General features: G+C 65.0%; 53 protein-coding genes and 1 pseudogene (1 of these 54 cut by a window edge). 27 read left to right on the top strand and 27 right to left on the bottom strand.

Annotated features, from left to right (window positions below; all coding sequences use genetic code 11):
• The 3 genes in view from C8N44_RS11005 to C8N44_RS10995 are tightly spaced (each overlapping or abutting the next) and all read right to left on the bottom strand, a layout consistent with a single transcriptional unit that may run on beyond the window.
• Window positions 1-169, bottom strand: partial view of a c-type cytochrome gene (locus C8N44_RS11005; RefSeq protein ID WP_107976425.1) — the start only. Its footprint begins 1049 nt before the window's first position; only the first 169 of its 1218 coding nucleotides appear in the window; the start codon lies at window positions 167-169; its stop codon lies beyond the left edge, outside the window.
• Window positions 166-1935 (bottom strand): GMC family oxidoreductase, encoded by a 1770-nt coding sequence (locus C8N44_RS11000; RefSeq protein ID WP_107976423.1) that lies wholly within the window; start codon window positions 1933-1935, stop codon window positions 166-168. The genes C8N44_RS11005 and C8N44_RS11000 overlap by 4 nt, the downstream gene beginning before the upstream one ends.
• Complete coding sequence (locus C8N44_RS10995; protein WP_107976421.1) at window positions 1932-2636, bottom strand: gluconate 2-dehydrogenase subunit 3 family protein; 705 nt, start codon at window positions 2634-2636, stop codon at window positions 1932-1934. The genes C8N44_RS11000 and C8N44_RS10995 overlap by 4 nt, the downstream gene beginning before the upstream one ends.
• A gap of 201 nt (window positions 2637-2837) precedes the next feature.
• Between C8N44_RS10995 and C8N44_RS10990 the strand changes: the two genes are divergently transcribed.
• From C8N44_RS10990 to cyoD, 4 genes are read left to right on the top strand one after another with little or no spacing between them, the layout of a single operon-like run.
• On the top strand, window positions 2838-3836 hold the full coding sequence (locus C8N44_RS10990; protein ID WP_107976419.1) for a cytochrome c oxidase subunit II: 999 nt from the start codon (window positions 2838-2840) through the stop codon (window positions 3834-3836).
• Window positions 3833-5911 (top strand): cbb3-type cytochrome c oxidase subunit I, encoded by a 2079-nt coding sequence (locus C8N44_RS10985; protein WP_107976417.1) that lies wholly within the window; start codon window positions 3833-3835, stop codon window positions 5909-5911. The genes C8N44_RS10990 and C8N44_RS10985 overlap by 4 nt, the downstream gene beginning before the upstream one ends.
• Window positions 5908-6528: a cytochrome c oxidase subunit 3 gene (locus tag C8N44_RS10980; protein WP_107976415.1), complete on the top strand. Its 621-nt coding sequence runs from the start codon at window positions 5908-5910 to the stop codon at window positions 6526-6528. Before C8N44_RS10985 ends, C8N44_RS10980 begins: the two co-directional genes overlap by 4 nt.
• Window positions 6525-6839, top strand: a complete 315-nt coding sequence (cyoD, locus tag C8N44_RS10975) for a cytochrome o ubiquinol oxidase subunit IV (protein ID WP_107976413.1) — start codon at window positions 6525-6527, stop codon at window positions 6837-6839. Before C8N44_RS10980 ends, cyoD begins: the two co-directional genes overlap by 4 nt.
• 568 nt (window positions 6840-7407) lie before the next feature.
• Here cyoD and C8N44_RS10970 read toward each other — a convergent pair.
• The gene (locus C8N44_RS10970; protein ID WP_107976411.1) at window positions 7408-8262 is read right to left on the bottom strand and encodes an SDR family oxidoreductase; all 855 of its coding nucleotides are present in this window, start codon (window positions 8260-8262) and stop codon (window positions 7408-7410) included.
• A 157-nt stretch (window positions 8263-8419) separates the two neighbouring features.
• Between C8N44_RS10970 and C8N44_RS10965 the strand changes: the two genes are divergently transcribed.
• The gene (locus tag C8N44_RS10965) at window positions 8420-9460 is read left to right on the top strand and encodes an aldo/keto reductase (protein ID WP_107976409.1); all 1041 of its coding nucleotides are present in this window, start codon (window positions 8420-8422) and stop codon (window positions 9458-9460) included.
• Between the two features lie 59 nt (window positions 9461-9519).
• Here C8N44_RS10965 and C8N44_RS10960 read toward each other — a convergent pair whose 3' ends face one another.
• From C8N44_RS10960 to C8N44_RS10940, 5 genes are all read right to left on the bottom strand, one after another.
• Window positions 9520-10467: a YihY/virulence factor BrkB family protein gene (locus tag C8N44_RS10960; protein ID WP_107976407.1), complete on the bottom strand. Its 948-nt coding sequence runs from the start codon at window positions 10465-10467 to the stop codon at window positions 9520-9522.
• Between the two features lie 202 nt (window positions 10468-10669).
• Entirely contained in the window at window positions 10670-11098 is a 429-nt protein-coding gene (locus C8N44_RS10955) for a phasin family protein (protein ID WP_107976405.1), read from the bottom strand.
• 227 nt (window positions 11099-11325) lie between these two features.
• Window positions 11326-13365, bottom strand: a complete 2040-nt coding sequence (locus tag C8N44_RS10950) for an NADH:flavin oxidoreductase (RefSeq protein WP_107976403.1) — start codon at window positions 13363-13365, stop codon at window positions 11326-11328.
• Window positions 13366-13390: 25 nt separating this feature from the next.
• Window positions 13391-14458 (bottom strand): FAD-binding oxidoreductase, encoded by a 1068-nt coding sequence (locus C8N44_RS10945; RefSeq protein ID WP_107976400.1) that lies wholly within the window; start codon window positions 14456-14458, stop codon window positions 13391-13393.
• Between the two features lie 4 nt (window positions 14459-14462).
• Window positions 14463-15692 (bottom strand): aromatic ring-hydroxylating oxygenase subunit alpha, encoded by a 1230-nt coding sequence (locus tag C8N44_RS10940; RefSeq protein WP_107976398.1) that lies wholly within the window; start codon window positions 15690-15692, stop codon window positions 14463-14465.
• Between the two features lie 145 nt (window positions 15693-15837).
• Here C8N44_RS10940 and C8N44_RS10935 point away from each other — a divergent pair, with 145 nt between their 5' ends.
• Window positions 15838-16758: a LysR substrate-binding domain-containing protein gene (locus tag C8N44_RS10935; protein ID WP_107976396.1), complete on the top strand. Its 921-nt coding sequence runs from the start codon at window positions 15838-15840 to the stop codon at window positions 16756-16758.
• A 404-nt stretch (window positions 16759-17162) separates the two neighbouring features.
• On the opposite strand, the gene C8N44_RS10930 is transcribed toward C8N44_RS10935, so the two are convergent.
• The 15 genes from C8N44_RS10930 to C8N44_RS10860 form a co-directional block, all read right to left on the bottom strand.
• Window positions 17163-17783: a PqiC family protein gene (locus tag C8N44_RS10930; protein WP_107976394.1), complete on the bottom strand. Its 621-nt coding sequence runs from the start codon at window positions 17781-17783 to the stop codon at window positions 17163-17165.
• A gap of 1 nt (window position 17784) precedes the next feature.
• Complete coding sequence (locus tag C8N44_RS10925; protein WP_107976392.1) at window positions 17785-19584, bottom strand: PqiB family protein; 1800 nt, start codon at window positions 19582-19584, stop codon at window positions 17785-17787.
• Entirely contained in the window at window positions 19581-20213 is a 633-nt protein-coding gene (locus tag C8N44_RS10920) for a paraquat-inducible protein A (RefSeq protein ID WP_107976390.1), read from the bottom strand. Before C8N44_RS10920 ends, C8N44_RS10925 begins: the two co-directional genes overlap by 4 nt.
• A complete protein-coding gene (locus C8N44_RS10915) occupies window positions 20183-20824 on the bottom strand; it encodes a paraquat-inducible protein A (protein ID WP_107976388.1) in 642 nt (213 codons plus the stop codon). The genes C8N44_RS10920 and C8N44_RS10915 overlap by 31 nt, the downstream gene beginning before the upstream one ends.
• A 306-nt stretch (window positions 20825-21130) precedes the next feature.
• Window positions 21131-21721 carry a histidine kinase gene (locus tag C8N44_RS10910; protein WP_107976386.1) on the bottom strand — a complete coding sequence of 197 codons (591 nt, stop codon included), beginning with the start codon at window positions 21719-21721 and terminating at the stop codon, window positions 21131-21133.
• A 36-nt stretch (window positions 21722-21757) separates the two neighbouring features.
• Window positions 21758-22777, bottom strand: a complete 1020-nt coding sequence (locus C8N44_RS10905; RefSeq protein ID WP_107976384.1) for a transporter substrate-binding domain-containing protein — start codon at window positions 22775-22777, stop codon at window positions 21758-21760.
• A gap of 284 nt (window positions 22778-23061) precedes the next feature.
• Window positions 23062-24075 carry an ACR3 family arsenite efflux transporter gene (arsB, locus tag C8N44_RS10900; protein WP_170121082.1) on the bottom strand — a complete coding sequence of 338 codons (1014 nt, stop codon included), beginning with the start codon at window positions 24073-24075 and terminating at the stop codon, window positions 23062-23064.
• A gap of 266 nt (window positions 24076-24341) precedes the next feature.
• Window positions 24342-26819 (bottom strand): beta-glucosidase, encoded by a 2478-nt coding sequence (locus C8N44_RS10895; RefSeq protein WP_107976380.1) that lies wholly within the window; start codon window positions 26817-26819, stop codon window positions 24342-24344.
• Between the two features lie 98 nt (window positions 26820-26917).
• A complete protein-coding gene (gene mnhG, locus C8N44_RS10890; RefSeq protein ID WP_107976378.1) occupies window positions 26918-27319 on the bottom strand; it encodes a monovalent cation/H(+) antiporter subunit G in 402 nt (133 codons plus the stop codon).
• Complete coding sequence (locus C8N44_RS10885) at window positions 27316-27603, bottom strand: K+/H+ antiporter subunit F (protein ID WP_107976376.1); 288 nt, start codon at window positions 27601-27603, stop codon at window positions 27316-27318. The genes mnhG and C8N44_RS10885 overlap by 4 nt, the downstream gene beginning before the upstream one ends.
• Complete coding sequence (locus C8N44_RS10880) at window positions 27600-28100, bottom strand: Na+/H+ antiporter subunit E (RefSeq protein ID WP_107976374.1); 501 nt, start codon at window positions 28098-28100, stop codon at window positions 27600-27602. The genes C8N44_RS10885 and C8N44_RS10880 overlap by 4 nt, the downstream gene beginning before the upstream one ends.
• A gap of 1 nt (window position 28101) precedes the next feature.
• Entirely contained in the window at window positions 28102-29646 is a 1545-nt protein-coding gene (locus C8N44_RS10875; protein WP_107976372.1) for a monovalent cation/H+ antiporter subunit D, read from the bottom strand.
• Entirely contained in the window at window positions 29643-29999 is a 357-nt protein-coding gene (locus C8N44_RS10870; protein WP_107976370.1) for a Na+/H+ antiporter subunit C, read from the bottom strand. Before C8N44_RS10870 ends, C8N44_RS10875 begins: the two co-directional genes overlap by 4 nt.
• A gap of 1 nt (window position 30000) precedes the next feature.
• Window positions 30001-32883: a monovalent cation/H+ antiporter subunit A gene (locus tag C8N44_RS10865; protein ID WP_107976368.1), complete on the bottom strand. Its 2883-nt coding sequence runs from the start codon at window positions 32881-32883 to the stop codon at window positions 30001-30003.
• Window positions 32884-33202: 319 nt separating this feature from the next.
• Window positions 33203-34216, bottom strand: a complete 1014-nt coding sequence (locus C8N44_RS10860; protein WP_107976366.1) for a LacI family DNA-binding transcriptional regulator — start codon at window positions 34214-34216, stop codon at window positions 33203-33205.
• 148 nt (window positions 34217-34364) lie between these two features.
• On the opposite strand from C8N44_RS10860, the gene C8N44_RS10855 reads away from it, so the two are divergent.
• From C8N44_RS10855 to C8N44_RS10805, 11 genes are all read left to right on the top strand, one after another.
• Complete coding sequence (locus C8N44_RS10855; protein WP_107976364.1) at window positions 34365-35423, top strand: sugar phosphate isomerase/epimerase family protein; 1059 nt, start codon at window positions 34365-34367, stop codon at window positions 35421-35423.
• Between the two features lie 2 nt (window positions 35424-35425).
• Window positions 35426-36580: a Gfo/Idh/MocA family protein gene (locus tag C8N44_RS10850; protein WP_244641064.1), complete on the top strand. Its 1155-nt coding sequence runs from the start codon at window positions 35426-35428 to the stop codon at window positions 36578-36580.
• Entirely contained in the window at window positions 36577-38079 is a 1503-nt protein-coding gene (locus tag C8N44_RS10845; RefSeq protein ID WP_107976361.1) for a sugar ABC transporter ATP-binding protein, read from the top strand. The genes C8N44_RS10850 and C8N44_RS10845 overlap by 4 nt, the downstream gene beginning before the upstream one ends.
• Window positions 38076-39077 (top strand): ABC transporter permease, encoded by a 1002-nt coding sequence (locus tag C8N44_RS10840; protein ID WP_107976359.1) that lies wholly within the window; start codon window positions 38076-38078, stop codon window positions 39075-39077. Before C8N44_RS10845 ends, C8N44_RS10840 begins: the two co-directional genes overlap by 4 nt.
• A 27-nt stretch (window positions 39078-39104) precedes the next feature.
• Window positions 39105-40040, top strand: coding sequence for an ABC transporter substrate-binding protein (locus tag C8N44_RS10835; RefSeq protein WP_107976357.1), 936 nt, complete (start codon window positions 39105-39107; stop codon window positions 40038-40040).
• 136 nt (window positions 40041-40176) lie between these two features.
• Window positions 40177-41025, top strand: a complete 849-nt coding sequence (locus C8N44_RS10830; RefSeq protein ID WP_107976355.1) for a sugar phosphate isomerase/epimerase family protein — start codon at window positions 40177-40179, stop codon at window positions 41023-41025.
• A gap of 126 nt (window positions 41026-41151) precedes the next feature.
• Complete coding sequence (locus C8N44_RS10825) at window positions 41152-42030, top strand: hydroxypyruvate isomerase family protein (RefSeq protein ID WP_107976353.1); 879 nt, start codon at window positions 41152-41154, stop codon at window positions 42028-42030.
• 34 nt (window positions 42031-42064) lie between these two features.
• Window positions 42065-43753: a GMC oxidoreductase gene (locus C8N44_RS10820; RefSeq protein WP_107976351.1), complete on the top strand. Its 1689-nt coding sequence runs from the start codon at window positions 42065-42067 to the stop codon at window positions 43751-43753.
• On the top strand, window positions 43753-44316 hold the full coding sequence (locus tag C8N44_RS10815) for a gluconate 2-dehydrogenase subunit 3 family protein (RefSeq protein ID WP_107976350.1): 564 nt from the start codon (window positions 43753-43755) through the stop codon (window positions 44314-44316). The genes C8N44_RS10820 and C8N44_RS10815 overlap by 1 nt, the downstream gene beginning before the upstream one ends.
• Before the next feature lie 57 nt (window positions 44317-44373).
• Window positions 44374-45120 (top strand): 3-keto-disaccharide hydrolase, encoded by a 747-nt coding sequence (locus C8N44_RS10810; RefSeq protein WP_107976347.1) that lies wholly within the window; start codon window positions 44374-44376, stop codon window positions 45118-45120.
• A gap of 124 nt (window positions 45121-45244) precedes the next feature.
• Window positions 45245-45550: a hypothetical protein gene (locus C8N44_RS10805; RefSeq protein WP_107976345.1), complete on the top strand. Its 306-nt coding sequence runs from the start codon at window positions 45245-45247 to the stop codon at window positions 45548-45550.
• Between the two features lie 84 nt (window positions 45551-45634).
• Here C8N44_RS10805 and C8N44_RS10800 read toward each other — a convergent pair whose 3' ends face one another.
• On the bottom strand, window positions 45635-46732 hold the full coding sequence (locus tag C8N44_RS10800) for a transglutaminase-like domain-containing protein (protein ID WP_107976343.1): 1098 nt from the start codon (window positions 46730-46732) through the stop codon (window positions 45635-45637).
• 197 nt (window positions 46733-46929) lie between these two features.
• Here C8N44_RS10800 and C8N44_RS10795 point away from each other — a divergent pair, with 197 nt between their 5' ends.
• From C8N44_RS10795 to C8N44_RS10760, 8 genes are all read left to right on the top strand, one after another.
• The gene (locus C8N44_RS10795; protein ID WP_107976341.1) at window positions 46930-47394 is read left to right on the top strand and encodes a MarR family winged helix-turn-helix transcriptional regulator; all 465 of its coding nucleotides are present in this window, start codon (window positions 46930-46932) and stop codon (window positions 47392-47394) included.
• Window positions 47395-47396: 2 nt separating this feature from the next.
• Window positions 47397-48524, top strand: coding sequence for an FUSC family protein (locus tag C8N44_RS10790; protein ID WP_107976339.1), 1128 nt, complete (start codon window positions 47397-47399; stop codon window positions 48522-48524).
• A gap of 82 nt (window positions 48525-48606) precedes the next feature.
• Window positions 48607-49608, top strand: coding sequence for a hydroxyectoine utilization dehydratase EutB (gene eutB, locus C8N44_RS10785; protein ID WP_107976338.1), 1002 nt, complete (start codon window positions 48607-48609; stop codon window positions 49606-49608).
• A gap of 3 nt (window positions 49609-49611) precedes the next feature.
• Window positions 49612-50601 carry a cyclodeaminase gene (locus C8N44_RS10780; protein ID WP_107976336.1) on the top strand — a complete coding sequence of 330 codons (990 nt, stop codon included), beginning with the start codon at window positions 49612-49614 and terminating at the stop codon, window positions 50599-50601.
• Window positions 50602-50609: 8 nt separating this feature from the next.
• A complete protein-coding gene (locus tag C8N44_RS10775) occupies window positions 50610-51086 on the top strand; it encodes an Lrp/AsnC family transcriptional regulator (protein WP_107976334.1) in 477 nt (158 codons plus the stop codon).
• Window positions 51087-51235: 149 nt separating this feature from the next.
• Complete coding sequence (locus tag C8N44_RS10770) at window positions 51236-52711, top strand: NAD-dependent succinate-semialdehyde dehydrogenase (protein WP_107976332.1); 1476 nt, start codon at window positions 51236-51238, stop codon at window positions 52709-52711.
• A 19-nt stretch (window positions 52712-52730) separates the two neighbouring features.
• Entirely contained in the window at window positions 52731-53468 is a 738-nt protein-coding gene (locus C8N44_RS10765) for an NAD(P)H-dependent oxidoreductase (RefSeq protein WP_107976330.1), read from the top strand.
• A 28-nt stretch (window positions 53469-53496) separates the two neighbouring features.
• Complete coding sequence (locus C8N44_RS10760; RefSeq protein ID WP_107976328.1) at window positions 53497-54867, top strand: aspartate aminotransferase family protein; 1371 nt, start codon at window positions 53497-53499, stop codon at window positions 54865-54867.
• Between the two features lie 60 nt (window positions 54868-54927).
• Here C8N44_RS10760 and C8N44_RS10755 read toward each other — a convergent pair whose 3' ends face one another.
• Both C8N44_RS10755 and C8N44_RS23370 read right to left on the bottom strand, forming a co-directional pair.
• Window positions 54928-55545 (bottom strand): trimeric intracellular cation channel family protein, encoded by a 618-nt coding sequence (locus tag C8N44_RS10755; RefSeq protein ID WP_107976326.1) that lies wholly within the window; start codon window positions 55543-55545, stop codon window positions 54928-54930.
• 233 nt (window positions 55546-55778) lie between these two features.
• On the bottom strand, window positions 55779-56057 hold the full coding sequence (locus tag C8N44_RS23370; RefSeq protein WP_158274040.1) for a hypothetical protein: 279 nt from the start codon (window positions 56055-56057) through the stop codon (window positions 55779-55781).
• On the opposite strand from C8N44_RS23370, the gene C8N44_RS10745 reads away from it, so the two are divergent.
• Both C8N44_RS10745 and C8N44_RS10740 read left to right on the top strand, forming a co-directional pair.
• Window positions 56057-56431 (top strand): response regulator, encoded by a 375-nt coding sequence (locus C8N44_RS10745; RefSeq protein WP_107976322.1) that lies wholly within the window; start codon window positions 56057-56059, stop codon window positions 56429-56431. The genes C8N44_RS23370 and C8N44_RS10745 overlap by 1 nt on opposite strands.
• Window positions 56431-56766: pseudogene (locus C8N44_RS10740) on the top strand (Hpt domain-containing protein); the annotation flags it as partial. The gene C8N44_RS10745 and the pseudogene C8N44_RS10740, both read left to right, overlap by 1 nt.
• Window positions 56767-56863: the final 97 nt, after the last annotated feature.

Raw genomic sequence — 56863 nt, 5'->3', positions numbered from 1 at the left:
GCCCACCGGCATAGGGTTCCTCGCCCTCGACCGAGTGGCAGGCGGCACAGTCCCCCACCCGCGTGAGGTAGAGCCCCCGCTGCAGTGTCGACCAGGTATTCGCGTCGGACTGGGCCCAGGCGGCGCCGGCGCAGCCCGACAGGATGATTGCTCCGATGACCTGTCTCATGCCTGCACCAGCGGTCCGGGGTTGCGGAGGTACTGCTCGCGGATGGCCTTGGCCGAATGGTAGGCCAGCGCCGCCACCGTGCCGGTCGGGTTGTAGCCGGGGTTCTGCGGGAAGTTGCCCGCCCCGGTCAGGAACAGGTTCGGCAGATCCCAACTCTGGTTGTACTTGTTGGTGACGCTGTTTCCGGGATTGTCGCCCATGATGTGCCCGCCTGTGTTGTGCGTGGTCTGGTAGGGGGCGATGTCGTAGGGCGTCTTCACGGGGCTCACGCTGACCTCGCGCCCGCCCATGGCGTTGGCGATCTCGGCCACCTTGCCCGTCAGGTAGTTCGACATGCGGATATCGTTCTGCTTGAAGTCGAAGGTCAGCCGCATGAGCGGCCGCCCGTAGGCGTCGGTATAGGTCGGGTCGAGATCGAGATAATTGCCGCGGAAGCTCATCACCGCGCCGTGGGCGCCCACGCCCACCGTATGGTTGTAGCTCTCGCGCACCGCCTTCTTCCAGCCGGCCCCGAACTTGGGCGTGCCCTCGGGCACGGGGTGGCTCTCGATCGGGCGACCGTTGGTCTGCCACTGGGCGATGTAGCCGCCACCGATGAAGCCGAGCCCCGTGTGGTCGAAGTTGTCGCCGTTGAACTCGTCGATCACCTGGCCCAACGCGCCCGCACCGACAAAGGGGTTCACCGCGAAATCGTCGTCGTAAAAGACGCTCGCGCCCGACATGATCTGGTAGGCGTAGTTGCGGCCCACCTGCCCCTCGCCGGTCTCGGGGTTGTAGATCTCGCCGATCCCCGACTGCATCAGCAGGTTCACGTTGTGCGTGATGTAACCCGCGAGGATGACCATCTGCGCGGGCTGGAAGAACTCTTCGCCCTCGGTGTTCAGGTAAGTCACGCCCGTCGCACGCGAATTGGAGCTGTCCTTCTCCACGCGCAGCACCATGGCGCCGGTGCGCAGGGTGAAGTTCTCGCGCCGCATGAGCGCGGGCAGGATCGTCGTCGTGGCCGTCGCCTTGGAGTAGTTGCCGCAGGCGTATTTCTCGCAGAACCCGCAGTAGGTGCACGGCGCAAGCTGCACGCCAAGCGGGTTGGTGTAGCCCTGGCTCATGTTGGCCGAGGGGCCCGGAAAGGGGTTGTAACCCAGCTCGCGCGCAGCATCCCGGAACTTCAGGGGGGCTGCCACCATCTCCATCGGGGGGTTGGGATACTCCGACGACCGCCAGCCCTCGAACGGGTTGCCGCCGTCCTGGATCTCGCCGTTCAGGTTCCCGGCCTTGCCCGAGATCCCGCAGATCTTCTCGAAGTAGTCGTAATGCGGCTCAAGCTCGTCGTAGGTGACGCCCCAATCCTGGATGGTCATGTCGTCCTGGATTGCGTCCTCGCCATAGCGCTCTACGTTGTGGCTGCGCGCCTGGAAGTCCGAAGGAAGGAAGCGCCAGGTCTGGCCGTTCCAGTGCACGCCCGAACCGCCCACGTTTGTGCCGGGCAGGAATGACCCGAGCATCCGCATCGGCAGCGCCTGCTGATCCGAGGTGTTGCGGAAGGTCAGCGTCTCGCGGCTCAGGTCCTCGAATAGCTCGTCGCGATAGCGATAGCGCACCTCGTCCTGGGCATTGTTCACCGCGTAGTCGGTCGAGGTGTCGCGCCAAACGCCGCGCTCCAGCGCCAGCACGTCCATGCCCGCTTCGGTCAGCTGCTCGGCCATGATCGCCCCGGTCCAGCCGAAGCCGACGATGACCACCTCGCGTTCGGGAAGGATCCGGCTCATGGCACCATCCTCCCGCCGACCGAGACCGGCTCCAGCTTCACGGGGTTGCCGCCGTGGTTGATCCACGGCCTGTAATCGTAGCGCGCGCCGGGGAATCCGATCATCTTCCAAGCCTCCATGTCGCGGTTGCCGCCGTGAACGGGGTCACCGAAGTACCCCTCCAGCGTGTTCTGCCAGAGCGTGTCGAAGAACGTCTTGGCGTCGGTATGCTCCAGCTCGTCCTCGCCCTCCGAAAGCCCCATCAGCAGCCTGTCCTGCTCCTCGGGTTCGAGCTCGGTGAAATCGGCAAGGTCGTTGCGGGCAAGACCGGCGCGGATGTCCGCGATCGCCTGCCGGTAGAGCAGCGCCGGTGCCTGCGCCTGGTAGCCCTGCGTCGGCAGCCCGTCCCTGAACGGGCCCTTCATGTAGTAGATGTCGCCACGCCCGTAGGCGCCGGCAAGCTGGTGGTCGATGAAATCCACGACCCCGAGCTCGGAGGCGGAAGGGTAGTCGTCAGCGGGGATCAATCGGTCCACCGCGGCCGTCACGAAGGCGCGCTCTTCCTCGGTAAAGAAGGTCACATCCGGATCAAAGGCTGTTGGTGGAACCGCTTCGCCCGGCTGCCAGGGCATCCCGCCCTGGTATTCTCGGGCCAATGCTGGCGCGGCGAGCGCTGCGCTCGACACACCCAGGAGGAAACCCCTCCGGGTCAACTGGCTCATGGCTGGCTCACTTTCGTAGTCACTCCCGCCGAAGAGCAAGCAACCGCCGATTGTTCCAAGTCGATCGGCGGAATGCAGCGCCGAGCTCCTGCGGTTCCGCTGCGACACCCGGTCATTTTCCCGCAAAAAGTGAGGAACCCGGCCGCAGTTCACTTCCTTGTGTCTGCGGAACCTACGAAAGGGTCACCGCCCGATGCCGACATGAGTACTGCACAAGCTCCGCGTGCAGCCGCCGGACCGGCGGCCCTTGCTGCCTTTCTGCTCTCCCCCTCGCTTGCCATGGCGCAGGTCGACGGCTTCCTCGTCCCCTTCGGTCCGGTCGCCGAAGCCCAGCGGACCGAGTTGATCTGGACAACGGCGATCACGATGATCGCCATCCTTCCGGTGTTGGTCGGCACGCCCCTGATCCTGTGGTGGTTCCGGCGCGGCAACACCAAGGCGACCTACCGCCCGCAGTGGCATTTCGACACCAAACTCGAGATCCTGATGTGGGGCGGTCCCACCCTGATTATCATCGCCCTCTCGATCTGGCTGACACAGGCCGTCTTTCGTCTCGATCCCTACCGCGAGATCGACGCCGAGATGGCGCAGGGCATGAATTTCGAGATCACGGGCGCTCCGGTCGCAATCGAGGTGGTCGGCCTCGACTGGAAATGGCTCTTCATCTACCCCGAGGAAGGCATCGCGAGCGTGGGCGAGATGGTCATTCCCGTCGGTCGTCCCGCCACCATGCGCCTGACCACCGACACCGTGATGCAGAGCTTCATGGCGCCAGGGCTTGCCGGACAGATCTACACCATGGCCGGCATGGTGACGCGCCTGCAGATGATCGCAGAGCGCCCCGGCACCACGGTCGGCGAGAACACCCAGTACAACGGCACCGGCTTTCCCGCCCAGCGCGCGCCCGTCCGCGCCGTGCCGCCCGAAGACTACGCCCGCTGGCTCGATAATGCCCGCGATGCCCCCGCGCTCGATGCCGAAACCTATGCCGTACTCGCCCACAGCGGCGACGTCGCCAAGGCCCGCGAAGATCTCGACCGCCCCGGTGACGGCCCGCTGGTCTTCTCGCTGGCGGACCCGCGGCTCTTCGACCGCATCGTGGCGCGTTACCGGCGTGGCGAACCGGTTGAGCCCGAGGCCCAGCCCGGCAGCCCCCTCTACCGGCCCGACCGGGCCCCATTGCCCGAGGTGTCCAGATGATCGACCTCTTCGGCCGTCTCGAATGGCAGGAACTCAAGCTGCTGGAGTTCTTCCACGACCCCAGCATCGACACCGCCGTCGCCTCGGGCGCGGCCTGGATGACCGTGGTCGCCGCGATCGCCGTGATCGCCTGGATCACATGGGCGCGCCGCTGGGCTTGGCTCTGGAACGACTGGCTCACCAGCGTCGATCACAAGAAGATCGGCATCATGTACATGGTGATCGGCTTCGTCATGATGGCCCGCGGCGTCTTCGAGGGCGTGGTGATGCGCGCCCACCAGACCACCGCGCTCGACGGCGGGGTGCTCAGCAACGAACACTGGGCCGAGCTCTTCTCGACCCATGGCACGGTGATGATCTTCTTCGTCGCCATGCCCTTCATCACGGGCTTCATGAACTACCTGATCCCGCTCCAGATCGGCGCGCGGGACATGGCCTTCCCGGTGCTCAACCAGATCAGCCTCGGGCTCACCGCCACCGGCGCGGCGCTCACCATGATAAGCCTCGTCGTCGGCGCGTTCGAGACCGGCGGCTGGACCGCCTACCCGCCTTTCACCGGTGCCGACTTCGACCCCGGGCCGGGGCCCGACTACTGGGTCTGGGCCATCGCGCTCTCGGGCTTCGGGTCGATGTTCTCGGGGCTGAACTTCGCCGTCACCATCTACAAGATGCGCGCGCCGGGGATGCACTTCCTGAGGATGCCGGTATTCACCTGGACCGCGCTCTGCACCTCGATCCTGCTGGTCTTCGCGCTGCCGCCGCTGACCGTGGCCTGCCTCATGCAGGCGCTCGACCGCCTCGCCGGGTTCCACTTCTTCACCAATGATCTCGGCGGCAACATGATGAACTACGCCAACCTGTTCTGGATGTTCGGCCACCCCGAGGTCTACATCCTCGTGCTGCCCGCCTACGGGATCTTCTCGGAACTGACCTCGATGTTCGCCGCCAAGCGGCTCTACGGCTACACGAGCCTCGTGATCGCCACCATGTCGATCTCCGTCATCAGCTTCTGCGTCTGGCTCCACCATTTCTTCACCATGGGCAACAGCGCGACGATCAATGCGGCCTTCGGCATCGCCACCGGCATCATCGCAATTCCGACGGGTGTGAAGGTCTACGTCTGGATGGCGACGCTCTGGGGCGGTCGGATCCGGTTCACGGCCCCGATGGTCTACATGACCGGCTTCTTCATTCTCTTCGTGATCGGCGGCCTCTCGGGCATCATCCTCGCCAACCCGGCCATCAACTGGCAGGTGCACAACACGCAGTTCATCGTGGCGCATTTCCACAACGTTCTGCTGCCGGGCCTGATCTTCGGGATCTTCGCGGGCGTGCACATCTGGTTCCCGAAGGCCTTCGGCTTCCGCCTCGACGAACGCGCCGGCAAGATCACCGCATGGCTCTGGATCGTCGGCTTCTGCTTCACCTTCCTGCCGCTCTATTTCCTTGGCCTGATGGGCTACCCGCGTCGCTCGGCGGCCTTCGACAACCCCGAGTTCCTCCCCTACATGATCGTCTGCATGCTGGGCGCGCTGATGCTCATGGCGGCCTTTGCCGGGCTCTTCGTCACGCTCTGGGTGTCGATCCGCAAGCGCGACGAACTGGCCGTGCCGCTGGGCGATCCCTGGGACGGCCGCACGCTGGAATGGGCCACCTCGGCCCCGCCGCCGCCCTGGAACTTCGCGATGATCCCCCACATCGGGGAACGCGACGCTTTTGCCCGCGAAAAGGCCGACGGACGCCCCTACGTGACGCCCGAGTACTACGAGGACGTGCACCTGCCGCCCAACACCTCCGCAGGCCTGATCGCCATGGTCGCCACCACCGCCTTCGGCTTCGCCATGACGTGGTGGATCTGGTGGCTCGCCGTCGCCTCGGTCCTGGGCTTCATCCTCTGGTACGTGGTCCACAGCTTCCGCGAACATCCCGAGGTCACGATCCCCGCGGTCGAGGTGGAACGCCACCACGCTGCCTGGGTCGAGGCTGCCACCCTGAACGAGGGGGTCACACGCGATGACGAGACCAACTCCCGCAACCGCGGCCGCGCCGCGACCGACATGGTGGTGGCCTCATGAGTGACCAACAGACGAACATGCACCCGGGACTGAACCTCGGCTACGTCGGCGGCGGCAAGCACGAGGAAAGCAAGGTCTTCGGCTTCTGGGTCTTCCTGATGAGCGACCTCGTCACCTTCGGACTCGTCTTCGCCATCTTCGGCACCATGCGGAACGCGACGGCGGGCGGGCCCGGTGCGCACGAAGTAACCGAGCTGCGCTCCATCGCGATCCAGACCGGCCTGTTGCTGCTGTCCTCCTTCGCCTTCAGCTGGGCCAGCCTCGCCATGAAGTACGAGGCCGGGCGCTGGCGTTTCCTCATCTGGTTCTCGGTTGCCGCCACCTCGGGTCTGGGTTTCCTGATCTTCGAACTTCTCGACTTCCACCACCTGATCGAGATCGGCGCCGTGCCGCAGCGCTCAGGCTACCTCAGCGCCTTCTGGTCGCTCGTGGGCCTGCATGGGCTGCACGTGGCGGGCGGACTGCTCTGGATCGGTGTGCTCACGCTCCAGATCCTCAAGTTCGGCCTCACAGACACGATCAAGAGCCGCATCACCCGGCTCGGCCTCTACTGGCACTTCCTGGACATCGTCTGGATCGGCATCTTCTCACTGGTATTCCTTGCGGGGGTCGCATGAAACACTCCGGACCCGAAGAACGCCGCGAACGCGGTTTCTACACGCTGGGCCTTGGCCTGTCGGTGGTGCTCACCGTGGCCTCGTTCGCGAGCGTGATGACGGGCATCCTGCCTTCTGCCTGGGTCATCCCGGCGCTGGTGGTCCTGGCCCTCGCCCAAATCGTGGTGCAACTGCGCTACTTCCTGCACATCGACTTCACCCATCAGAAGCGCGAAGATCTTCAACTCCTGCTCTTCACCGTGCTGCTGCTCGCCATCATGGCCTTCGGCACGCTCTGGGTGATGGCCGACCTCGGCGACCGGATGATGTAGAGGGACGCGTCAGGCGCCAGCGCGGGCACAGGTCCCGGCACAGCGTGTTGTCAGGTATCAGGTACAACTCCTCACGTCGGCTCGCCGCAGCAGATCGCCGCGCCCCGGCAATGCAAGCGTCCATTTCCTCGAGGCACTGAGAAAGTCCGCTTCGAGCTCATCTCTCCCTTGCCGCTCGTGCAACCGAGCCGGGACAACGCCGGACCGTGGTTTGGCGCTGCGCTCTCCGAGGTCGGCGCTTTGTGCGCGCCCCGCACGGATGACCTCTGAACCATGCCCTGCAATTGCCAAAGCGCCAGACCGCGGGGACGGTCCGGCGCTGGCCCGGCGGGGCTAAAGCCCCTTGTTTCGGGCCCTCCGCGTCAAAGGTCGGGAATCTGGGCGAAAATGCGTGGCACTTGGGTCGGCGATCCCTGCCAGCCGCAACCGAGGTTCGGATAACCTGACTGTCGCGCTGCTGCCGCGACAATCAAGCTGCCGACCTCTTGACCTAAGGCGCGACGCTAGAGCCTACCGCGTGGCGGACAAACGCTAATGACACCGGGCGCTACAGCGGAGCGGCCCCTCATCACGACCCCACGATCGTCCCGCCGTTGGGGTGCAGCGTCTGGCCGGTGAAGTAGTTGCCGTCATCGCTCGCCAGGAACAGGTAGGAGGTCGCGATCTCCCATGGCTGGCCTGCACGTCCCATGGGCACGTGACTGCCGAAATCCTCCACCTTGTTCTCGGGCAGCGAGCCGGGGATGAACGGCGTCCAGACCGGCCCCGGCGCCACGGCGTTCACCCGGATGCCGCGCGGCGCAAGCTGCTTGGCGATGCTGCGCGAAAAGGCCGAGGCCGCCCCCCGCGAGGTCGCGTAATCCACCAGCGTGTCGTTCCCCTTGAAGGCGTTGACGCTCGCCGTGTTCACGATCGCCGCCCCGTCGGGCAGGTGATCCAGCGCCGCCTGCGTCGTGAAGAAGTAGTTCATCACGTTGCTGTCCATGGTCCGGCGCAGCTGCTCTTCGGTGATATCCCGAAGATCCGTCTGCTCGAACTGCATCGAGGCGTTGTTCACCAGCACGTCCAGCCCGCCAAGCTGCCCCACAAGCTCGCCCACGGCGCGGAAGGCCTCGTCCCGGCGGCCCAGATCGGCGCTCACCGAAAAGCCCTCCGCCCCCTCGGCAGCGATCAGCTTCAGCGTATCCTCCGCATCCTTGTGCTCGTCGAGGTAGATGATCCCGACGCTGGCGCCTTCGCGGGCAAACAGCACCGAAACCGCGCGACCGATGCCGCTGTCGCCGCCGGTCACGATGGCGCGCTTGCCCTTCAGCTTGCCGACGCCGGGATGGCGCGGGGTATAGTCCGGAGCCGGGTCCATGCGGTGTTCGTCGGCGGGCATCTTGGGCTGCACCTGCCCGGGAATGTTCTGCTGCTCGGTCATCGTTCTGTACTCCTGTTACGAAAGCCCTTCAGCCTCCAACAGGTGCCGCCCCGCGATGTTCCGCATCACCCGCAGAGGAACCCGCCCCGCCCGCGCGGAATTGAACCCAAGGCAGCCGACCTCCCCGGCCGGCCTTCTACCGAAAAGGGAAAATACCATGCGCTATCGCCGTCTCGGCCACAGCGGCCTCTTCGTTTCCGAGCTCTGCCTCGGCACCATGACCTTCGGCGGCTCCGACGACATGTGGGGCAAGATCGGCCAGCTCCAGCAGGACGAGGCCGACAGGATCGTGGGCACCGCGCTCGACGCGGGCATAAACTTCATCGACACCGCCAACGTCTACGCCTCGGGCCGCTCCGAGGAAATCCTCGGCCAGTCGCTCAAGAACCTCGGCGTCGACCGCGACGAAGTGGTCATCGCCACCAAGGCCTTCGGCCAGATGGGCGCGGGCCCGAACACCAGCGGCGCGTCGCGCGGCAACCTGCTCAGCGCCGTGAAGAAAAGCCTGCACCGCATGCAGCTCGACCACATCGACCTCTACCAGATCCACGGCTTCGACCCCGCCACCCCCATCGCCGAGACGCTCGAGGCGCTGGACCAGCTGGTGCGCCACGATCACGTCCGTTACGTGGGCCTGTCGAACTGGGCGGCCTGGCAGGTCGCCCGCGCCGTGGGCATCGCCGAGGCGCGCCGCCTCGCCCCCATCGTGTCGCTGCAGGCCTACTACACGCTCGCGGGTCGCGATCTCGAACGCGAAATCGCGCCCATGCTGCGGGCTGAGGACATCGGCCTCATGGTCTGGAGCCCCCTCGCGGGCGGGTTCCTCTCGGGCAAGTACGACCGCGAGGGCAAGACCTCCGAAGGCCGCCGGGCCGAATTCGACTTCCCGCCCATCGACAAGGACCGCGCCTACGACGCGATCGAGGTCATGCGCGGCATCGCCGACAACAAGGGCTGCTCCGTGGCGCAAGTGGCCCTCGCCTGGCTGCTGCACCAGGACGTGGTGACCAGCGTCATCGTCGGCGCCAAGCGCGTCGATCAGCTTCAGGACAACATCGGCGCGACCGATGTTTCGCTCAGCGACGACGAACTGGCCAAGCTCGACGCGGTCACGAAGCTGCCCGCCGAATACCCCGGCTGGATGCTCGAACGTCAGGGCGAAAACCGCCGCGCGCTGCTCGAAAACGAGCGTCGCTAAGTCCGCTCCGCGGACAGGCCGGCGCCGCATATGCGGTGGCGCCGGCCCGGCCAAACGCCTCAGTCCTCATTATCTTGCCGCAGGGCAAGTGCAAGCCGCCGTATCCGGATCGCCCGGTTCAGCTCGCCGCCGAAGATCAGCACAAGCGCCGCGAGATACATGAAGTAGAGCGCGGCGACGATCCCCGCGAGCCCGGCGTAATAGCTCGCGTAGGAGGCAAAGCTCGACAGGTAGTAGGAAAACGCCGCTGTCAGCAGCGACCATGCGATGACCGTGAAAAGCACGCCCGGCCAGATGCTGGAAAACCGCGTGCGCCGCGCGGGGAGGAAGACATGCGCCCCGAAGAGTGACGCCAACAGCATGAAGCCCGCCGCCGGGTAGCGGATCAGGCCGACCGAGATCGACGCCGGATCGAAGCCCGGCAGCAGCCGGTGCAGCATGGACCCTGCCCGCGGCGCCAGCACCAGCAGATAGCCCACCAGCACCAGCACAAGCCCGGTGAACAGCACCATCGAGGTCTGCACGAGGTAGACCATGAAGGCCGAGCGCGTCTCGCGAATGCCGTAGGCCCGGTTGAGCCCCACGCGCACACCGTCGGCGCCGCCCACGGCGAACCATATCGTCAACAGGATACCGAGGCTGAGGATTCCGCCGCGCTGCACCGTCATCACGTTCTCGACCTCGGTGACGATCGGATCGACCAGCGCGTGGGGCACGATCGCGATCAGAAAGTCATTGAGGTCCTGGGCCATGGCCGGCGTGCCGATGAAGGCCGTCAGCGAACTGGTGAAGATCAGGAACGGAAAGATCGCGAGCAACATCCGGAAGGCCACATTGCCCGCCAGCCCGAAGGCGTCATCGCTCCAGAGCCGCAGGACCGCCTCGCGAAAAACCGCAAGCGGCACGCGCCAGCCCGTCCCAGCCAGCAGGTCTTCCGGGCGGGCGCTGACGATGCCATGGGTCAGCGCGGTATCGCGCACGGTCTCTCGGTACTGTTGTGCACTCATTCGCGGCTCTCGGATACAGGGACGAGGAATTTATGTAGCGGCCACACCGCCTTTGCCCAGCCCACGCGTTGCGCAGCGCACGCCGTCAGCGGCTCTGCCCCACTCAGGGTGCCACGCGGCGCAGGTTTCTCCGGGCGACAAAAAAACGGCGGGCCCGATGGGGCCCGCCGCTGTTGCTCTTGTTTATTGGTCTGGCCTGACCTCAGGCTGCTTTGCTGGCCGCGGAGGCTGCCTTGTTGGCGGCGCCCTGCGCGTTGGCCGAAACCTTCTGGCTCAGGTCCTCAGTGGCTTTGGTGGCCAGTTCGCCGGCCTCGGTGCCGGTTTTCTGGCTCACGTCGGACATGGCCTTTGCCGTGCGCATGAACAGATCCATCTGCTTCTGCACGAAGTCTGTGTAGGCCTTGCCGTAGTCGGCGGGCTGTTCGCGGACCTGGCTCACCTCGCGAAGGTTCGTAAACGCCTCCTTGGCGGAGTCGCTCGCGATATCGGTGGAGCGGACGGCCGCTTCGGTCGTGATCGCCGTCATGTGCTCGCCCGTCTGGGCCCAGGTCTTAAAGGCGTTCTGATAGCCTTGCGGGTCGAACAGGCTCTGGATGTCGTTGATGGCGGATTTGGTGTTCTGCTTGGCCATGTCGGGTCTCCCTTCTGAGAAGAATGAGTTTCTTGTGCGCTGTCTGCGCGAGTGACCCTTACGTAATGCTGCGCTGCAGCATTACAAGGGAAGCGTAGGAGATTTTCGTGGGTATCCCGCGTGCCTGTCCGCAGGGACAAACCGCGGGACACCCCTAACAGACGGTTAATCCGAAACACTAACCCATTGAATTTATTGACGTCGCGAAATGTCCCGGCCCGGGACATCTAGATCGCCTTGCACAGCCTCAGCGCGTCACAGATCGCCGCATGGGTATTCCGGGCCGAAACCGCATCCCCGATCCGATAGAGCCGATAGGCCCCATCCGGGTTGCGGACGACCTCCTGCGGGGCGCCCGAGATCAGCGCGCCATAGTCCACCTCGCCCAGGTTCACCGACCCGTCCCGAAGCTCGAAATAGACATCGTCCAGCGGCCGGGTCCCGTGGTTCACCACCACCTGGTCCACCCGCCGCTCCCGCGTCGCCGCGCTGAAGTCGCTGCCCAGCGTCGCCACCAGCGCGTTCCCCTCGCGCCGCAGCCCGACCAGCTTCCAGGTGATCGAGAAGGTCACATCCTTCCCCTGAAGCGCGCGCATGGCGGGGGTCAGCGACATGGACATGACCTCGGACGAGATCCCCCTGTCCCGCGTCGCCACCTCGACCTTCGCCCCGGTCGCCGCGATCTTCTCGGCCGCCTGAAGCGCGGGATAATCGCCGGCATCGTCGAAGATGAGTACGTCCCGCCCCGGCTGCGCGTCCCCCGCGATGATGTCCCAGGCCGAGACCACCAGATCCTCGGGCACGCCCGGCACACCCGTATCCGGCAGCCCGCCGGTCGCCACGATCACCACGTCCGGCGTGTCTTCCAGCACCGTCTCGCCATCGGCGAAGCTGTTGAACCGGAAGCGCACGCCCAGCCGCTCACACTCAGACAGCCGCCAGTCGATGATCTGCATCATCTCGGCCCGTCGGGGCGTCTGCGCCGTGAGCATGATCTGCCCGCCCGCCTGCGGCGCCGCCTCGTGCACGATCACCTCGTGCCCCCGGATAGCCGCCACCCGCGCAGCCTCGAGCCCCGCCGGCCCGGCACCGATCACCACCACGCGCCGACCACCCTCGCCCGCGGGCACCTCCTGCGGCTGCTCCAGCTCGCGCCCCGTCGCCGGGTTGTGGATGCAGAGCGCCATGCCCCCCTGGTAGATGCGGTCGAGGCAGTAGTTGGCGCCGACACAGGGCCGGATCCGCTCTTCCTCGCCGCGCAGGATCTTGGCCACGATATGCGGGTCCGCCATGTGGGCCCGCGTCATGCCCACCATGTCGAGTTTGCCCGCCGCCACCGCGTGCCGCGCCGTCGCCACGTCCTGGATCTTGGCGGCATGGAAGGTCGGAAACTGCGTCTCGGCCCGCACCTCGCCCGCGAAATCCAGATGCGGCGCGCTGCGCATGCCCTGCACCGGGATCACATCGGTCAGTGCCGCATCGGTATCGATGTGACCGCGCACCACGTTCAGGAAATCGACCAGCCCGCTGGCCTTCAGCCGGCGCGAGATCTCCATCCCCTCGTCCCGCGTGATCCCGCCGGGCTGCATCTCGTCTCCCGCGTAGCGGATGCCGACGATGAACCCCTCCCCCACGCGCGCCCGGATCGCCCGCAGCACGTCGAGGCTGAAGCGCATCCGGGTGTCGAGACTGTCCCCGCCATACGGCCCGTCGAGCTCGTTGAGCATCGGCGACCAGAAGCTGTCCATCAGATGCCCGTAGGATTCAAGCTCGATCCCGTCGAGCCCCGCCGCCTGCATCCGTTCGGCGGCATCGGCGTAATCCTCGATGACACGGGCGATGTCCCACTCCTCGGCCACCTTGGGAAAGGCGCGGTGCGCCGGTTCCCGCGCGGCGCCCGGGGACAGGACCGGAAGCCAGTCGCCCGTATCCCATCGCGTGCGCCGCCCCAGGTGGGTCAACTGGATCATCACCGCGCAGCCATGCCCGTGGCAGGCATCGGCGAGGTCCTTCATCCAGCCGACCACCTCGTCCTTCCAGGCGAGGATGTTGTTGAAGGCCGGCGGGCTGTCCCGCGACACGCTGGCAGACCCCGCCGTCATGGTCAGCGCCACCCCCGCACGCGCCCGTTCCTCGTGGTAGGCGCGGTAACGGGCCTTGGCCATCCCATCCTCGGCATAGGCGGGCTCGTGGCTCGTGATCATGAGCCGGTTCTTCAGCGTCAGATGCTTGAGCTGATAGGGCTGAAAGAGCGGATCGTTCGACATGCCGGCTATTCTCGCTTGCGCTGGGTCAGACCTCGAGCTTCACCCGACCGATTGGATTGGAGCAACAGGCCAGAACGTATCCGTCATCGATATCCTCCTGGGTGATGCCACCGTTGTGGACCATGTGCACCTCGCCTTCGAGCTTGCGGATGCGGCAGGTCCCGCAGACGCCGAAGGTGCAGCCCGAGGGGATGACGATCCCTGCGGCCCGCGCCGCACCAAGTATCGTCTCCGTTTCGGAACACTCGGTGCTGACGCCCGATGTGGCAAACTCCACCTGGGCCTTCGCGTCCTCGTCGAGCGTGACATCCTCGGGCACGTCCTCGGCCTCGGCCGGGACCGCGTGGAAGCTCTCCTGGTGGTAGTGATCCATGTCGAAGCCGAGGCCTGCCAGGGCCTCGCGCACGGCCTGCATGAAGGGCTCCGGGCCGCAGCAAAACACCTCACGTTCCAGGTAATCGGGCGTGGTCAGGCCGAGCAGCAGCTGGTTGAACCTTCCGCGGTAGCCGGTCCAGGGCTGGTAGCGGTCGGTCTCTTTCACGACCCAGGCCAGCTCGATCCCGGTGATCCGCGACGCCATGTGCTCCAGCCGCTGCCGGAAGATGATGCCCGAAGGCCGGCGCGCGCAGTTGATGATGACGATATCGGGATCCCGCCCGGCGTCGTACATGTGCGTGGTCATCGACATCATCGGCGTGACGCCCGACCCTGCCGAGATGAAGAGATACTTTTTCGCCGGGTAGTTCAGATAGGAAAAATGCCCGGCTGGCCCCAGCGCCTTGAGCCGCATCCCCGCCTCGAGGTTGTCGAGCATCCACCGTGTCCCGAGCGAGGCATTCTGTGCCTTCACCGTGATCGTGAGAGAGGTCGGCCGCGAGGGTGAGGACGAGATCGTGTAGGTCCGATAGAGCGGCCCGCCGGGGACGGGCAGTTCCAGCGTCACGAACTGCCCGGGCTTGTAGCGGAAGAGCGCGCCGGAGGGCGCCTGGAACGTGAAGGTGACCACGTCCTGAGCTTCGGGCAGGCGCGACACACATTCGATCGGCTCGTCGTCGGACCAGAAGGCGAGCGTCGGTTGGATGCTGGCGTTCATGCTCTTACTCCGCCGCGACGGCACGGGATCCGAGCGCCCGCTCCATGTGGTTGGCATACCAGTCGACGAACTGGATCACGCCGCTTTCCTGCTCGGGGCTGTAGGGCCCGGGGGTATAGGCGGGCGAATTGATGCCCTGCTGGTTCCATTCGACGATCTCGCGGTCTTCGTCGTTGGTCGCGATCCAGACCTCGGTCAGGCGCTTCATGTCGTAGTCCACGCCTTCCACCGCGTCGCGGTCGACAAGCCACCAGGTCGTGACCTCGGTCTGGGTGGGGCTGATCGGCGTGACGCGGAAGGTCAGGGAATGATCGGGCAGGAAGTGGTTCCAGGTCGTCGGATAGTGGAAGACCAGCAGCGATCCGGCATCCGGCACGCCGACCCGCCCGAGCTGTCGCTTCACGGCGGGCTTACCGTCCATTGTGTAGCTCACCGCGCCTTCTTGCAGCGGCATGCGGGCCAGGCGGTACTGCCCCTGCCCGGCCAGCGCGAACTGAGCCGGGGCCCCCGCTGCCTCGCATCGGTCGAAATGGGCCTGAAGCCGCGGTGAGGCGCCGCCGTCCGCCGTGACGCCACCCACTTCGGGATCGAGCGGGAAGGAACGACAGAGCGCGGGATGCGAGCCGCCGCAGTGATAGCACTCGCGGTTGTTCTCCCAGACCAGCTTCCAGTTGCCGTTCTCGACGATCGAGGAGCTGTAGGCCACCTTGGCGCGGTGCAGATCATGCACCTCAAGATAGGGGCGCGCGAGTTGCGCGAAGGGTTCGAAATCCGGAGCCTCGTCGGCCAGACAGATGTAGATCAGTCCGCAAAGATCGCGCACGTGGATTGCGCGGAGATTGTGTTTGGATGCGTCGAAGTCGGGCCCCATGTCACGCGCCCAGAGCAGGCGCCCGTCAAGCTCGTAGGTCCACTGATGGTAGGGGCAGACAAGCTTGGCCACCTGGCCCGAATTGTTGTGGCACAGCACCGAACCGCGGTGGCGGCAGGAGTTGTGGAAGCCACGGATCTCGCCGTCGGCCCCCTTGACCAGGATCACGTTATAGGCGCCGATCTGAAGCCGTGCAAAGGCACCGGTCTTGGTCAGCTGCGCCGCCGGGATCGCGAAGAGCCATTCGCGATAGAATATCTGATCCAGGTCCTGCTGATAGATATCGGGATCGGTGTAGAAGGGCCGCTCCAGCGAGTAACCGGGCTGGCGGCGCGCGAGCAGGTCAGTCAGGGAAAAGTCCATGGGGGAAGGCTCCCGGCAAGAGGCATTACTTGACCTGACGCATTGCGGGCCATTAATGCGCTGCGCAATGGCACAAATTTTCAATTCGGATTAAATGAACTAAACTCATTCCAATTCCGACTCTCGCCGGAGCAAACGCGACGCCATGCCCCGCCCCTACGACCTTCCCTCGATGACAGCGCTGCTTTGCTTCGAGGCCGCTGCCCGGAATCTGAGCTTCAAGTCCGCTGCGTCAGAGCTGAACGTGACCCCCGCGGCGGTGAGTCACCAGATCAAGGCGCTCGAATCCGAACTCTCCACCTCGCTGTTCACGCGGCAGTACCGCGGCGTCGAACTGACCGAGGCGGGGGCCTGGCTCTTCGTGGCACTGCAACGGGGACTGGAATCCATCTCCGACGCCGTGCAGGAGCTTCGGGGCCGACCCGATGCCGCGGACGTGACGATCCAGGCCACCACCGCGATGAGCGCCTTCTGGCTCACACCGCGGCTTTCCGCGTTCTGGCAGAGCCATCCGGACATCGTCGTGTCGCAGATCGTCAGCGATGTCGCGACGACCTCGGGCCGTCCTGACTTGGCCATCCGGTACGGCACCTTGCCCGAAGATGGCGGCGATCACAGCCTGCTCTTCCGTGACCGGATCCTTGCGGTCGGTGCGCCCGGCTACGCCGCGCGACAGGGCATCATGACCCCCGACGATCTGCTTGGGGCGCCGTTGATCCACTTGTCTGGAGAGGAAGCCCGTTGGACTGGCTGGACCGACTGGTTCAGCACCCTCGGCCTGGCTGCTCCGACAGGACGGCGCCTGCCGGTCAACAACTACATGATCGCGCTTCAACTTGCCCAGGATAGCGCGGGCGCCGTGCTTGGCTGGGAAGGCCTTGTTCGACCGCTGATCGAACAGGGCCGACTTTCAGTGCTCGTGTCCGAGAGCATCCCGTCCCCCGAGAGCTTCTTCCTGACGACCCATTCCCGAGCGCCGGAAAAGGCCCGGACGTTCAGGGATTGGCTGTTGTCACAGGGAAACGCCTTGGGTCCCAAGCGCGCATGGCCCTCTGCGCGAGGATAACTCGAAAACCCCGTAACGAGCTTGCCACGCCCGCGCCTATGGTAGGCGCAGGCTTTTCAAGATCATGGAATGGACTACCAGTTCGGCAATCCAAGCTGGCGGACCTGCTTGGCCACCTACGCGTCGTAGCGCTCCGCGGCGCTTTCGGCATCGCGGATTCCCGAACCGACTGACCTGAGCCCCGACTCTCCTCCGGATTTTCGGAGAGCCGCAGGTTGATGCACTGCTCCCCAATCTTGGACCGCCGGAAGTTGGATTTTTCCGGCTGCCTCACGATGACGGGCCGGTGACGCCATCGGGAGGGATCAAAGCGACGAATACCTCTCCCAGCAGTTTCGGTAAGCATTCAAGGTGCGACTATGACCTCTCTCGCGGCCATTGAAGACGCGCAATAATTGCTCGAGTTATCGCACCAGATCACGCGCCATCTGTTCGGAGAGCTCTGTCAGCGCGGCGGCCTGTGCAGCCGCAATGGCAGCCGGGCCTTCCCCCACAAGCGATACCGAAATGTCGAATATCTTGACCCGGTCCGGCAGGGGCGCCGGAAGCTGGCGTGGTTGTTCGTCAGGATTCTCGAAGTTTATCTCTGGTTGAGGCTGCTCGGAGCCCATGAAGTACTGACCAGAGATCCGGAAGGTGCCGGCATTGGTCGCGATGAAGTTCTCGATACGAACATCGGCGACGCCTTCCGGCGGCTGCGGCAGCGGCCAAGGCTCGGAGGCGACCTTCGCCGAAGACATGGCATTTAGATGGCGAGTGATCGTCAGGGTTGTCGCGCGCTCCGGGTCATCCGCCCAGAGGCCCAGATTCGTCGTCTGAATTACCCCGCTTTCATCCTGAAAGGCGATTTCCTCGTCGGCGGCATAGACCGGCAGCGAGACGGTCCTGACAAGAAGCGTATCGACCGCGGACCGGACACTGAGAGCGGAGGGCGGAGACTCGACCAGATAGCGCGGCCCTCCCCCGTCGCCGCAGGCGGACAGAGCCGCGATCATCAGGATGCTCGAGATTGCTCGGATCTTCATGTTACCGCCCTATGATTAGCGAATTGGGATTGCGCTGCAGCATTCTTGCCAGCGATCGTATCGTGTTGGACGCTTCACTGACATCACGCAGCGTCGAAAGCACCCCTGCCACGAGACGTGAATTGTCGCCGTAGGCACTGACCACGGCCTCGGTCCGAGTCGCCAGTGCGTCAAGTCGATCCACCAAGGGCGGCAGCGCACCAGCGGCCGTCTCGACCGCGTCAGCGGCGTTGACGGCTGAATCCAGCGCGCTGTTTACCGCCTCGGTCGCACCGCCCTCGCGAAGCTCCACGGCAATCTGCCGGGTTTCCGCAAGGGTCGCCCTTGCCTCCTCGAGTGTGGCCCTGAGTTCCGGCATCACGGTCCTCGCCTCGGAAAGCGTGGCGGTCAGTTCCGGGATCGCGGCGCGGGTCGCCTCGTCGTTGACGAGAGCAGTCACCGAGTTCAGCAGGCGCTGACCGGAGCTCAGAAGCTCCTCGATCGGCAGCGCATTGATCCGCTTGAAGACACCCTCCGCCGTCGCGTTGAAGTCGGAAAGTTCCGAGTCGGCGGTCGGGAGCCGTGGCGGGCCGTCTTCCTCAGTGACAATGGAGGCCGGATCCGCATCGGGCAATTCCACAAGCTCGACCACCAAGTTGCCGGACAGGATGCTGGCCGACGTCAGGCGCGCGCGCAAGCCTTGGTCCACATAATCGCTCAGCAGACCGAGCGCTTCGTCCGTGGATGCATCCTCGCCAAGACCCAGTCGCGCGGGTGAAAGCGCGAGCATCGCATTGAGTGTCACGACTTTCCGGCCGCCCTCATCAGTGGCGACCATGGTGATATCCGAAACTTCGCCGACAGGCAGCCCACGGAAGCGAACCGCAGTTCCCTCGTTAAGCCCGCTGACGGCCCCGTCGAACACCGCCAAGACGCGAAGGCTACGCGCGGACGGGTCGTTGATCAGGCTCGCACGGGCGTCCTCTTCGTCGGAGTACAACTGATATGAGTGCCCGGCCTCGACGGCTTCACCCCCCGAAACGAGTGTGCCGAAACTGATTCCACCTTCGACAAGCGAGGCGAGCGACGAAAAGTCGAGTGAAACGCCGCCGGCACCGAGGGAAACAGAAACCCCCGAGGTATCCCAAAACCGCGTGTTCGACGTCAGAAGACGGTCATAGGGTGCTTCGACAAAAGCTTCGATCAGGACCCCGTCACCATTCTCGGAAAGCGTCGGTGCTTCGATCGCCCCCACACGGATCCCCTTGTAAAGGATCGGCGTTCCGGCGGCAATCGAGCGTCCATCTCGCGCACGCAGCACCAAGTGGGTACCTTCACGCGCCGGCCTTGCCAACGGCGCTCGGGCAAGCCCTTCGAACTGATGCCTTGCCTCACCAGCCTCGCTGTCCCAACTGCCCTCGATATACACGCCTGATAGCACGGTATTCAGTCCGCTGATCCCGCGAACGGTCACTTCAGGCTGGACGATCCAGAAACTTGCATCGTCATCGAGGTATGGCGCGACTTCGCGATCGACGCGAACGTGGGCAACAACGCGGCCGAGATCTTCGGAAAAGCCGACACGCTCCACAGTGCCAACCGTGACCTCTCGGAACTTGAGGTCCGTCCGCTCTGCCTCAACCCCAGAAGCGCTTTCGAAGGAGATCTGGATCAGCACGCCACGGCCCGCGTAGCTTTGCCATGCCACCCAGAGTGAAATCCCCAGCGCCAGAACCGGAATGAACCAGACGAAAGAAAACCCCGACAACAGGCCCTTAGACTTCGGGCGGATCTCCGGTTCCGCCGGGCTTTGTTCGCTCATCTAATCTCCTCATCCGCGTCCCAGATCAGTCGCGGATCAAGGCTCTGTGCGGAAAGCATCGTGAAGGCGACCGACAGCGCAAAACTCACCGCTGCGATCCCAGGGTGAACGATAGCGACGTTCCCGAGCTGGACAAGGGCAGCCAGGATCGCGACTACGAAGACATCAATCATCGACCACCTGCCGATGAACTCCACAATCTCGTAGAGCTGGTGACGTCGATGCGGATGCATCGCGACCGTACTGCGGACCCCAAGCGCGAGATACCCGATCGCAAGAAACTTGCTGATCGGGATCATGACGCTCGCAACAAATACCACGGCGGCAATACCATAAGACCCGTGATTGAACAGTTCGACAGCCCCCCCGACGATCGTGTTTTCCTCGTGCTGGCCAAGCGTGTCGGTGATCAGCATCGGATAGACATTTGCAGGCACGTAGACGATCAGCCCGGCAAAGAGCCACGCCCAGACGCGCTGCAGCGAGCCGGGCATGCGGCTTGCAAGCTTTCCGCCACAACGCTGGCAGCGCACCGCGCCCGTTTCGTGGACAAGGTAGCAATGCTGGCAAGCCACCAGCCCTGCCTGCCGCGCTGTCCTCAGCGGCGTTGATTTTCCAGAGATTTCCATATCGTGTACCTGCACATGGCGTTGTCCTGCAGCACCGTCACAATGACAAGTGCGGCAAAGGCCCAGAAGGCCGGCCCGAAACTGACGGAGGCGAGTCCCGATACCTTGACCAGGGCAACCGCAACACCAACGATGAATATCTCTGCCATCGACCAGGGGCGAAGGCGCTCGGCCATCCGGAACGCGGTTTCGGCGTGGCGGTAGGGCCTCCCTCCAAACACCAGCGGCACCAGGGTATAGGCGATCGCACAAAGACGCGCTGCCGGGATCAGGGCGATCAGCAGCGCGACTGCGATCGAGAGCGGAAGCATCAATCCATCGGAAAACGCGAGCATCGCATCGACCACCGATGTCCTGTTGGAGAGCCCCGCGGCCTCAAGAGAAATGAAAGGGAAGAACAGCGCCCCCAGCATCAGGATCAGGGCCGTCACGGCCAACGATAGAACGCGCGCGTACGAGTTCCTGCGTGGTGCTGCAAGGACATGGCCGCAATGCCGGCAAGTGGCCGTGTAATCTTCCGGGATCAGCGCCTCCACATGCAGTGTGTCGCAATGCGGGCAGGCAATATAGCGGCGCTGCACTGCCGCGGAACTTTCTCGGGCTATCGTCATCGGGTCCCCTGTGCCCCTTGATCCGCATTAGTGGGCCTATCAGGATGCGGGTATTTCCGGCAGGGCCTCAGGGCCAACTCGCCGGTGTTTGGATAAAGGCTGTCGCCCCGGCCCCTTAAACTGTGTGTCCGGAGTGATTTTTCCAGTGCTAACTCAATGCACGAGCCTCGAGCTCGCCTAAGGCATTTTTGCCAGCCAGCTTCAATCACTTGTATTCGGCCTGGAAAGGCAAATCTGCCCGTGCCGACAGCTCCCCTGAACCTCGCGGGTTCAAGCGGCACCAACATTCAGGAGATGAAAGTAGGCTTAAGCTGCATCATCCACCCCTGAAGGCCCCCATGTACCACTCGGGTCACATGGCACCGTGAGCCACAAGGTGACGCCGCCGTCACGGCCTTCGGCCACCCGCACTGTGCCACCGTGGCGCCGGGCGATCCACCGTGAGATCGAGAGCCCCGGCGCCGAATGACGGATGTCCGCACCTTGGTCCTTGCCTATATCCGATATCACGCTTGACGGACCATGCGGCGCTGGCGGCCACTGACAGCGCACCCCGATCGACCACTCTTCCGCACCCTCCTCTTTCACGAGTTGGATGCGTGCAGGATCTTCGCGCGGAACAGATGTCAATGCGCGCTCGACAAATGCCTGAACGGCTTTGCTGATCAGTTCCGGATCGCCCCACCCTTCGCCAAGTGGCCGCAGTTCAAGTTCGCAGTCGTGCTGCAAGAGCCTTGAGGCTAGGCGGGCGCGGATATCCAGCGCCATTTCGTCAAGGGAAAAGTGCGCACAATCGGCACGGCTGGTCTCCAATGTAAACGTGTCGCCGATTTCCGCGGTTATCCGGCGCATGTCTTCGACGTGGGCCTGAATATGCTTTATCGCCGAATCCATCATTTGATCACTGGTCTCGGCATCCGGCTCTCGGCGGGCCTAGCAAAGCATCTGGGCAAAACCAGAGATCGACACAAGTGGCGACTTTAGCGCGTGTGAAGCCCCTTGGAGCCGCTTGCGCGCCTCGTCCAGATACTCCTCGTATTCGTGCTTCTGGCTTTCCAGCAACTGGTGAAGAGCGTCACGCTCCACGATAGCGGCAGCGGCATGAGGGTCCCTAGCGCTGCTGGCACTGCGCCGCCACACAAGAACTGCGAAGATGGCCGCGCCGACAGTCGCGGTTGCGAAGAGCGCTCCAATCCAAGCCATTTCAGAGGCGTGCCAGCGCGACTCGCCATCGCCGAACCAGGTCGCGTGAATGGCCCAGTATTCTGGCGTATCGACAAGGGCACGAAGTCTGCCATCCAAGGGCTGCAGGATATCGGGGCGCGCACGACGGACCCCCATTGCCACCTGACGCGTCGAAAGAACGGGCCCGACCGGCCTGTAATCGCCTTCAACACCAAGCCCGACAGCGATGCTTTCGAAGGCATTGTCGGCATAAAAGGCAAGATCGACGTCCCCCTTTGCGAGCGCGAAGAACAACGCGTTGTTGTCTTGCAATCGGACGACGCTCGCATCTTGATAGCGTGACGCGATGAAATCCGGCAGAGAGCCCGCGGCGACCCCGATACGGAGTCCGGCAAGTTGGCTAGTGTCGGCCGGCTCAGGACGGTCTCGCCTCTGGTAAGCCCGCACCTGGATTGATTTGATCGACGTGGTGAAATTCAGAACCTCGGCGCGCGTCGAGTTGGGCGCGAGGTGTGGATGCAGATCCGCGTCACCGTCGGCGAGCATCTGCATAGCAGCGCCGGGGTTGTCGGCCAGAATGAACACGAGTTCCACATCAAGATCGCTGACGGCTGCCCTGAGCAGATCAATGGCGAACCCGACCGGCTGCTCCGAGTCCGTGGTGGTCGAATAGGGTGGAAACTCGTTGTAAACCACCCGCCAGGTTTCGGCCCGGGCCGTGGTGCCGCCGCATAGGAGCAGCAGAAGCGCGAACCATCTGGAAATCATCGGGAAAGCTCCGGCAGCGACGATATCCTGAATAGCTACCGTACCGAATTCGAAGAAATCATTAACGGGCGAGTGAGCCGGCCCGGACTGTTTTGTCGAGGTTGCGATCTCACCTGGCGAATGGACTGACTAGTCCTCTTCCAAACCTCCCCCAAACTCTCAAGCTCTCGCCCATGAAGTGTAGCGAGCTACCTATCAGCCTTGCGCACCCCATCTGACGGACCACTCATCATGATAATATCCCGCGACCTCTCACCCCGACTACGGAAGATCGTTACCAAGGCTCAGCTCTCGGGGAATCTGCGGCGACTCCGGTTGGCGAAGGAGACGAGCGACAGCATCACCGGGACTTCGACGAGAACACCGACAACCGTGGCGAGCGCGGCGCCGGAATTGAGGCCGAAGAGGCTGATTGCCACGGCAACTGCCAGTTCGAAGAAATTCGACGTCCCGATCATCGCGCAGGGTGCGGCGATCCTGTGCGGCACGCGCAGCCACCAAGCCGCGCCGTAGGCGAGCGCGAAGATGCCGTAGCTCTGGATCAGGATCGGAACGGCGATGAGTACGATCGTCAGGGGCCGGTTCAGGATCACGCTGCCCTGAAGCCCGAAGAGGATTGCCACCGTCGCGACAAGCCCGATGACCGACGCCGGCTTCACCTGCGCGGTGAAGGCCTCGATCCGCACCGTCGATCCCAACACCCTGCGCGTGACGAACCCTGCGGCGAGCGGCAGCACCACGTAAAGGATCGTGGCGAGCACGAGCGTCTCCCATGGCACCTCTATCTCGGTCACCCCGAGCAGCAGCGCCACGATCGGCGCGAAAGCGACGATCATGATGAGGTCGTTCACCGAGACCTGCACGAGGGTGTAGGTCTCGTCTCCACGCGTCAGCTGCGACCAGACAAAGACCATCGCGGTACAGGGCGCCGCCCCGAGCAGGATGAGGCCCGCGACGTATTGGGCGGCATCCTCGGGGGCGATGAAAGGGGCGAAGACCACCTCAAAGAAGAGAACGGCGAGCCCTGCCATTGTGAAGGGCTTGATCAGCCAGTTGACCGTCAGGGTCACAAGGAGGCCTTTCGGTTGCCGAGCGACGCCGGACACCGCGCCGAAATCCACGCCCACCATCATCGGATAGACCATGGCCCAGATCAGGACCGCGACGACGAGATTGATCTGCGCGACCTCCGCCGCAGCGATGGCCTCGACAAGACCCGGCGCCATCTGGCCGATGGCGATCCCGCCGACCATTGCCAGCGCGACCCAGACGCTCAACCAGCGCTCGAAACCGCCCATCACCTGCGGCGCCTCGCGTTCCCTTTCGGCCATCCATGCTCCTTTCTCCGAAAACTCAATCGAACGCCGTTACGGCAACCCGGACAGGCGCCAATTGCACAGCACCTCCGTGTACCTGGCAAGCGCCAACCCGGCACTGGCCAAAATTCCTTATTTCCGAAATATAAGAAATGAAAGGGCCACTGGATATTCTTTGGCCAAAGTCCTCGACTTCGCATCGAGACCCCATCGAGGCCGCATCCCACCGCCACGGCAAACGCAACGTCTCAGGGCGCGAACGTCAGGGTCTCGTCCAGCCTCACGTTTATCGTATGCCGAATATCCTTGGCATTCACCGCGACAAGAAGCTCGTAGTCCCCGGCTTCCGCAATGAATGCCCTCCGCGTCGTGCAGAACCAGGCAAGGTCTCGCGGCTCCACCCTGAGCTGCGCGGTGCCGGTCTCGCCGGGCTCCAGCGACACCTTGGCAAAGGCGCGCAGCTCCTTCACCGGACGGCAGACGCTGGGGCGAAGCTGGCGCACGTAAAGCTGCACGACCTCGGCCCCAGGCCTGCGTCCGACATTCCGGATTTCGACCGCAACATCGACACCGGCGTCCCCCATGATCTGCGAAGAGACCTCCGGCGCGCCCCAGTCGAATTCCGTGTAGCCGAGACCAAATCCGAAGGGATAGGCCGCATCGGGAGATGTCTCACGGTCGAAGTGCCTGTAGCCGACGAAGACACCTTCCTCGTAACTGACATGCCCGTCGATGCCGGGGTAGCTGCGCGCATCTTCCGTCCAGACCGAGCTGTCCTTCACTGCAGCGGGAAATGACTGGGGCAGACGGCCACCCGGTGCGGCCTTGCCCATCAGAACATCGGCCATCGTGTGACCCACTTCCTGTCCGGGGTACCAGAACTGCACGACGGCGCGCACCTTGTCAGCCCAGCCCATCTCGACCGGACCACCGGTCTGCAACGCGACGATGGTGTTCGGATTGGCCTTGGCCACGGCCTCGATGAGGCTCACCTGTTCTCCCGGCAACTCCATATGGGGAAGGTCGTGACCTTCGCTGTCCCATTCTGCCGTTCGACCCACACACAGTATGGCGACGTCCTGCTTTGCCGCGGCCGCGGCGGCCTCGTCGATCTCCGCCTGTCCGAGAACGCGTTCGATCCCGAAGCGGAGGGCGCGAACCGTGATCCCTTCGTCTGGCTGGTCCGGCGAAACATAGTCGATCCGCAGGTCGTAGCTCCGGCCCGCTTCGAGTTCGAGATCGGCTCTGCGCTCGTCGTTGCCGAGGCCGAAGAAATTCATGCCCTTCTGCCAGTCGGTTTCGCCATCGACGATCAGCTCGCCATCGAGATAGGCGCGCGCAAAACCGGCGTTTGTCAGCCCCGCCCGGTAGGTCCCGCTTTCCTCGACTGTGAAACGTCCTTCGACGCGTGCGGAGAAATCATCAGGATCGAACTCTTCGACCGGGACGTCGAACCAGAAGAAATTGCTTTCATGCTCGGTCTCACGGTGGATCGGGGCCCCTTCGAAGGCACGGCCTTTGAAGAACTCGACCTTGAGATCGGTGGAGACCAGCTCCATCAGGCGGTTGTTCGAGCACCCTTTTGCATATGTGACCCGATCTGCCCCCAGCGCTTCGACGAGACCGTCAAGCGGCGAGACACGGTGCGGCGCGTTGATCTGTGCCGACCCGCCCCCCATCATGCGCGGCACCGCCGCATTCGGGCCGATCACGGCCACGCTGCACCCTTCGTCCAGAGGAAGGATCTTGTCGTTCTTCGTCAGGACCGCACCGTCCGCGCCAAGACGACGTATCAGCGACCGCGTCTCGGGATCCTCGCGTGTCGTCTCGGGCTCCGGTCCGTCAGAGGCGAATGCCCCGACACGTTCAAAAAGCCGCAGCAGTCGCCGGCATGAGGCCCGGATGGTCTTTTCCTCCACCTCCCCGTTGCGGACCCCTTCCAGCAGCTTTGCGCCGCGAAAGCGCGCCGGGCCCGGCATTTCGAGGTCGTGCCCAGCGTTTACCGACTCTGCCGTCGAATTCGTGCCGAACCAGTCCGACATGAAGATGCCGTCATAGCCATAGTCGCCACGCATGACGTCGGTCATGGCCCAGGATTGGGCGTCCATATGCACGCCGTTCAGCCGGTTGTAACCCGTCATCACGGCCCAGACCCCGGCCTTCCTCACGGCGGCTTCGAAAGGCGGGAGGTAGATCTCGCGCAGGGTGCGCTCGTCGACATCCGAGGACATCGTCTGTCTTTCGACCTCGGAATCATTTGCGACGAAGTGCTTGATGGTCGCGCCGACGCCATTCTCCTGCAGGCCCTGAATATAGGCCACTGCCAAGGCAGAGGTCAGATGCGGGTCTTCCGAATAGCATTCGAAGTTGCGCCCATTCAGCCCCGACCGATGGATGTTGACAGTCGGTGCAAGCAGGACGCGCGCACCCTTGGAGCGCGCCTCGGCGGCAAGCGCCTCGCCCATGGCGTGGGCTCCTCCGGTGTTCCAGCCTGCGCCAAGACAGACACCGCATGGGAAGGCCGACGCCGGCGTGCCGGCGTTCAACCCGCCCGCCCCTCTGGCGCCGTTCGGCCCGTCGGATACCTTGACCTGCGGGATCCCCAACCGGGGCACCGGGACCGTCTGCCAGAAATCCGCCCCTGCCGTGAGGGCCACCTGTTCTTCGAGCGTCAGCTGGTCCAGCAGGCCCTCGATGTCGACCGTCGCGGATGGTCTCGTGGTCATGGCATCCTCCGGCTTTGGGGAGTTCCGGGGCATCGGTCCCGCCCCCGTTCCCACCCCTCGGTTGGCGTCTTCGGCGGCTCAGATCCCGGTGCTGTGCGTCAGGCGCGACCGCCCTCGGTGGCTTCCTCACGCGGCGCGCGCTCGTTCTCGACCGGGGTCAGGGTCGACCAGGTGCCGTCGTCCGGCAGATCCGGCAGCGGTGCGCAGACCCCGCGGTGGATATTCGCCTTGGCGATGAAGTTTGCCGAAATCGGCGCCGTCACGAAAAGGAAGGCCATGATTAGCAGCTCGTGGATCGAGCTTCCGCCCGTGGCAAAGGAATGCGTGATCGAGGCCAGCAGCAGCATGCCGATGCCGAGCGTGCCGACCTTGGTCGGGGCGTGCAGCCGCGTCATCGGATCGCTGAACTTCAGAAGCCCGATCACGCCGACGATGACGAAGACCGAGCCAATCAGAAGGAAAATCGCTGTGGCGTAGATGCCGAGCACTTCGAGTGTCATTCGATGATGTCCCCCCGCAAGATGAAACGCGCCAGCGCGACGGTCGAGACAAAACCAAGCATCGCAACCAGCAGGGTCACTTCGAAGTAGATCTGCACACCCTGTCGGATGCCCAGCACCACGATCAGGCCGAGCGAATTGATGACCATTGTGTCCAGGGCGAGCACGCGGTCACCCGAGGTGGGTCCGATCGCGAGACGGGCCATGCAGAGGATCTGCCCCAGCGCGAGCGCGGCGAAGGTGATGGCAATCGCGATTTCCATCAGTCCCGAAGCTGTTGTCATGAGAAGATCTCCTTCAGGCGGCGTTCGTAACGGGTCTTGATCTCGTCGCGAACGGCATCGGGGTCATCGGTGTGCAGCACATGCACCAGAAGCTCGTGGCCATCGTCCGACAGGTCTGCCGAAACCGTGCCCGGCGTCAGTGTGATCGTGCCAGCAAGCAGCGTGATCGCCTCCGGCTGGCGCAGCTCCAGCGGCACGACGATCCAGGCGGGCTTCAGCTTTGCGTTGGGCACCGTCAACACGATCCAGGCGACCTGGATGTTGGCGATGATAATGTCCCAGATCACGATCACGCTGTAGAAGACCATCCTGCCCGCGCGAAAGCCCTTTGGCGTATCGGGCCACCAGATCGATGTCCCCCAGGGAATGAGAATCCCGAGGATGATCCCGAAGACCAGCATGCCGGCCGAAAGCTGGTTCTGGAGCAGGATCCAGACCACGGTCAGCAGAAGCGTCAGAAGCGGGTGCGGTATCAGCCAGCGAAAGGCGCGTCCCATGTCAGTGGTCCTCCTTTGTCGGCCCGCTGAGCTTGCCCGGCGTCTCGAGCACGGTCGAGACATAGGGCTCGGGCGCGAAAAGCTGCGCGGCGATATCTTCGGCATAGCCGTGCACCTGCCCGGCAAAGACCGTCAATGCGATCAGCAGGGCCACGAGCCCCCCGGGCGCCACGTAGCTGAGCGCTGTCGGCCGTGGCATCGGCTTGGCCTCCGGATCCGGCGAGATACCGTGCGATTTCCAGAACACCATGCTGCCAGCGCGCGCGAAACCCAGGATGCTGACAAGGCTCGACAGGAGCACGACCGTCCAGATCCAGCCCATCGCGTCCGTATCGAAGGCCGCGTCGAGCACCAGCAACTTGCCGAGAAAGCCCGAGAGCGGTGGCAGGCCCGCCATGGCGATGGCCCCCACGAAGAAGAGCGCCGAGGTCAGCGCGGTGCCCGCGAAAGGCGAACGCGGCGCCAGGACCAGATCGGGGCGGCTGGTACGGACGAGGTCGGCCACCAGGAAGAGCATTGCGCCCGCCAGCGTCGAGTGGATCATGTAGTAGAGCGACGCCGCGATGCTTTGCTGCGTGAAGAGCGAGATCGCGACCATCACCATGCCCATCGAACCGACGATGGAGAAGGCGATGAGCCGGTCGAGCTTGCGCGCGGCCAGCACGCCGATCATCCCCAGCGCGAGCGAGACCAGCGCCGCGGGCAGCAGCCAGACCTCGTGCAGGCCCGCCGTCACCTCCAGATCGGGCGGGAAGATCAGCGTGTAGACGCGGATGATGGCGTAGGCGCCCACCTTGGTCATGATCGCGAAAAGCGCGGCCACGGGCGCTGGCGCCTCGGCATAGGCCGAGGGCAGCCAGAAGTGCAGAGGCACGAGCGCGGCCTTGATGGCGAAGACCAGCAGCAGCAGAACGGCGGCCACGCGGATGCCCGCGGTTTCCCCGGGCGAGACCTGCGCCACGCGCTGCGCGAGGTCGGCCATGTTGAGCGTGCCCGTCTCGGCGTAGATCGAACCCAGCGCGAAGAGGAAGAGGGTGGAGCCGATGAGGTTGAAGAGCACGTATTGCACCCCTGCCCTCAGCCGGTCGTTGCCGCCGCCGTGGATCATCAACCCGTAGGAGGCGATGAGCAGCACCTCGAAGAACACGAAGAGGTTGAAGAGGTCACCGGTGAGGAAGGCGCCCATGATGCCCATGAGCTGGAACTGGAAGAGCGCGTGGAAGTGCCGTCCGCGCCCGTCCCAGCCCGAGCCTATGGCGTAGAGCAGCACGAAGAGCGCCAGCACCGCGGTCAGCAGCACCATGAGCGTGGACAGGCGGTCGCCTACAAGGACGATGCCGAAGGGCGCGGCCCAGTCGCTGAGCTGGTAGAGGATGACGTCGCCGTCCGAGACCTCCCACGCGAGGGAGGCCGCGACGGCGATGAGCGCGAGCACGCCCACGACCGAGAAGGTACGCTGGATGCGCAGGTGGTAGCGCGCGGCCAGCACGATGAAGGGCGCCAGCATGGCCGGCAGGACGACGGGGGCGATGATCCAGTGGGTCACGTGCGGCCCTCCGGGGTCTCGGCGCCGGTCTCGGGCTGGTCGTCCACGTGGTCGTCGTCGGACCCGAGGAAGGCCCCGAGACCGATCATCACCACCACGGCGGTCATGCCGAACGAGATCACGATGGCGGTCAGGACCAGCGCCTGCGGCAGCGGATCGGTGTAGGTCGAGGCGTCGTCGCTCAGGATCGGCGGGGCGCCCGTGGTGAGGCGGCCCGAGCCGAAGAGGAAGACGTTGACGGCATAGGTCAGCAGCGAGATGCCGAGGAAGACCGGGAAGGTGCGCTGGCGCAGCACGAGGTAGAGCCCCCCGGCCGTCATGACGCCGATAGCGGACGCGAACAGAAGCTCCATGTCACACCCCCTCCTTTGCGGCTCCGGGGGCGCCGTCTGGCGGCGGGTCGTGTCGGGACGGGTCGATATCCATCGGGTAATCGCTTTCCGGCATGTGTGCGCGCCGCGCAAGGCGCGAGAAGCTCTCGAGCGACAGCATGACGGCCCCGACGACGGCGAGGAAGACGCCGAGGTCGAAGAACATGGCCGTGGCGAGCTCGAACTCGTGGAAGGGCGGGATGCGCACGTAGGTGTAGTCGGAGGTCAGGAAGGGCTTGCCCACGAACCACGAACCGATGCCGGTCATGCCCGCGACGAGCACGCCCGCGCCGATGACGCCGTGGTAGGGGTATCTCAGGCGGGCCGAGGTCCAGGAGAAGCCGCTGGCCATGTACTGCATGACCACGGCGATCGAGACGATGAGGCCCGCGATGAAGCCGCCGCCCGGTTCGTTGTGGCCGCGCAGGAAGATGTAGAAGCCCACCATGAGCACGATCGGCATGATGACGCGGGTCAGCACGACCATCATCATCGGGTGGCGGTCGCCCGCGAGCGGTTGGTCGGGCGTGCGGTTGAGCAGGCGCGCGCGCACCGGGCCGTCGAGCAGCGCCTCGGTCAGGGCATAGATCAGCAGCGCGGCGATGCCGAGCACGATGATCTCGCCGAAGGTGTCGAAGCCCCGGAAGTCGACGAGGATCACGTTGACCACGTTGGTGCCGCCGCCGCCCTTGTAGGAGTTCGCGAGGTGGAATTCCGAGATCGGCGCGGCGACCGTGTCGCGTAGCAGGAAGTGGTAGGAGAGGCCGAAGGTCGCGAGGCCGCCGGCGACCGCCACCACCCCGTCGCGGACCCGGCGCAGCGTGGTGCTTTCGACCGGGGTGCGCTTGGGCAGGAAGTTCAGCGCGAGCAGCATCAGGATGATGGTCACCACCTCGACCGTGAACTGCGTCATGGCGAGGTCCGGCGCGCTGAAGAAGACGAAGCCGACCGAGACCATGAGGCCCACGATGCCGATCAGGATCAGCGCCATGAAGCGGTTGCGGTGCACGAAGAGCAGCGCAACCGTGGCCGCGACGAGCATGGCCCAGCCGGCGATGGCCACGGGGCCCGCGGGCTGCATGGCCCGCGTCGCGGCCTCGACGGTGCCGGTGCTCCAGGCGTGCAGGCCCGCGACGATGATCGCGGCGGAGCCGATGGCGGCGGAGCGCGTGAACGACCCGTCGTGCGAGGGCTGGATGAGCCGCTGGGCGAGACCTGCCGCCGCTGCGACGACGGCATCGAACATGACCTTGGCCTCGGGGCGCGGGGCGGCATCCCAGGCGCGCGACAGTGGCTTGAAGGCCGCGATGACAAGCAAGCCGCCGACCACCGCCGCGATGGACATGTAGAGCGCGGGGACGAGACCGTGCCAGATCTTGATGTGCGCGTCGGGCACCTCGCCCGCGCTGCCCAGCAACGAGGAGGTCACGAGCTTCACGAAGGGTTCGGCGAGGAAGGGCGCCGCGCCGATCAGGACGACCAGCACCACGAGGATCGCGGGCGGCAGCCACATGGCCTTGCCGGGATCGTGCGGCTTGTGCGGGTAGTCGTCGCGCACCGGGCCGAAGAAGACGTGGAAGATGAGCCGGAAGCAGTAGGCCGCCGAGAAGAGCGCCCCCACCACGGCCAGCGCCGGGACGAGCCAGTCGATCCCGAAGAGCACGGTGTGGTTAGCCTCTTCCAGCATCATCTCTTTCGACAGGAAGCCGTTGAGCGGCGGGATGCCCGCCATCGACAGCGCCGCGAGCGTGGCGATCACGAAGGTCACCGGCATGAGCTTGCGCAGGCCCCCGAGGCGGCGGATGTCGCGGGTGTGGGCCTCGTGGTCGATGATGCCCGCCGACATGAAGAGCGCGGCCTTGAAGGTGGCGTGGTTCAGGATGTGGAAGACCGCGGCCATGGCCCCGAAGGCGGTGCCGGTGCCCAGCAGCATGGTGATGAGCCCGAGGTGGCTGACGGTCGAGAAGGCCAGCAGGGCCTTGAGGTCATGCTTGAAGATGGCGATGACCGCGCCGAGCACCATGGTGATGAGGCCCGCCGATGTGACGATCATCACCCATTCCGGCGTGCCCGACAGCACCGGCCACATGCGCGCCATCAGGAAGATGCCCGCCTTCACCATGGTGGCCGAGTGCAGGTAGGCCGAGACCGGTGTCGGCGCGGCCATGGCGTGCGGCAGCCAGAAGTGGAAGGGGAACTGCGCCGACTTGGTGAAGCAGCCCAGCAGGATCAGCAGCAGGGCGGACACGTAGAGCGGATCGGCCTGGATCAGGTCGCGGTTCTGCAGGATCACGCTCAGGTCGTAGCTGCCCACGATCTGGCCGAGGATCAGCATGCCCGCGATCATCGCAAGGCCGCCCATCCCGGTCACCGTCAGGGCCATGCGCGCCCCTTGCCGCCCCTCCGGCAGATGCTTCCAGTAGCCGATCAGAAGGAAGGACGAGAGCGAGGTAAGCTCCCAGAAAATCAGCAGGAGCAGGATGTTGTCGCTGAGGACGATGCCCACCATCGCCCCCTGGAAGAGCAGCAGGTAGGTGAAGAACTCGCCCATATTGTCGTCGCGGCTGAGGTAGCCGCGCGCGTAGATGATGATGAGCAGACCGATGCCCAGAATAAGCAGGGCGAAGAAAAACCCGAGGCCGTCCAGCATCAGCGTGAAGTTCAGCCCGAGCGCCGGCATCCAATCCACCTGAGCCGTGACGACTTCGCCTGCCAGCACATAGGGCAAGTTTGTCAGCAGGCCGAGGAAGGCCGCAAGCGAAACGACGAATGTCACACCAGAGCATGCCGATCTTCCGGCTGAATTCATGAGGCCCGGCAGCAGGGCACCGAAGAACGGCAGCGCAACGATGAAGAACAGGGACACGCGGACTCCTAAGGTACATTTGGCATGCGAATTCTTCCCAAACCTGCATTTCGGCCGGGAAAGCTCAAGGTTAATCGACGTTTTAGATGCTCTAATGTCGGTACGCCACTCAAATGCCCTGACACGACCGCGAGCGCCCTGGCCCACAATTGAAAACACGTGCTTCAGCAAGCCGGAAACAAAGCCGCGGGCGGGCCACAGGGCCTCCGCCTAGCACCACGGATGTCAAAAATATCAGGCGCCGGTCGAGCGGGCGAAGCGTGTCAGCCGACACTTCGGCCATGAAAAGACCGGCAGCGCCCTCATGCGCGAGGGCGGATCAGCGCGCGGGTGGCGCCGTGCTTTCGCGCACCTCGAGCGAGACCGGCACGCGCGTCTCGTTGGGAACGTCCACCCCATCGAGCTGCTGGAGGAGCGTTCGCGCCGCTCGCGTACCAAGCGCCTTGCGCGGTTGGCGCACCGTCGTCAGCGCCGGCGTGAGGTGCCTAGACAACTCGATATCGTCGAACCCGACGATCGACAGGTCTTCGGGCACCTGCAGCCCTGCGCGACGGAGGGCTCCCATCATGCCGCAGGCCATTTCGTCGTTGTCACAGAAGATTGCCGTGGGCCGGTTGCGCGCTCCGAGGAGCTGCTCCGCTGCGCGCTGTCCCGAAGCGAGCGAGAAGTCGCCGCGATAAACAACGTCGGGCACAAGGCCATGTCGCCCCAGCGCCCGACCAAATCCCGAATCCCGCGCCTGGGTCAGCGTATTCTTCTCCGGCCCGGCAAGCCGCCCGATGCGCTCGTGCCCGAGCCCCACCAGGTGATCGACCGCCAGACCTGCGCCACGCTCGTTGTCGGCGAGGACCTTGGGCGCGGCAAGTCCCTGGATCCATTCGCAGACCTGAACGACCGGCGGGCACTGGCTTCGCATGAAGACCTCCGGATCGAGGCTCCCGTCGAGCACGATAAGCCCGTCGCACCGTGACCGGTTCGCGTAATCGACGAGTCTGAGGCGCGCATCGTCGCCGATCGCGGTATCGCCAACGATGAGGTTGAGCCCGGCTCCCCGAAGAACGTCGGAAATTCCCGAAAGGATCTCGGAAAAGAACGGGTTGGCGAGGTTCGGCGCGAGAGCGAGGATGCCGCCTGTTCGCTGCCGGCGAAGGTTCTGCGCGCTGAGATTGACCGAATATCCGGTCTCCTCGATCGCCTCGAGCACGGCCCTGCGCGTGCCTTCGGAGACAATGTCGGGATTGGACAGGGTTCGGCTCACCGTCGCCGTCGAGACACCCGCGATCCGCGCCACGTCCTTGATGCGTGCGGTTCTTTGCGTGCGGTGCTCATTCATGGTCGGGAACCTCTTCCATCCAGTAGCCGGTGCAAGAAGCAGGACAATCTGGACTTGTAAAGGTTTACACGATGTGCTCCCCTGATGAAACCGATTACAGAGGTGAATCTCCCGGAGATACGCCCTGAAACGCGGCAAGGGAGGATGCATGAAGACCATGAAGGGCCCCGGCCTGTTTCTCGCCCAGTTCGTCGGCTCAGAGCCGCCGTTCGACAACTTCGACGGTCTGAGCCGGTGGGCTGCCGAATGCGGCTATGCCGGGGCACAGGTGCCAACGGCCGAGACCTGCCTCATGGATCTCGACAAGGCAGCAACCTCCACCGACTACTGCGATGACCTCAAGGGTCGGGCCGCAGAGGCCGGTGTCGAGATCACCGAGCTCTCTGCCCACCTTCAGGGCCAGCTGGTCGCCGTACATCCCGCCTACGACCTCGCCTTTGACGGCTTTGCCGATGCCTCGGTGCACGGCGACCCGAAGGCACGACAGGCATGGGCCGTGGATCAGGTAAAAAAGACCATCGACGCCGCCGCAAACATGGGCCTGACCAAGATCGCGGCCTTCTCTGGCGCACTGGCCTGGCCCTTCGTCTACCCCTGGCCCCAGCGCCCGGCGGGCCTGATCGACGCCGCCTTCGACGAACTCGCCGCGCGCTGGCTGCCGATCTTCGACCACGCGGAGGAACGCGGCGTCGACGTCTGCTTCGAGCTCCATCCGGGCGAGGACCTGCATGACGGCGTCACCTTCGAGATGTTCCTCGACAAGGTGAAACAGCACAATCGCGCGCGCATCCTCTACGATCCCTCGCACTTCGTGCTGCAGGCGATGGACTACCTCGAGTTCATAGACATCTACGCCGACCGGATCGCCATGTTCCACGTCAAGGACGCCGAGTTCCGGCCCAACGGGCGGCAGGGCGTCTACGGCGGATACCAGGGCTGGGTCGACCGTGCGGGCCGGTTCCGCAGCCCCGGAGACGGCCAGGTGGACTTCGGCGCGGTGTTCTCCAAGCTCGCCGCAATCGATTTCGACGGCTGGGCGGTGGTCGAGTGGGAATGCGCCCTGAAGCACCCCGAGGACGGCGCGCGCGAGGGTGCAGCCTTCACCCGCGACCACATCATCCGCGTCACCGATCGCGCCTTCGACGACTTCGCCGGCACAGGCGCCGACGACGCGACGAACCGCAAACTTCTCGGACTGGAGGGCTGAACATGGAGCGTCACACTCCCATCCGGCTCGGCATGGTCGGCGGTGGCGCCGGCGCCTTCATCGGCGACGTGCACCGCATCGCAAGCCGCATTGACGGACGATATCGCCTCGTGGCCGGCGCGTTGAGCTCGACACCCGAAAAGGCCGAGCAGAGCGGCGCCGCGGTCGGCCTTGCCGAAGACCGGACCTATTCCGACTACACCGAGATGGCCAAGCGCGAAGCGCGCCTGAAAGACGGCATCGAGGCGGTGGCGATCTGCACACCGAACCATCTGCACGTCCCCGTCGCACGAGAGTTCCTCAAGCGGGGCATCCACGTAATCTGCGACAAGCCGCTGTCCTCGTCTCTGGCCGAGGCCAAGCGCCTGCGCCAGACCGCGGAAAAGGCCGACGCGCTTTTCGTGCTGACCCATAACTATTCGGGCTACCCGATGGTCCGCCTGGCCAAGGAGATGGTTGCCGCGGGCGCGCTTGGCGCCATCCGTGTGGTCCAGGTTGAATATCCGCAGGACTGGATGACCGATGCGGTCGAAGAACAGGGTGTGAAACAAGCCGAATGGCGCGCCGACCCCGAGCGCGCAGGCCTGGGCGGTGCGACCGGCGACATCGGCACGCATGCCTATCACCTCGCCCGGTTCGTGACGGGACTGGCGTTGGAAAAACTGGCCGCAGATCTTGCGGCTTTCGTGCCCGGACGGCAGCTCGATGACAACGCGCACGTGATGATGCGCTTCGCGGGCGGCGCCAAGGGCATGCTCTGGTGCAGCCAGGTCGCGCCGGGGCAGGAAAACGGTCTGCGTCTGCGTGTCTTCGGCGACAAGGGCGCGCTCGAGTGGTTCCAGGAGACTCCGAACCAGCTCTGGCACACGACCCACGGGGAACCGACACGCCGGCTGACGCGCAACGGCCCCGGCACCGGGGACGCGGCAGCGCGGGTCAGCCGCATTCCGCCGGGCCACCCGGAAGGCTACCTCGAAGGCTTCGCGAACATATACACCGATGCCGCGCTCGCCATACGAGCGCACCAGCGGGGCGAGCCGGTCCCCGAGGGCGTGGACCTGCCGAGCCTTGAGGACGGTATCGAGGGTGTGGCCTTCGTCGAGGCCTGCGTGCGCTCGTCGTCCCGCGACGCCGCCTGGGTGGAACTGAAGTCATGACGGCCCCTGCCCTCGCCCTTCACGAAGTGACAAAGCGCTTCGGGCCGATCGAAGTGCTGCATGGGGTCGACTTCGACCTGCGCCCCGGAGAGGTGCACGCGCTGATCGGTGAAAACGGCGCAGGCAAGTCCACGATGATGAAGATCCTCGGCGGCTACCTCTCCGCGACGGAAGGCGAGGTGCGGCTGGACGGGAAGGCGGTGGCGTTTTCCGAAAGCGCCGAGGCCGAAGCGGCCGGGGTCATCATGATCCACCAGGAATTCAACCTCGCCGAACACCTCAGCGTCGAGCAGAACATCTTCCTCGGGCGCGAACTGAAACGTGGCCCCTTCCTGGACCACCGGTCCATGCAAGCGAAGTCGCGCGAGCTGATGCAGGCGCTCGAAGCGAATGTTGCGCCCACCACCCGGCTGTCCGACATCTCGGTCCCAGAGAAGCAGATGGTCGAGATCGCCAAGGCCCTGTCGCGCAACGTCCGCGTCCTGATCATGGACGAACCGACCGCAGTGCTGACCGGTGCCGAGGCCCGCGTGCTGTTCAAGCAGGTCCGCCGCCTGCGCGACGAGGGCGCGGCCATCCTGTTCACCTCTCACAAGCTCGACGAGGTGCGCGAGATCGCCGACCGCGTCACGGTGCTGCGGGACGGGGCGGTCGTGGCGCACGGCCCGATCAGCGACTTCACGCAGGACAAGATGGCCACCGCCATGGTCGGGCGCGAGGTTTCGGACCTTTTCCCCGAAAAACGCCCCGGCGGCGGCGAGACGATCCTCGAAGCGCGGGATGTAGACGTCCCCGGCCACGTGACCGGCGCATCTCTGGCGCTGCGCAAGGGCGAGATCCTCGGCATCGGCGGTCTGGTCGGCGCGGGGCGGACGGAACTGATGGAGGGCCTTGTCGGCCTGCGTCCGCGCACGGGTGAAGTGAAATTCAAGGACACGCCGCTGCCCGACGGCGACGTGGCCGAGGCCCGCCGCCGCGGGTTCGTGTACCTGACCGAGGACCGAAAGGGCGCCGGTCTCCTCCTGGAGAAGTCCCTGACCGAGAACCTGACGCTTTCGGTCCTTCACCGCTATGCCAAGCCGCTGATCGACCGGAAAGCCGAGGCAAGGGCGCTTGAACAAGCCATCAAGGACTTCGACATCCGCGTGCCTTCGCGCGACGTGCAGGTCGGCAACCTGTCCGGCGGCAACCAGCAGAAACTTCTGCTGGCCAAGACCATGCTGGCCGACCCCGAGGTGGTCGTCATCGACGAGCCTACCCGCGGCATCGATATCGGCACCAAGCAGCAGATCTACCGCCTGATCCACCGCCTCGCGGAGGAAGGGCGCAGCATCATCGTCATCTCGTCCGAAATGCCCGAACTGATCGGCCTCTGCGACCGCGTCTACGTCATACACGGCGGCCGGATCAGCGGAGAGCTTCAGGGCAAGGAGGTGACAGAGGACAACGTCATCCGGCTCGCCACGGGTCTTGGAGGACACAGGGAGGACGCGGCATGAGCACCGCAAGCACCAACGGCGCCGCGGCACGCGGTTTCAAGATAGACCTGACCGTTCTGGGACCGATCCTCGCGCTTCTCGCGCTGGTCCTGATCGGCATCCTTCTGAATCCGAACTTCCTCAGCTACGCGAACATCACCAACGTGCTGGCGCGGTCGGCCTTCATCGGGATCATCGCGGTGGGCATGACCTTCGTCATCACCGCCGGGGGGCTCGACCTCTCGGTCGGCTCAATGGCGGCCTTCATCGCAGGGCTCATGATCCTCTGCATGAACCTTCTGATCCCCGGGATGGGCGAAAACCTCGGTGTGATCCTGATCGGCGTCCTGGTCGCGCTGGCCGCGGGCCTTGTCGCGGGGGCGATCAACGGCCTTCTCGTGACCCGAGCCGGGATCGAGGCCTTCATCGTCACGCTCGGCACCATGGGCATCTACCGCAGCCTCGTGACCTGGCTGGCCGATGGCGGGACTCTCTCGCTCGACTACGCCATGCGCGAACTCTACCGACCGGTCTACTATGGCGGGATTCTCGGGATCTCCTGGCCGATCATCGTCTTTGCCGTCGTCGCGATCCTCGGCGAGATCGTCATGCGCCACACTGCCTTCGGTCGCCACTGCGCCGCCATCGGATCGAACGAAACGGTTGCGCGCTATTCCACCGTCGCCGTGCTGCGGGTCAAGACGCTAACCTACGTGCTGCTCGGGCTCCTCGTGGGCGTCGCGGTGGTCATGTACGTGCCGCGCCTCGGCTCGGCCTCGGCCTCGACAGGTCTTCTGTGGGAGCTCGAGGCCATCGCGGCCGTGATCATCGGGGGCACCATGCTCAAGGGCGGCTTTGGCCGGGTCTGGGGCACGGTGGTCGGCGTGCTGATCCTCAGCCTGATCGGCAACATCCTGAACCTGACCGACATGGTGAGCCCCTATCTCAACGGCGCGATCCAGGGCGTCATCATCATCCTCGCCGTCGTGCTTCAGAGGAAAGGCAAGGCGTCGCGCTGATATCTTTCAACCCCAGGGAGGACTAACATGAAACATCTGGCACTCACGACCGCGCTCGTCGGCAGCCTCGCGCTGCCCGCCGCCGCGGAAACGATAGGAGTCTCGATCCCCGCTGCCACCCACGGCTGGGCCGGCGCTCTGAACTTCCACGCCGAACAGACCGTCGAGCGGCTGGAGAAGCAGTACGAGAACCTCGATTTCGTGCTGACCACCACCCCGGATTCCGGCACCCAGATCAGCGATCTCGAAGACATGGTCGCCACGCGCAACATCGACGCGCTGGTGGTTCTGCCCTTCGAATCCGAACCGCTGACCGGCCCGATCCAGCGCATTGCCGAGAGCGGCACCTGGGTTACCGTGGTGGACCGCGGCCTGTCTCAGGAGGGGATCGAGAACCTCTACGTGGCCGGTGACAACGAAAGCTTCGGCAAGACCGCCGGGGACTACTTCGTCGAGAACCTGGACGAAGGCAGCAAGGTCGTCGTCCTGCGCGGCATCCCCACCAGCATCGACAACGAGAGGGTTGAAGCCTTCCAGGCTGCGCTCGACGGTTCCGGGGTCGAGGTCCTGGCCATGGAGCACGGCAACTGGAATCGCGACGACGCCTTCACGGTGATGCAGGACTACCTGTCGCGCTATCCCGAGATCGACGCGGTCTGGGCGGCTGACGACGACATGGCCGTCGGTGCCATCGGCGCGATCGAACAGGCCGGTCGCGAGGACGAGATGTGGGTCGTTGGCGGCGCCGGCATGAAGGAGATGGTTCGCCGCGTTCAGGAGGGTGACGACATGGTGCCCGTGGACGTGACCTACCCGCCCGCCATGATTGCGACGGCAATCGAGCTGACGGCTCTTGGCGTCATGTCCGAGGGCGTGCCGATGTCGGGGGAGTTCATCCTCTCCTCCGAGCTGATCACGCAGGAGAACGCCGAGCAGTACTACTACGAGGACAGCCCTTACTGATCCTCCGGGGGCCGCGGGAGGCGGCCCCCACCCTGCCCATCTGTCCATCGGAAGAAATCAACCTAAAGCTGTAAAATTCTCGCTTAAGTTGATGACAACGATTACACGATCGTGCAAACTTTGAGAGGGAGGACTCATGACACATCACATTCAAAACGCCGCACTCGGAACCATCCTTGCCGGTGCCATCGCCTTTCCCGCCGTTGCGCAGGAGGGACAGCCCATCGCGGTGCAGATGTACACGCTGCGCGATCTCGGCACGCTGGAAGAGCAGTTGCAGGCTGTCGAAGACGCTGGCGTGACGGCCATCGAGACCGTTGGCACGCAGGGCGTCTCCGCAGAGGACCTGAACAGCATGCTCGACGAGCATGGGATCGAAGTCGTTTCCAGCCACGTGCAACTGGCCACGCTTCGCGACGAACTCGACGAGGCCGTCGCTTTCAACAAGGCGATCGGGAACGACACGATCACCGTGCCATACCTGCCCGAAGATCAGCGCCCGACCGACGCCGCAGGATGGCAGGAGCTGGGCGAGGAACTCGGGGGCATTGCCGCGGAGCTCGCAGAAGAAGACATGCGCCTCGGCTATCACAACCACGACTTCGAGATGGTCGATTATGACGGTCAGACCGCCCTCGAAATCATGTTCGAGGCCGCAGGCCCCGACGTTCTTGCCCAGATCGACCTCGCCTGGGTGGATCGTGGCGGGCATGATCCGGCCGAATACCTGCGCACCATCGGCGACCGGGTCTTTGCGGTCCATGCCAAGGACAACGCGCCTGATGGCGAAAACGAAGACCAGCGCGGTTTCGCGGCAGTCGGAGCCGGCACTCTGGATTGGCCAGGCATCCTCGACGCCGCGCAAGAGGTCGGTGTCGAATGGTACATCATCGAACACGACCTGCCCGCCGACGCCGCGGGCGTGATCGCCGAGGGCGCGGATTTCCTGCGCGAGGAACTGCCCGCCCACGCGGCCTCCAACTGATCCCCTGATCGCGGTCCCGCCACCGGGCGGGACCTGCACCCCGACACGACAATGCCGGCTTCGGCCGTCCCGCGCTTTTCGGGACGGTGCACGGAGGAGGTGCGCCGGCAACCAAGGGAGGACATCATGGACAGGTCAACGATCACGCGCCGCCAGCTTGCCTTGGGCACACTGGCCGGCGTCGCGGTGGCACGGGCAGGTGCCACAAGAGCACAGTCGCCCGAGGGGCCCTCCGGCAACCGTGTCAGGCACTCCGTCGCCCGGTGGACATTCGGGGACATGCCACTGCCCGAGCTGTGCAATCTGGCCAGCGACATCGGCATGCAGGCCATCGACCTCGTGGGACCGGAGGACTGGCACGTACTCCGGAACGCCGGGCTCGACAGCTCCATGTGCAACAGCGCCGAACCCAATCTCACCGACGGCTTTGCCGATCCGCAATTTCATGATGCCCTCGTGCAGAGCTACGAACGCCACATCGACCTTGTGGCAGAGGCAGGCTACCGCAACCTGATCCTGTTCAGCGGCAACGGCCGCGGCATCGATCCCGGCAAGGGTCTCGTCAACGCGGAGGCGGGCATCAAGCGCATTCTCCGGCGGGCCGAACAGCGCGGCGTCGTGCTGCAGATGGAGCTGCTGAACTCCAAGGTCGATCACCCCGGCTACATGGCGGACAACTCGCCCTGGGGTGTCGAGCTGTGCAACCGCCTCGGCTCCGAGAATTTCCGCCTGCTCTACGACATCTATCACATGCAGATCATGGAGGGCGACGTGATCCGTACGATCCGGGATCATGGCGACTGCTTCGGCCACTATCACACCGCCGGCGTTCCCGGCCGCCACGAGATCGGCGAGGACCAGGAGCTGCGCTATCCCGCCATCGTGCGCGCGATCCAGGAGACCGGCTTCGACGGCTACCTCGCGCAGGAATTCATTCCCAGTGCAGCAGACATGCAGACAGCCGGCGACGCGCTTCGCGACGCGGTGGAGATCTGCACCGTCTGAGACATCCAGCTTTGTGCCAGAGGAGGAGACAACAATGGCTGACGAAATGCACTACGACGCGATCGTCGTGGGGTCCGGCATCAGTGGTGGCTGGGCCGCCAAGGAACTGACCGAGAAGGGGCTCAAGGTGCTGCTGCTCGAACGCGGCCGCAACATCGAGCACATCACCGACTATACCAACGCCCAGAAAGAGGCCTGGGACTACCCTCACCGCGGTGAAGCCACCCGCGAGATGGTCGAGAAGCACCCGACCCTCAGCCGCGACTACCCGCTCAACGAGCCGACCAACGGCATGTGGGCCGACGAGCAGAAGAACCCCTACACCGAGGAAAAGCGCTTCGACTGGTTCCGCGGCTACCACGTGGGCGGGCGTTCCCTGCTCTGGGGACGGCACAGCTATCGCTGGAACCCGAAGGATTTCGAGGCAAACGCCGAAGAGGGCATCGCCGTCGACTGGCCGATCCGCTACGACGACCTTGCCCCATGGTACGACTACGTCGAGGGCCATGCCGGCATCTCGGGCAACCGGGACGGGCTCGACGTGCTGCCCGACGGCAACTTCCAGCCCCCGATCCCGCTGAACATCGTGGAAAAGACGGTCTCCGAGCGGCTCGCCAGCGAGTTCGAGGGCACGCGCCATCTCATCAATGCGCGGATGTCCAACATGACCGAGGCCAAGCCGGACGAGGGCCGCAGCGCCTGCCAGTATCGCGACAAGTGCTGGCTCGGCTGCCCCTACGGCGCCTATTTCTCGACCCAGTCCTCGACACTGCCCGCCGCCATGGCCACCGGTAACCTCACCCTGCGCCCGCATTCGATCGTGCGGCAGGTCATGTACGACCGCGACAACAAGCGCGCCACCGGCGTCGAGGTCATCGATGCCGAGACCAACCAGACCTATGAATACACCGCCGACGTGATCTTCCTGAACGCGTCGACCTTCAATTCGACCTGGATTCTCATGAACTCCGCCACCGATGTCTGGGAGGGCGGTCTCGGGTCGTCCTCGGGCGAGCTTGGCCACAACGTGATGGACCACCACTTCCGCACCGGCGCCACCGCCACCATCGAGGGCTTCGAGGACAAGTACTATTTTGGCCGCCGTCCCACGGGCTACTACATGCCCCGCTACCGCAATTGGGGCGCCGACACGCGCGACTACGTCCGCGGCTTCGGCTATCAGGGCTCGGCCAGCCGCGATGGCTGGGATCGATCCGTCGCCGAACTCGGCACCGGGGAAGGCCTGAAAGAGGCCCTCTCCAAGCCCGGCCAATGGAGCATGATGATGCTCGCCTTCGGCGAGATGCTTCCCGCCCACGAGAACCACATCGCACTCGATCCCCACGTCACCGACGCCTGGGGGCTACCGGTCCTGAAGTTCTCGGTCGAGATCGGCGAGAATGAAGAGATGATGCGCAAGGACATGCGCGCCGACGCGGTCGAGATGCTTTCGGCTGCGGGCGGCTCCGATGTCCAAGGCTTCGACTGGGGCTATGCGCCCGGCATGGGCATCCACGAAATGGGCACCGCGCGCATGGGGCGCGACCCAGAAACCAGCGTGCTGAACGCCCACAACCAGGTCTGGGACGCGCCGAACGTCTTCGTCACCGACGGCGCCTGCATGACGTCGTCCTCCTGCGTGAATCCTTCGCTCACATACATGGCGCTGACCGCGCGGGCCGCCGATTACGCCGTGTCGGAACTGAAGAAAGGAAACCTCTGATGAACCGCAGACAGCTTCTCCAGATGATCGCGGCGGCAACGGGGACCGCTTTCATCGCCGGCACCGTTCGCGCCTACGAGCCCACCGAAACCGGCAAGAACCTCTTCACCGCCGAAGATGGCGCCCTGCTGAACGAGCTTGGCGAGACGATCCTTCCCGCGACGGACACGCCCGGCGCAAAGGATGCCGACGTCGGCCCGTTCATCACGCAGTACGTGTCCGACTGCTACGATGACGACCAGCAGGCGCTGTTCCGCGAGGGCCTGAAGGACCTGCGCGAACGCACCCAGATGGTCTACGGCACCGATTTCGCGAACCTCACCGACAGCCAGCGCCGCGCCTTCGTCGATGACCTCGACCAGGCCGCCAAGATCGTCGCGGCTTCGGCTGGTGAAGAGGCGGGGCCCGGCGATCTGCACTGGTTCACCATGATGAAGCAGCTCGTCATCTTCGCCTTCTTCACCTCCGAAGTCGGCGGCACCGAGGTGCTTCGCTACGTTCAGGTGCCGGGCCGCTTCGATGGCGACGTCGACTACAACGGCGAGCCCGCCTGGGCGACCTGAACCGACCGGGCGCTGGACCACCGGCGCCCCCTGCTTGAAAATGGGAGGAGACAGACCATGAGACGGACGATGACCATTCTGGCCACGCTGGCGCTTGCCACGCCCGCCGCAGCCCAGGAAATGACCGACGCCCAGCGATCGCAGGTGACCGAACTGGACGGCCCTGTGCCCGCCAGGATCGAGGCCCCTGCCGCGGGCGTACCCTCGGATGCCACCGTGCTCTTCGGTGGCGAGAATCTCGACGCATGGGAAAGCGTCGAAGGCGGGCCCGCGGAATGGACCGTCGAGGACGGGATCATGCGTGTGAACCGCGGCAGCGGCGCGATCCGGACCACGCAGGATTTCTGCGATGTACAGCTCCACATCGAATGGCGCGCTCCTTCCGAGACCGAGGGTTACGACGGGCAGGATCGCGGGAACTCGGGCGTCTTCCTGCAGGAGCGCTACGAGGTGCAGGTGCTCGACAGCTACGACAACCCGACCTACGCCAACGGCCAGGCCGCCTCTATCTACAAGCAGCACATCCCGCTCGTGAACGCCTCGCGCCCGCCGGGCGAATGGCAGAGCTACGACATCATCTACACCGCGCCCGAGTTCGGCTCGGACGACCGCGTGCGCGAACCGGCTCACGTCACGGTCCTTCACAACGGCGTCGTCGTCCAGAACCACGTCGAAATCCAGGGCAAGACCGTCTGGATCGGCGCCCCGAGCTACGACGAGGCGCACGGTTGCGCGCCGATCATGCTTCAGGATCACGACGCGGACGTGGCCTATCGCAACATCTGGGTACGCGACCTGTCCTGATCCGCAGGGGCACCTACGCGCCTTGTCGACGGAACGAACAGGATTGCGGAACCTAGACCGCCCGCCGATGCTTGTCATCGGCGGGCGTCTTTCTGCCCGGCGATTTCGGAGGGAAACTGATCGAATGTTCAAAGAGATGTTCCGTGCCGCCGAGGTCTGGCAGAAAACGGCCCTCACCGGCACGCAGATGATGGTCGCCACGGGAACAGTCATGCAGATCCGCATGATGCAGATGGCGATGGGAACCATGAGACCCGATGAAGCCAGCCGCATGATGCTCGAAAAACCTGCGGCGTTCGCAAGGGCGGTCGAAAAGTCCTCAATGGCGCTGATGCGCAACCAGGGCCTTGCTGCCGCGACGCTTGCAGGCATGCGCCCGATCGGGACCACCGCCCGCGCCAACGCCCGGCGCTTGTCGCGGAAAAACTAGTGAGGTCATCTGGCAGGACCGGAAACGCAAACCGGCGGCCCGAAGGCCACCGGTCGATTGACTACCTGGAGGCAGTCTTGCCGGTCAGGCGGTCAACTCTCGCGCCGTGATGGTGTAGACGAAGTTCTGCGGGTCGAGTTCGTCGAGCTCCTGCCCACCGACCTCGGCCATCGGGTACATCAGGAACGGGATCTGCTCGCGTTCCATACCCTGTAGCGACACGTCGTGAGCAAAGTTGTAGCCGATCCAGTTGCCTTCCCAAGCACCGAACAGCCCTTCGCGCACCGCCTGAACCTCCGGATCGCCAAGCTGCAGCGTCTTCGGCGGCTCTTCGAGCACGACCTTGCGCACGTCGGCCGGATCGACCGGGATCCAGCCATGATCATCGAGGTAGACCTCGGCACGGCAATGCTGCGCCTTTGTGACGTCCGAAGACCCTGCCCCAAGGCTCTTGTAGCCAAACTCCGAAGGCGCCACCCGCAAGCCGTAGACGTCACGCGCCGGCAGTCCGGCGGCCCGGGCAAGCCCGACGTAGAGCGCATTGAGATCCGCGCACTTGCCGGTCAGGTCGCCCATCTGCAGCATCGAGGCGATATCGCCGAGACCGCAGCCGCGCGTCTCGGGGTTGCGCTCGGTGCTTTCCACAACCCAGTCGTAGATGAGCCGCGCCTTTTCGGTGTCGTCCTCGACATCGCCGACGATGCTCTGCGCGGTCTCCTGGACGATCCCGTCCAGCGGCAGAAGTTCGGTCGCCGAGGTGAAGCGCGCCCGCTCCTCCTCCGTCAGCGGCTCGACGTTGCCCGTTGCACTGAAATCGGTCGAGCGGTCCTGCGCGGCAGCGGTCGAGACCACCTCCAGAACGGCGTCCCCCTCACCCTCGGGCCAGACCGCGTGGACGTAGCGGGCGCCAGAGGCCTCGTCGGTGCGCAGCGTGACCTCTTCGGCGTCCGTCTCCCAGCTGGTTTCGCCGGCGCGCATCCAGTCCCCTGCAGTGACAGCGGGCACCGGAACCCAGACCTCGACCGTCTTGCCGTTGCGCGGAACCGCGACTCGCGTCGTCAGTTCGAACCGGCGCCAGCCGCTCGGCTGAGGCGCGAATGCAGCAAGGGCAAGGCGCGGCGCGGCGGCAAGAGCCGTGGCAGCCACGCCGAGTTTCAGTGCGGTGCGTCGGGTGAAGGTCATGGAATTCCTCGTTCGTGCGGGGATCGCCAGGACCATCGACGGCCCAACGCCCCTACGTCGGTCGCTTGAAAAACTGCGGCCCTTCCTACACCCGCGGCCCGATGCTGCGACAGGGCAAAAGCGCAGAAACCGGTCCGGAGATAACACTCCAATGTAATTTGAATTGCAATCAAATTTAAATCAGGTATCTCGCCCCGATGCCCCAGCCACCCTCCCCCCGCGCCCGTTTCGGGATTCGCTTCGCACTCCTGGCCCGCCGATGGCGCCGCGCGCTCGACGCGCGACTGGCCGAGGCCGGGCTGACCGACGCCACCTGGGTGCCTCTTGTGCACCTTGACGAAACCGGCGGCGGTCTCAGCCAGAAGGATCTCGCCGCGTTGGTCGGTGTCGACGGATCGAGCCTCGTACGCGTGATCGACATCCTCGCGCGCCAGGACCTTGTCGAACGCCGCCCCGACCCCGCGGACGGTCGCACGCGACGCATTCACCTGACCCGGGACGGTCAGGCCCGCGTTGCGCAGATCCGAGATGAGCTCACCCGCGCCGAGGCCGTGCTCTTGGCCGACCTGAGCGACAACGAGATCGGCCAGATCCTGGAACGCTTCGAGCGGATCGAGCAGCGGCTCGACGACCTCAACGCAAGAGAAGACCTGCAAACGTGACCATGACCTCCGAGCCCAACAACGCCCCCTCGCTGAACGGCACCGGCCGCATCGACGTCGCACGCCACCTTATCCACCCTCGAAATCTGCGGGACAGCCTCGCGCTCTCGCGTCAGCCCTATCTTCGCAGCTCACTGGTTGCTGGCTTTCAGGCCGGTCTAACCGTCGCGATCGCCTTGCCCGTCGTCACGCTGTCACCGCGTGCCGACCTGATCGGCTTCGCTGCGCTCGGTGCGCTTCCCGCCCTCTTCGGCCGCTTCCAGCCACGCGGAGGGCGCAGCCTGGTGGTGGTGATGGCGGTGCTTTTGCAGACCCTGGTCGTCTTGGGGATGTCGATGGCAAGCCTTTACGGTGCGCCACCTTCGCTCCAGATCCTGCTGATCTCTCTCGTGTGCGGAGCGATCTATTTTGTCACCGTCACGGGGCGGTTCGGCCCGCCAGGTGGCGTATTGTTCGTCTTCGCCTGCGGCGCGGCACTGTCACCCGTCGCTTCCGGGGCCGAGGTCCTTGCCCGGGTGGCGGCCACGGGCATCGTGGGGCTGCTCGCCGTTGTCATCTGCATCGTGACCGAACGCCTCAGGCATCTGCCCGGCGGCGCCGAATACCCGACCGAACAACGCCGACCTGTGGGACATCGCGTGATCGCCGCGCTGCGCATCGTGGTCGCCGCCGCGGTGACGCTAGTTGTCGCGCATGCGCTCGGGGCAGACCACCCGGTCTGGGCGGCCATGGGCGCCATGGTCGTGCTGCAGGGCCCGCAGCTGCACACGAACATGCATCGCGCGCTTCAACGGATGGCCGGCGGGCTGGTCGGCTCTGCCTTCGCCTGGCTGATCCTCGTGCAGGAGCCCTCGCTCTGGGCGACCATCGGCACGCTCATCGCCCTGCAACTCGCGACTGAACTGGTGATCGGGTCCAACTATGCCCTCGGCCAGCTCTTCGTGACACCGACGGCCCTGCTCATGAGCTATATCGCGCTGCCCGGGGCCTCCGGTGCGCAAATGGCACCCGAGCGCGTCCTCGACACGATGCTGGGTGCCTGCGTCGGCATCGTTGTGGCGGTTCTGCTGTCGAGCGTAGAGGACCGTCATCATCTCGTCGCCCAAAGCGACAAGGCGCGCGGAGCCTGAACCTTGTTCCGGACGAACCCTTTGCCTCGGCCCGCACGTGGTCTACGACTTTGCTCAAAGGCCCCGAGGAAAAAGGCACGTCATGACAGAGCGGCACCCCGATCTATCCGACATCTTCGCCGCGCGGCAGGCCATTCGCGGCGTTGCCGTGGAAACACCGGTCATCCGGTCGGCGCTTTCGACGCCGCAGGCGCCCCTCTGGCTTAAGCTCGAAATGCTCCAGCCCAGCGGCGCCTTCAAGCTGCGCGGCGCCGCAAATGCGCTGGCGCAACTGACCGAGGCAGAGCAGCAGCGCGGCGTGGTCTGTTGTTCCACAGGCAATCACGGCACAGCCGTGGCCTATGCCGCCGCCCGCATGGGCATCCCCGCCACCGTCTGCCTGTCCGAGCTGGTCCCCGATGTGAAGGTCCGCGCGATCGAGGCGCAGGGCGCGACCGTGCACCGTGAGGGCAGGTCGCAGGACGACGCCCAGCGCGCCGCCGACAAGATGGTCGAGGAAGACGGTCGCACCGACATTCCCCCCTTCGATCACCCGGACGTCATCGCGGGTCAGGGCACCATTGGGCTCGAGCTTCTGCAAGAGTTGCCGAACCTCGAAACTCTGCTGATCCCCCTGTCGGGCGGCGGGCTCGCCGCTGGCATCGCCGTGGCGGCCAAGACCATCAAGCCATCCATCCGGCTCGTCGGCATCAGCATGGACCGCGGCGCCGCCATGGCTGAAAGCCTCAAGGCCGGCCACCCGGTCGAGGTGACCGAGGTCGCCTCCCTCGCCGACAGCCTCGGCGGCGGCATAGGCCTGAAGAACCGCCACACCTTTGCCCTCTGCCGCGACCTCCTCGACGAGGTCGTCCTGCTGACCGAACAGGAGATCTACCGCGGCCTCGCGGCGCTCTACCGCGAGGATCGGGTCGTGGCCGAGGGGGCCTGCGCCGTGGGCCACGCGGCGATCATCGCCGGCAAGGTCACGCTCACCGGCCCCACCGCCACGATCATCACGGGACGCAACGTGGATATGGATCAGTTCACGCGCGTTGTGACGGGACAGCCTGTGAAACTGGGCGATGTGACCCTGGAAGGAGCCTGAGAGATGGACGACATCCTGATCGTGAACGAAACCGACCTGCGCCTGCAGGTGGCGCTCGACCATGACGCCGTGAACGTGGTCGAGGCCGCCTTCGACGCGCTCGCCGGGGCCGGCGTGGTCATGCCGCCGGTCATGTCGATGGACTTCGCCGACGCCAACGGCGAGGTCGACGTGAAAACCGCCTACCTGCCCGGCGTCGACAGCTTTGCCATCAAGGTCAGCCCCGGCTTCTTCGACAATCCTCAACTCGGCCTGCCCAGCCTCAACGGCCTCATGGTGGTCCTCTCGGCCAAGACCGGTCTGGTGGAGGCGGTGCTGCTCGACAACGGGTATCTGACCAACGTGCGCACCGCCGCCGCGGGCGCGGTGGCCGCGCGCCACCTTGCGCCCCCTGCCGTCCAGACGGCTGGCGTCATCGGGTCCGGGATGCAGGGCCGGATGCAGATGATCGCCGCACACCTCGAACGCCCCTACAGCCGCGCTCTTGTCTGGTCGCCCACACACGAGAACGCGCAGGCCTGCGCCGAGGACATCGCCCAGGCCACCGGCGCCGAGGTCCTTGTCGCCACCTGCCCCGAGGAAGTGGTCAGCGAAAGCCAGCTGGTTGTCACCACCACCCCATCGAGGGATCCCATCGTGCAGGCCGACTGGCTGCACTCCAACCTGCACATCACCGCCATGGGCTCGGACCAGGAGGGCAAGACCGAGATCGCGCCCGACGCGATCGCCGCCGCCGACCTCTATGCCTGCGACCGCGTCGCCCAGTGCGAGATCATGGGCGAGCTTCGCGGCGCGCGCGCGGCGGGCCACCTGCGCGATGTGACGCCCCCCGAGCTGGGCCAGATCATCAGGGGCATGGCCACCGGCCGCACCGCCGACGCGCAGACCACGATCTGCGATCTCACCGGCACCGGCGTGCAGGACACGGCGATTGCCCGCCTCGCCCTCACCCGCCTGCGTGAACAGGGCCCCGGCACGCCCTTCCCGAGGTAGCGAGGCCCATGGCGACCACTCCGCGTCTCGACAGCTACGACATTGCCATCCTGCGAGAGCTTCAGCGCAACGGCCGCATGACCAAGGTCGCGCTGGCCGAGGCGGTCAACCTTTCGCCCAGCCCCTGCTGGGAACGTCTCAAGAAGCTGGAGAGCGCGGGCTTCATCACTGGCTACCGGGCGCAGGTGGACATCCGCAAGATCGCCCCCGTGACCGAGGTGCTGGTCGAGGTCGTCCTTGACGGCCACCGCGCCGCCGATTTCCGCACCTTTGAAGAGGCCATGAAGGCCGAACCCTGCGTGCAGGGCTGCTGGGCGCTCGGCGGCGGCGTGGACTACATCCTGCACCTCAGCGTGTCCGACGTCGATGCCTACCAGCGTCTGATGGATTCCCTGCTCGACGCGGACATCGGCATCGGGCGCTATTTTGGCTATATCGTCACCCGCACGGTCAAGGCCGAGGCGCCCCCGGTGCCCGATCCCTGACGCCTCGGCGGTCTGGCAGAAAAAGTCTCTGCCCGGGCCGTCCTGCGCAGAGAGATCCTCTGCCCTCCGCGCGAACTTCGGCAGGAAACTCCTCCCGCAAGCCTCTAGGTAGGCCGCATAGAGTTCATTCAGCCGTGAAAGGGCAGACCATGCTTCATGATCGCATCGAGTCGGGCGTCGGCGTCGACGACCCCAAGCTCGTCCGCAGCTTCTCCTACATCGGCGGCAAGTGGGTCGGCGCCAGCGATGGCGCCACCATCACCGTCACCAACCCCGCCGACGGCAGCACCGTGGGCGAGATCGCCAAGCTTTCGGCCGCCGAAAGCACGGAGGCCGTGGATGCCGCGCAAGAGGCCTACGCCAGCTGGTCCACCAGCTTGCCGCAGGACCGCGGTGCGCTGCTGCGCCGCTGGTACGAGCTGATGGTCCAGAACGCCGAGGACCTCGCCCGCATCATGGTGGCCGAGCAGGGCAAACCCATCTCCGAGGCGCGCGGCGAAATCGCCTATGCCGCCAGCTTCGTCGAGTACTACGCCGAAGAAGCCAAGCGCCCCGACGTCGAAGGCGTCACCAGCCACCTCCCCGATGCCGAGGTCGAGCTCTGGATGGAGCCGGTGGGCGTCGCCGCCCTCGTGACCCCCTGGAACTTCCCCTCGGCCATGCTGACCCGCAAGGCCGCCGCGGCGCTCGCCGCCGGCTGCACCGTGGTCGCGCACCCCTCGGCCGAGACGCCCTTCTCGGCCACCGCGCTGGCCGAACTCGCCGAACGCGCCGGTTTCCCGGCGGGCGTCTTCAACCTCGTCACCGGTGACGCGCCGACCGTCGTGGCCCTCTGGACCGCCGACAGCCGCGTCCGCGCCCTGTCCTTCACCGGCTCCACCGAGGTCGGTCGCCTGCTTTACCGCCAGAGCGCCGACACCGTGAAGAAGCTGGTCATGGAACTGGGCGGCCACGCCCCGGTCATCGTCTTCGCCGACGCCGACCTCGACAAGGCCGTGGTCGAGACCATGAAGGCCAAGTTCGCCACCTCCGGTCAGGACTGCCTTGGCGCCAACCGCATCTACGTCGAACGCCCCGTCTACGACGAGTTCTGCCGCCGCTTCACCGAGGCCGCCAAGGCGCTCAGCGTCGGACGCGGCATGGACGACCCGGACATCGGGCCGCTCATGAACGAAAAGGCCGTGGCCAAGCAGGAATCGCATGTCTCCGACGCGCTCTCCAAGGGCGCCAAGCTCGCCTGCGGCGGAAAGCGCCACGAGCTCGGGCCGCTCTTCTACGAGCCCACGGTCCTCACCGACGTCCCCCACGACGCCGCCATCCTGAAGGAAGAGACCTTCGGTCCCGTCGCCCCGATCACCCCCTTCGACAGCGAAGAGGAAATCGTGAAGCGGGCGAACGACACCGAATACGGTCTCGTCGCCTACGTGCACGCGCTCGACCCGCGCCGTATCTACCGCCTCAGCCGCTCCCTCCAGTTCGGCATGGTGGCGGTGAACCGCACCAAGGTAACCGGCGCGCCGATCCCCTTCGGCGGCACCAAGCAGTCGGGCCTCGGCCGCGAAGGTGCCCGCATGGGCATGCAGGAATTCATGGACGTCAAATACGTCTGCCGCGACTGGGGCTGATCCCGGAAAGGAGGCTCGAATGAACGTCCTCTTCGTCCTCGCCCACCCCGAGCGCGCCTCCTTCAACGGCGCGCTCGTCGATACCGGCACAGCGGCCATGCGCGCCGCGGGCCACAGCGTGGAGATCTCCGATCTCTACGGCGAAGGCTTCGACCCGGTCGAGAAAGCGCAGAACTATGCCCCGCGCGCGCAGGAAGGGACCTTTGCGCCCCTCGCCGAACAACGCCACGCCTACAAGCAGGGCACGCTTTGCCCTGAGGTACGGCGTGAAATCGACCGGCTCGAACGCGCCGATCTCGTGGTCTTCCAGTTTCCCGTGTGGTGGCATGCCATGCCCGCCATGCTGAAGGGCTGGTTCGACCGGGTCTTCGTGTCGGGAGGCCTCTACACGAGCCGTATGCGCTATGACGAAGGCTACTTCCGGGGCCGCCGGGCGATCTGCTCGGTCACCTCGGGCGCGCCGGCCGAGACATTCGTGCCCGGCGGGCGCGGCGGCGGGCTCGACCAGATCCTCTGGTCGACGCAGTTCTCGCTGCACTACATGGGCTTTTCGGTCCTGCCCCCGCACGCCACCTTCGGCGTTCAGGGACACGGCTATGCCTATGCCGACGACGATGCCTTCGCCGATCACATGGAAAAGGCGAAGAATGCCTTCGCCGAACGACTGACACACCTTGACGACGATACGCCCCTCCGCTTCCCCGGATGGGCCGACTGGGACGACACTGGCCGTCCCCTCCGCGCCGTGAACAGCTGAAAAAACCGACAAGAAGAAAGGCACGCCGATGCTGACCAACGACAAGCTTTCCGAGTGGGACCGGGAGAACTTCTTCCACCCCTCGACCCATCTCGCCCAGTTCGCCCGCGGCGAGATTCCTAACCGCATCATCACCGGCGGCTCGGGCTGTCACATCGAGGACCGTGACGGCACCCGCCTGCTCGACGGCTTCGCGGGCCTCTACTGCGTGAACGTCGGCTACGGCCGCCCCGAGATCGCCGAGGCCATCGCCGAACAGGCGAAGGAATTGGCCTACTACCACGCCTACGTCGGCCACGGCACCGAGGCCTCCATCACGCTGTCCAAGATGATCCTCGACCGCGCGCCCAAGGGCATGTCCAAGGTCTACTTCGGCCTCGGCGGCTCGGACGCGAACGAAACCAACGTCAAGCTGGTCTGGTACTACAACAACATCCGCGGCCTGCCGAAGAAGAAGAAGATCATCTCGCGCTGGCGCGGCTATCACGGGTCGGGCCTCGTGACCGGCTCGCTGACGGGTCTCGAGCTGTTCCACAAGAAGTTCGACCTCCCGTTGACCCAGGTGGTCCACACAGAGGCGCCATACTACTATCGCCGCGACGACCTCTCCATGAGCGAGGAGCAGTTCGTGCAGCACTGTGCGGACGAGCTTGAGGCGCTGATCCAGCGCGAAGGTCCCGACACCGTCGCCGCCTTCATCGGCGAGCCGGCGCTTGGCACCGGAGGCCTCGTGCCGCCGCCGGCCGGCTACTGGAAGGCGATCCAGGAGGTGCTGGACCGTCACGACATCCTGCTGATCGCGGACGAGGTCGTCACCGGCTTCGGCCGCCTCGGCACCATGTTCGGCTCGGACCATTACGGCATCAAGCCCGACCTCATCACCATCGCCAAGGGTCTGACCTCGGCCTATGCGCCGCTTTCGGGCAGCATTGTCGGCGACAAGATGTGGAAGGTGCTCGAACAGGGCACTGACGAGAACGGCGCCATCGGCCATGGCTGGACGTACTCGGCCCACCCGATCGGTGCGGCGGCAGGCATCGCCAACCTTAAGCTCATCGACGATCTGAGCCTAATCCAGAATGCGGGCGACGTAGGCGCGCACTTCAAGGCGGCGCTCCAGGCAGAGCTTGGAGATCACCCCAACGTGGGCGAGATCCGCGGCGAGGGTCTGCTCTGCGCGGTTGAGTTCGTGTCGGACCGCGACAGCCGCACCTATTTCGACCCCGGCGACAAGATCGCCTACCAGGTCAACGCTGCACTCCTTTCGCGCGGCGTCATCTCGCGTGCCATGCCCCAGGGCGAGATCCTGGGCTTCGCCCCGCCCTTCTGCCTCACCCGCGCCGAGGCCGACGAAATCGCCGGAAAACTCGGCGAATCGGTCCGCGAAGTACTCGGCTGACAACTGGCAATTCAGGGGCCGCCCTCCCGGGCGGCCGCTTTCGATCCGAACGAAGCCCGCTCAAGACCCGCGCGCCCGCGGCAGGCGCCAGCCGTAGCGCACGCTGGCCAGCCTGATCGCGAAAGCCAGCAACATCGACAGGGCGACGGCGAGGCCTTCCGCGATCTCGGCAGCCCTGAGGCCGGCGTACGCGGCCGAGCCACAGAGGGCGGCCAGCGCGTAGACCTCCTCGTGCAGGACTCGCGGCACCTCAGCGGCCATCATGTCGCGCAGCATGCCACCACCCACCGCGCTCATCACCCCAAGCAATACCGCACCCGGCGCGTCCAGTCCGAAGGCGAGCGCCTTGTCGCAGCCCGCGACGGCAAAGACGCCGAGTCCTACGGCATCCAGCACCATGACCGGTCGCCACTGGCGGTCGATAAACGGCGCGAAAAAGAAGGCCCCGAGCCCTGCGGCCGCTGCCACAGCCATGGGCCAGAGGGTACTCAGCACCTCCGGTGGCGCCTCGCGCAGGAGCAGGTCCCGTAACAGGCCACCGGCAACCCCGGCGGCCACCGCAAGAACGATGATCCCGAAAAGATCCAGCCGACGGCGAATCGCGACCATTGCACCGCTCAGACCGAAAGCGAAGGTCCCGACGACGTTAAGCATTTCCAGTGACGCGGCGGCGGTCATGGCAGTCCTTTCTTTCTCAGGAGGATCCTAGCAGCGCTTCCTCGCGCTCCAAGGCGAAAGACATGCGATACGAACCGGGACGACAGTCATCGATATGCTCTGCGAACCGGAAAATCCGACACTCAGAACGGTTTGTTAATGCAGCGACCGTATCCCTTGGCCCCGGTCGGGAGACAGAAGAGCTCCCTGTCAGCCAAATTCGCCAAGACTGCGAGGGTGAAGGGTCAAACATGTCAGATGTCCATTTCCATGCTCTCGGGCCGGCGCGCGCCCGCACGGGAGAAGATCCTCTCGTCCCGTTCCTGCGGGGCGCCAGGGGCGGACAGGTCACGATCTCGGCGCGAGATGTTCACCGCATCGATGCCCATCGCCTCCAGGTGATGCTCGTCGCCGAAAATCAATGGGTCGCCGAAGGCGTCCCCTTCCAGGTCACCGAGATGTCGGACTCCTTCCGCGCCGGGCTGGAACGCCTCGGCTTGCACGCCGACCATTTCGAGAAGGAGCCCGTGCAATGAGCACCAAGATTCTGGCCATCGACGATTCCCGGACCATCCGGAACCTACTGCGCGTCTCTCTCGAAGGGGCGGGATTCGAGTTTCACGCCGCCTGCGACGGTGTCGAGGGGGTCGAGATGTTCCCCGACGTCGAACCCGATGTCGTGATCACCGACATCAACATGCCGAACATGGACGGCTACGGCGTGATCGAGACGCTGCGCAGCGGACCGCAGCGCACCACGGTGCCAATCATCGTTCTCACCACCGAAAGCTCGGATGACCTCAAGGCGCGTGCACGGGACGCCGGCGCCACCGGATGGATCGTCAAACCTTTCGACGACACTTCGCTGATTTCCGTTCTGAAGCGACCGACGGGGCACGTGAGCTGATGTCGATGAACTCCATTCGGGACACCTTCTTCGAAGAATGCGAAGAGCTCCTCGAGTCGCTTGTCGAGGGACTTTCGGCGATGGAGACCAACGCCGAGGACATGGATGTCGTGAACGCCGTCTTTCGGGCGGTGCACTCGATCAAAGGCGGGGCTGGCGCCTTCGGGCTCGACCGGCTCGTGAACTTTGCCCATACCTTCGAAACGGTGATGGACAAGGTTCGATCGCACGAGCTTGCCGTTGACGAGAAGCTGATGAAACTCTTCCATAGGTCGGGCGATCAGCTTTCTGATCTGGTCGAAGCCGAGCGCGACGGTCGCGACGTCAACGACGAGGTGGCTTTGATGCTGTAACCGCCCCCCGACGGCATCGCTGTGCCAAGGTGGGATCGCAACAATCCTTAATGGGAGGCGGTCATGTCAAAGATTACCA

The sequence above is a fragment of the Allosediminivita pacifica genome, from assembly GCF_003054175.1.
Taxonomy (GTDB): Bacteria; Pseudomonadota; Alphaproteobacteria; order Rhodobacterales; family Rhodobacteraceae; genus Allosediminivita; species Allosediminivita pacifica.
Note: the sequence above shows the minus strand (reverse complement) of the source record. Positions and strands in the feature narration are given on the sequence as shown.

Bases quoted from the DNA above. Each gene is read 5' to 3' on its own strand.
- C8N44_RS11000 (WP_107976423.1), bottom strand. From the start codon at position 1,935: ATGAGCCGGATCCTTCCCGAACGCGAGGTGGTCATCGTCGGCTTCGGC.
- C8N44_RS10995 (WP_107976421.1), bottom strand. From the start codon at position 2,636: ATGAGCCAGTTGACCCGGAGGGGTTTCCTCCTGGGTGTGTCGAGCGCA.
- C8N44_RS10990 (WP_107976419.1), top strand. From the start codon at position 2,838: ATGAGTACTGCACAAGCTCCGCGTGCAGCCGCCGGACCGGCGGCCCTT.
- C8N44_RS10985 (WP_107976417.1), top strand. From the start codon at position 3,833: ATGATCGACCTCTTCGGCCGTCTCGAATGGCAGGAACTCAAGCTGCTG.
- C8N44_RS10980 (WP_107976415.1), top strand. From the start codon at position 5,908: ATGAGTGACCAACAGACGAACATGCACCCGGGACTGAACCTCGGCTAC.
- cyoD (WP_107976413.1), top strand. From the start codon at position 6,525: ATGAAACACTCCGGACCCGAAGAACGCCGCGAACGCGGTTTCTACACG.
- C8N44_RS10970 (WP_107976411.1), bottom strand. From the start codon at position 8,262: ATGACCGAGCAGCAGAACATTCCCGGGCAGGTGCAGCCCAAGATGCCC.
- C8N44_RS10965 (WP_107976409.1), top strand. From the start codon at position 8,420: ATGCGCTATCGCCGTCTCGGCCACAGCGGCCTCTTCGTTTCCGAGCTC.
- C8N44_RS10960 (WP_107976407.1), bottom strand. From the start codon at position 10,467: ATGAGTGCACAACAGTACCGAGAGACCGTGCGCGATACCGCGCTGACC.
- C8N44_RS10955 (WP_107976405.1), bottom strand. From the start codon at position 11,098: ATGGCCAAGCAGAACACCAAATCCGCCATCAACGACATCCAGAGCCTG.
- C8N44_RS10950 (WP_107976403.1), bottom strand. From the start codon at position 13,365: ATGTCGAACGATCCGCTCTTTCAGCCCTATCAGCTCAAGCATCTGACG.
- C8N44_RS10945 (WP_107976400.1), bottom strand. From the start codon at position 14,458: ATGAACGCCAGCATCCAACCGACGCTCGCCTTCTGGTCCGACGACGAG.
- C8N44_RS10940 (WP_107976398.1), bottom strand. From the start codon at position 15,692: ATGGACTTTTCCCTGACTGACCTGCTCGCGCGCCGCCAGCCCGGTTAC.
- C8N44_RS10935 (WP_107976396.1), top strand. From the start codon at position 15,838: ATGCCCCGCCCCTACGACCTTCCCTCGATGACAGCGCTGCTTTGCTTC.
- C8N44_RS10930 (WP_107976394.1), bottom strand. From the start codon at position 17,783: ATGAAGATCCGAGCAATCTCGAGCATCCTGATGATCGCGGCTCTGTCC.
- C8N44_RS10925 (WP_107976392.1), bottom strand. From the start codon at position 19,584: ATGAGCGAACAAAGCCCGGCGGAACCGGAGATCCGCCCGAAGTCTAAG.
- C8N44_RS10920 (WP_107976390.1), bottom strand. From the start codon at position 20,213: ATGGAAATCTCTGGAAAATCAACGCCGCTGAGGACAGCGCGGCAGGCA.
- C8N44_RS10915 (WP_107976388.1), bottom strand. From the start codon at position 20,824: ATGACGATAGCCCGAGAAAGTTCCGCGGCAGTGCAGCGCCGCTATATT.
- C8N44_RS10910 (WP_107976386.1), bottom strand. From the start codon at position 21,721: ATGATGGATTCGGCGATAAAGCATATTCAGGCCCACGTCGAAGACATG.
- C8N44_RS10905 (WP_107976384.1), bottom strand. From the start codon at position 22,777: ATGATTTCCAGATGGTTCGCGCTTCTGCTGCTCCTATGCGGCGGCACC.
- arsB (WP_170121082.1), bottom strand. From the start codon at position 24,075: ATGGGCGGTTTCGAGCGCTGGTTGAGCGTCTGGGTCGCGCTGGCAATG.
- C8N44_RS10895 (WP_107976380.1), bottom strand. From the start codon at position 26,819: ATGACCACGAGACCATCCGCGACGGTCGACATCGAGGGCCTGCTGGAC.
- mnhG (WP_107976378.1), bottom strand. From the start codon at position 27,319: ATGACACTCGAAGTGCTCGGCATCTACGCCACAGCGATTTTCCTTCTG.
- C8N44_RS10885 (WP_107976376.1), bottom strand. From the start codon at position 27,603: ATGACAACAGCTTCGGGACTGATGGAAATCGCGATTGCCATCACCTTC.
- C8N44_RS10880 (WP_107976374.1), bottom strand. From the start codon at position 28,100: ATGGGACGCGCCTTTCGCTGGCTGATACCGCACCCGCTTCTGACGCTT.
- C8N44_RS10870 (WP_107976370.1), bottom strand. From the start codon at position 29,999: ATGGAGCTTCTGTTCGCGTCCGCTATCGGCGTCATGACGGCCGGGGGG.
- C8N44_RS10860 (WP_107976366.1), bottom strand. From the start codon at position 34,216: ATGAATGAGCACCGCACGCAAAGAACCGCACGCATCAAGGACGTGGCG.
- C8N44_RS10855 (WP_107976364.1), top strand. From the start codon at position 34,365: ATGAAGACCATGAAGGGCCCCGGCCTGTTTCTCGCCCAGTTCGTCGGC.
- C8N44_RS10850 (WP_244641064.1), top strand. From the start codon at position 35,426: ATGGAGCGTCACACTCCCATCCGGCTCGGCATGGTCGGCGGTGGCGCC.
- C8N44_RS10845 (WP_107976361.1), top strand. From the start codon at position 36,577: ATGACGGCCCCTGCCCTCGCCCTTCACGAAGTGACAAAGCGCTTCGGG.
- C8N44_RS10840 (WP_107976359.1), top strand. From the start codon at position 38,076: ATGAGCACCGCAAGCACCAACGGCGCCGCGGCACGCGGTTTCAAGATA.
- C8N44_RS10835 (WP_107976357.1), top strand. From the start codon at position 39,105: ATGAAACATCTGGCACTCACGACCGCGCTCGTCGGCAGCCTCGCGCTG.
- C8N44_RS10830 (WP_107976355.1), top strand. From the start codon at position 40,177: ATGACACATCACATTCAAAACGCCGCACTCGGAACCATCCTTGCCGGT.
- C8N44_RS10825 (WP_107976353.1), top strand. From the start codon at position 41,152: ATGGACAGGTCAACGATCACGCGCCGCCAGCTTGCCTTGGGCACACTG.
- C8N44_RS10820 (WP_107976351.1), top strand. From the start codon at position 42,065: ATGGCTGACGAAATGCACTACGACGCGATCGTCGTGGGGTCCGGCATC.
- C8N44_RS10815 (WP_107976350.1), top strand. From the start codon at position 43,753: ATGAACCGCAGACAGCTTCTCCAGATGATCGCGGCGGCAACGGGGACC.
- C8N44_RS10810 (WP_107976347.1), top strand. From the start codon at position 44,374: ATGAGACGGACGATGACCATTCTGGCCACGCTGGCGCTTGCCACGCCC.
- C8N44_RS10805 (WP_107976345.1), top strand. From the start codon at position 45,245: ATGTTCAAAGAGATGTTCCGTGCCGCCGAGGTCTGGCAGAAAACGGCC.
- C8N44_RS10800 (WP_107976343.1), bottom strand. From the start codon at position 46,732: ATGACCTTCACCCGACGCACCGCACTGAAACTCGGCGTGGCTGCCACG.
- C8N44_RS10795 (WP_107976341.1), top strand. From the start codon at position 46,930: ATGCCCCAGCCACCCTCCCCCCGCGCCCGTTTCGGGATTCGCTTCGCA.
- C8N44_RS10790 (WP_107976339.1), top strand. From the start codon at position 47,397: ATGACCTCCGAGCCCAACAACGCCCCCTCGCTGAACGGCACCGGCCGC.
- eutB (WP_107976338.1), top strand. From the start codon at position 48,607: ATGACAGAGCGGCACCCCGATCTATCCGACATCTTCGCCGCGCGGCAG.
- C8N44_RS10780 (WP_107976336.1), top strand. From the start codon at position 49,612: ATGGACGACATCCTGATCGTGAACGAAACCGACCTGCGCCTGCAGGTG.
- C8N44_RS10775 (WP_107976334.1), top strand. From the start codon at position 50,610: ATGGCGACCACTCCGCGTCTCGACAGCTACGACATTGCCATCCTGCGA.
- C8N44_RS10770 (WP_107976332.1), top strand. From the start codon at position 51,236: ATGCTTCATGATCGCATCGAGTCGGGCGTCGGCGTCGACGACCCCAAG.
- C8N44_RS10765 (WP_107976330.1), top strand. From the start codon at position 52,731: ATGAACGTCCTCTTCGTCCTCGCCCACCCCGAGCGCGCCTCCTTCAAC.
- C8N44_RS10760 (WP_107976328.1), top strand. From the start codon at position 53,497: ATGCTGACCAACGACAAGCTTTCCGAGTGGGACCGGGAGAACTTCTTC.
- C8N44_RS10755 (WP_107976326.1), bottom strand. From the start codon at position 55,545: ATGACCGCCGCCGCGTCACTGGAAATGCTTAACGTCGTCGGGACCTTC.
- C8N44_RS10745 (WP_107976322.1), top strand. From the start codon at position 56,057: ATGAGCACCAAGATTCTGGCCATCGACGATTCCCGGACCATCCGGAAC.